This is a genomic window from Brucella sp. RRSP16 (assembly GCF_052246815.1).
GTDB lineage: Bacteria > Pseudomonadota > Alphaproteobacteria > Rhizobiales > Rhizobiaceae > Brucella > Brucella intermedia.
On record NZ_JBQQAM010000010.1, the window covers coordinates 171,300 to 221,275 of the forward strand.

Below are 49,976 nucleotides of genomic sequence, written 5' to 3' on the forward strand. Positions count from 1 at the left end.
TTTATGTGTGAAAGACCATTCTGATCATGTCAATAATTATATTGGATCATTACAATTTTGATCTGTAACGACTTTTATGTGCGGGAGCCTTGTCAGCGGCGCGGGGGCGTGCCAATGAAAACAGAAGTGTTTGCAGATGCTGGATCAAAAGAATGAAAGCCGCCTTGAAGCTCGACGCCGTCGATTTGCGTATTCTCGGAGCCGTTCAGGAGAATGCGAGGATCACCAAGCTTGCTTTGGCGGAGAAGGTCGGGCTTTCGGCGACACCTTGCTGGCTGCGGCTGCGCAAGCTGGAAGAAGCAGGCGTTGTGACCGGCTATCACGCGCACATCGCCTATCGAAAAATAGCCCCGATTGCCCATGTCATAGTCCAGATTACGCTGGGTAATCATCGTCAAAGCGATTTCGACCGGTTCGAGAGAGCCGTCACAGCCGTACCCGAAATCGTGTCGTGCTGGTCGGTTGGCGGTGGGGTGGACTATTTCCTTATGATCGTGGCGCGCGACATTGATGGCTATCAGCGGCTGATTGACCGTCTTCTGGACCAGAATATCGGCATAGAACGCTACTTCACCTATATCGTAACCAAGTTGGTCAAGGACGAGAAGACAAGTGCGCCTTTGTCGCTTTTCAAGGAAGCCGCGGACTAGCCCAAACAGTCTGTTTGGCTCTTAAAGTTAGTCCATTTCGCATGTTCGTGGAGATGAGTTTGGTCTGAATCCAGAGCCATCCTGTGACAGACTTCTTCCTGAATTGGGAGACGAACAATGAATGCCGTTCTGGATCATCCGATACAACATGACGGGCTTGGTGCGCTCCGCGATAAACATCTTTTTCGTGAACTGGGCTATGTCGGCGGGCGCTGGGTCGCAGGAGAGAAGGCTGAAACCTTTTCTGTTATCGATCCTGCATGCGGTCAGCGGCTAGCGCGTGTGGCAAACCTCGGCGAAGCCGAGACTGCACTTGCGATTGATGCCGCTGTAAAGGCCTTTCCGTCCTGGCGGAATAAACTGCCTCAGGAACGATCAGCAGTTTTGCGGCGTTGGTTCGAGTTGATCACGGCACACCGTGAAGACCTCGCATTGCTGATGACGCTGGAGCAGGGCAAGCCACTGGCGGAATCGCGGGGCGAGATCGACTATGGCGCATCGTTCATCGAATGGTTTGCCGAAGAAGCGAAGCGGCTTAATGGTGAAACCATAGCAAGCCATCTCCAGAATGCCGAGATGCTCGTACGCCGCGAAGCGCTTGGGGTCGTCGCGCTTGTTACCCCGTGGAATTTTCCGCATGCCATGATTACCCGTAAGGCTGCTGCAGCGATTGCCGCAGGTTGCCCCGTTGTCGTGCATCCGTCTTCAGAAACACCGCTCTCCGCGCTTGCCTTGGCCGAACTGGCCGAGCGCGCGGGGATGCCAGCAGGCATATTCAATGTGGTAACAGGCAAGGCTGCGCCTATCGTTGATGTTTTGTGCCGCGATGAGCGTGTGCGGGGGCTGAGCTTCACCGGTTCAACCGAAATCGGCAAGTTGATTGCTACCAAGAGCGCGAACACGATGAAGCGGCTCGTCATGGAGCTTGGCGGCCATGCACCCTTGATCATTTTCGATGATGCTGATGCCGAGCGGGCCGTCGATGTGGCGATGGCTGCCAAGTTTGCAACGTCCGGTCAGGATTGCCTTGCTGCAAACCGCATCTTCGTCCAACGCGGTATCCTGAAACCTTTCACCGAAGCGTTTGCTACCCGCATCGCCGCCTTGAAGGTCGGCAACGGGCTTGATCCGGCATCGGATATAGGCCCTCTGATGCATAGTCGCGCGGTCGCCAAGGTCGAAGAGCAAGTGCTCGATGCCAAGCAGCGGGGCGCCAGGATAGTCACCGGGGGCAACCGGCTTGGAGAAGTCGGGCTCTTCTTCGAGCCGACTTTGCTGGTTGATGTGCCGGACGACGCTGCAATCATGCGGGAGGAGACATTCGGGCCGGTCGCCGCCGTCACGGCTTTTGACGACGAGGATGAAGTTGTCGCGCGTGCCAATGCCACGCAATATGGTCTCGTTGCCTATGTCGTGACTGCAAACGGCGCACGACAACTGCGCATGGGCCGTGTCCTCGAATATGGAATGGTGGCCATCAACCGCGCGAAGATCACCGGCGCACCGATCCCATTCGGTGGCTGGAAGCAATCGGGGCTTGGCCGCGAAGGCTCCCACCAAGGCATCGAAGCCTTCACCGAACTCAAATATCTCTGCATCGATACCGCCGCGTGAAAGCGTGGCGACAGGAAAGGAACATACCCATGTTGAACAATAGCAATGAGCTCGCCGCCTGGGACCGGGATCATTTCTTTCACCCCTCCACCCATATGGGCATGCATGCCCGGGGTGAAACACCGACGCGCGTGCTGGAGGGCGGCGAGGGCGTCTATATTGCCGATGTGAGCGGTCGAAAGAGCCTCGACGCTTTCGCGGGTCTTTATTGCGTCAATGTTGGTTATGGCCGCACGGAAATCGCGGATGCGATTGCAGAGCAGGCGCGCAAACTTGCCTATTATCATGCCTATGTCGGTCATGGCACCGAAGTGTCCATCACGCTCGCCAAAATGATCATCGACCGCGCACCCGACCATATGAGCCGTGTTTACTTCGGCCTTTCCGGCTCGGATGCGAATGAAACCAACATCAAGCTCATCTGGTACTACAACAATATTCTCGGGCGCCCGGAGAAGAAAAAGATCATTTCCCGTTGGCGCGGATATCACGGCTCCGGCGTGATGACCGGCAGCATGACCGGACTTGCGACGTTCCATAACGCATTCGATCTGCCGCGCGCGCCTGTCCTGCACACGGAGTCACCCTATTATTTTCGCCGTGCGGATCGCTCTATGAGCGAAGAGCAGTTCTCGCAACATTGCGCCGACAAGCTCGAGGAAATGATCCTTGCAGAAGGCCCGGATACAATCGCAGCCTTCATCGGTGAACCTGTTCTTGGTACCGGCGGCATCGTTCCGCCACCGTCTGGCTATTGGCAGAAGATTCAGGCGGTTCTTGATCGCTATGATATTCTGCTTGTTGCTGATGAAGTGGTCACCGGTTTCGGCCGTTTGGGCAGCATGTTCGGGTCCGAGCACTATGGCATGAAGCCCGACCTGATCACCATCGCCAAGGGACTGACCTCGGCCTATGCACCGCTTTCCGGCTCGATTGTATCGGACCGTATGTGGCAGGTGTTGGTTCAGGGATCGGACAAGATGGGACCGATCGGCCATGGCTGGACCTATTCGGCCCATCCCATCTGTGCAGCGGCAGGCGTGGCCAACCTCAAACTCATCGATGAACTGAATCTGGTTGAAAATGCCGGTTCCACAGGCGCCTATTTCCGCAAGGCATTGGCGGATGCTCTCGGTGAACATCGCCATGTCGGGGAAATTCGCGGCGAGGGCCTCTTGGCGGCGATCGAGTTTGTCGAAGATCGCGACGACCGCAGGTTTTTCGATCCGTCGCTCAAAATCGGTGCACAGGTTTCGACGGCGCTCCTGGCCAACGGTGTTATCGGGCGAGCCATGCCGGAAGGCGATATTCTGGGCTTCGCGCCGCCACTTTGCCTTACGCCTGAGGAAGCGGACAAGATTGTTGCAGCTACGAAAAAAGCTGTCGACACCGTCTTTGCATGAGGGATTGCTCCGAGCTCAATCCTCGGGGCTACGCCCGCCAGACGGGCAAGTGCAGTTCAGCGATCAATCCGCCCGACGGATCGTTTTTCAGGAGAATATCGCCTGCATTGGCGCGCGCCACGTTGCGGGCGATAGTCAAGCCGAGGCCGAAACCGCCAGAGTCCCGATTTCGGGACTTTTCCACACGGTTGAAGGGTTTGAACATTTCCTCGATCTGGTCTGCCGGAATGCCGGGCCCATTGTCCTTCACCCGCAGCACAAGCTCGTTATTTTCCTGGCGCAGCGACAGTTTCGCTTTGCCGCCATAGGCAATGGCATTGTCAATGAGGTTTGTGATGCTGCGCTGGACTGAGACTGGCTGGCAGTAAGCTATGGCGTCCAGCATGTCCGAGTTTCTTTCATCCAGAGTTGCGTCCGGATAATTGTCCGCAATGGAAAGGAGAAGCGACCAGAGATCGACTTTCTCCTTCTCTTCATTCGCTAGTTCTGACGTGGCAAAGTCGATCACGGAACGTGAAATAGCTTCGATATCGCTCAGATCCTTGGCAAGCGACTTTGCGAGGGCTTCATCTTCAACCAGCGCCAGGCGAAGCCGGATACGGGTGAGCGGCGTGCGCAGGTCGTGTGCAAGGGCGGCTGCAAGTTGCTCGCGTTCTGCCACATAATCGAGAAGCTTCGATTGCATCGTATTCACTGCTCGCGCGGCTGCCTTGTATTCCCTGCTGCCGTCTTCGGGCAGCGGTGAGCTTTTCAAGTCGCCTCCGATGCGGTGGACGGCATGTTCCAGCACACGGTAAGGTGCGGTCAGGCGCCGCGTTGCCCATATTGCGACAAGAACCACGCTGAGCGCCACAAGCGCGAAAAGTGGAATCGTTTCGGTCGTGATGATTGGATCAGCCGGGGTGATGCGCGTGGTAAAATTGATCCAGCGCCCATCGCCAAATTGCAGGGATGTCGTCAGGCTGGCGCCCAGATTTGCCGTTGCGGCAAGATCGTTGATCTGCTTTTCGACATCGCCGATGTCTCCGCTGTCAGCGGTCGGTACAACGGTGGCGTGCGGGCCGTGGGCAAGCTTGTCCCGTCGAATGCGGGCATCGATGACACCGTAGCGCGCCAGACGCGCGACAAGGACATCTTCCAGTTCCGCAAGATCTTCTTCACTCGCCAGCACAGTTGGCACATCGGGTTGCGCTGTGATGGTGAGGCCCTGACCTGAGCTTGCCAGGCGAGAAGCAAGGCTGTTCCAGTCGCTGACCGGCGTCGTGTTCAAGAGCTTGACGAGTGATGTCGCCCTTTCGCTGAGACGGAAAAGTTCAAGCGCATAGTTGGCTTCCTTCCGGTCCTGCGAAACGATCCAGAGCGTGGCTATCTGGGTAATCAGAAGGCCGCTGATCAATATCGTGAGAAGCCAGCTCGGTAGAGAACGCGGAAAAGGGAACCTCATTCCACCTCGACCTCATGGCCAAACTGATAGCCGCCACCGCGAATGGTGAGGATCAATTTGGGAGAGCGAGAATCGTCGTTCAGCTTGCGCCTCAGCCGGCTGATCAGGATATCAACGCTGCGGTCATAGCCGTATACCGCCTGATTTCCGGCCATTTCCATCAGTTGGTCACGACTAAGGATGTGCTGCGAACTTTTGACGAAGGCTTCGAGGAGATTGAACTCCGCCGTGGTAAGTTCCACGCGCACGTCGGATGGGGACGTAAGTCTCCTTCGCGCGCAATCGAGGGTCCAGCCAGCAAAGCGGTAGCTATGAGTGACGGGACGGCTGGGAGCCCGGTTGTTTTCCAGGCGCCGGAGTACAGCACGGATACGGGCCAGCAATTCGCGCGGATCGAACGGTTTGGCCAGATAATCGTCGGCGCCGATTTCCAGGCCCAGTATCTTGTCGGCAGCATCGGCAATTGCTGTAAGCATGATGATCGGCACCCGCGAATGACGGCGGATATCCTGGCAGATTTCAATGCCGCTTTTTCCGGGAAGCATGACGTCGAGAATAATCAGGTCGACTGCCGTCCGGCTCATCACATCATGCATTTCTTCGCCGTCATGGGCGATTGAAACGCGCATGCCGCGCCGTTTGAGAAATTCATGCAGAAGGTCACGTATGTCCTTATCGTCATCGACAATCAGAACGTGGGCGTCTTCTTTCAATTTGAAGTATCCGTAATAGCCTAAGGTTACTAGATAGTAGCGCCCGGATTGCGACGATAAAAAGCCTTCGGCAATGGTTTTCAACCGGCAATTGGATAGCGCTACAATCCAGAAACAAATTGCAACAGATGCGAAAAACAAGGGCAAACAAGGCGTGTCATAACGGTTTCGCTGAAGAAACTGAAGTCCAATGAAAGATTGAATTCGTATGTTCAAGTCGGTTTTCATATCGAAAACAGCAACGAAAGCGTTTCTTTCAACACTTTGTCTTGCGGGTCTGCTGTCCTTCCCGCTTCCCAACGGAGCAATGGCAGCGCAACTCGTAACACGTAGCGAACGGTGTGACAGGCTTCAGCATCAACTGCAAACCGCGCTTTCCGGTCGTGCCGAAACCCGGCAGGCCCGTCAGGCAGAGACCTTGCAGAAGCGGGGGATGAAATTCTGCGCAAGCAGAAGAGAGGCTCAAGGCTTGCGAGCCTATGCCGAGGCCCTCAAGCTTCTAGGGATCAAACCTGACATGGCCGATACGGGCGGACAGGAAAGTGCTTTACCTCCGGCGGGGAAGACCCCGAACGGAAAACCCAATTGAGGAACCGGAAAATGAAGAAGTCTCTTATTTCTGCTCTTGGTGTGGCCGCTGTTCTGGGCCTGTCCGCTCCTGTCCTGACGGCAAGCGCTGCTAACGCTGCTCCGGCTGCTGCAACGCACACGACCGTTGCCAAGCATCATGCGAAGAAGGCTAAGGCTCACAAGAAGCATCACACCGCGAAGAAGTCGCACAAGAAGGCCGCTCCGGCCAAGAAGAACTAAGTTTTCCGTTTCGTGCGATAACCGGCGGCTCCCTCGCAGTCGGTTCTTGCCACCAAAGGCCGTTGTCTGTCGGACATGAGATGTCCGATTTGCAGCGGCCTTTTCTTTTGTTCACGCAGGGGTGGACTTGCCGAAACCTCTCCGACGGCCATATTTTCGGTTTTGCAAAGGGGAGCAGTTGCCGTGACGACGATCGACTTGAAGCGCATTTACGATGCTCCTTCACCGGAGGATGGCTACCGTGTTCTCGTGGACCGGGTTTGGCCGCGGGGCATGACGAAGGAAAAGGCAGATATAGATTTGTGGGCCAAGGATATTGCTCCGTCAGCCGAACTTCGCAAATGGTTCTGCCACGATCCGGCAAAATGGAGCGATTTTCAGAAGAAGTATCGCGAAGAGCTTGAACGCAACAAACCCGCGCTGAAAGAGCTAATGGCCAAAGCTGGCGAGAAAGGCGGTCGTCTGACGCTGTTATATGGTGCGAAAGACGAAGAGCATAATCAGGCTGTAGTTCTGCACGCGTTCATGCAGTCTATGTAGTCTGCCTCACCAAATACGTTTCAATCCCGGCCTTCTTCTGGCGCTCCGAGCGGGAACACATGCCGGAATGGTCGCGCTTCGTCCAGAGCGCGGGCATAACTGGGACGTGCAAGCAGACGTTTACGATAGGCCCACACATTGGTGAATTCTTCGGCAATGGCATAAGTCCAATCTGCGTAGAGCAGGGAGGGAGCCGCAGCGCAATCAGCCAGACTGAACTCATCGCCGGAAGCCCACTCGCGCCCAGCCATGTGCCGATCCAAAAACGCATAGGCTGTATCGAGCATCGCTCGCCAGCGGTCGCCGCCATCATCATGTTCGCGGCCAAGCGCAATATAGACAAGACGCTGTTGTGGGTAGTTTACATAGTTATCGAAGAAGCGATCCCACATGCGTACATCAGCGCTTGCAAGTGGTTCCAAGGGGATCAGGCGTCGGGAATGGGGATAGGCAGCTTCGAGATATTCGATTATTCCGGTTGCTTCAAAGACCAGCTTTCCGTTGTCCGTCAGGATTGGAAACTTGCCAAAAGGCCAGAGCGCGGCGAACTCGCTGGCAACCGGTTCGGTGCCGTCGAGCATTCTTGCTTCGAAGGTTATGGCCTTTTCATAGAAAGCTGTTATGGCCTTCTGGCAATAAGACGAGAAGGGATGCAGGTAGAGTTTCAGCGACATCATGGTCCTCCCAATATCGCTACAGATCAACCTCAATCGCCGGTGCTGCGGTAGTCCGCACGATTGATGCCATGGCGCTGCATCTTATCGTAAAAGGTCTTCCTTGGAATACCGAGGGCTTCAATCGTTTCCTGAACATTGCCATTGTGCGCGGCAAGTGTTTCGCGAATTATCGTTTCCTCATAGCGCTCCAGCCGTTTGGGAAGCGGCTCCGGATTGCTGCCCGTGAGCGTTGTCGAATGAACCGTTTTCTCAACCCCAAGCGCCACACGGTCGGCAAAATGGGCGAGTTCGCGGACATTTCCCGGCCAGTCGTGACTCATAAGATAGCGGTGCGTAGAGGCTTCGATTGCGGGCACGTCGCGATTGAAACGCTTTGCAGCACGCGACAGGAAATGCGCGAAAAGCAACGGAATGTCCTCACGCCTTTCTCTCAGTGGTGGAATGGAAAGGGTGACGACGTTCAGCCTGTAATACAGGTCTTCTCGGAAGTCGCCTCTTTGGGCAGGGTCCGCAAGATCGATTTTTGCGGCCGCCACGACGCGAATATCGACCGGGCGCACCTCGTTCGTACCGAGCGGGGTGATTTCCCGCATCTCGAGCACGCGCAGCAGTTTCACCTGTGTCGCAGCCGGCATGCTTTCTATTTCATCCAGAAACAGCGTGCCGCCACTTGCATGTTCAATCCGTCCGAGCCGCTTTTTCTGCGCTCCGGTGAAAGCGCCTGCCTCGTGACCGAATAATTCGCTTTCGATCACCGTTTCGGGCAACGCACCGCAGTTGAGAGCTACGAAATTGCCCTTGCGGCGACGGCTCCAATTGTGCAGCAATTGTGCAACCACTTCCTTGCCGCTGCCGGTTTCGCCAGCTACGAGCACATCCACATCGGTATCGGCTATATCCCGCAAGGTACGACGCAGGTTTTCCATTGCGGGTGTCTGGCCAATCAACGGCAGATCGCCCTCCGCATTCTGCGCGGCTTCGCGTAATGCGCGGTTTTCGAGGACCAGCCGGCGCGTTTCCCAGGCGCGGCGGATGCTGTGCACAAGCCTGTCGGCTGCAAACGGCTTGGCGATGAAATCATAAGCGCCGTCCTGAATGGCCTGCACGGCCATCGGAATATCACCGTGACCGGTGATCAGGATGACGGGCAGTTCGGCGTCAACCGCTTTGATCCGTGCAAACAACTGAAGGCCATCGATTTGCGGCATTCGCACATCCGTGACGACGACGCCGTCATAAGCAGATGTAACACTGTTCAAGGCATCCAGAGCGTTCGGAAAATCTGCAACATCGAAACCGGCAAGCTCAAGCGTCTGCCGGGCGGCGCGTCGCAGCGCCCTGTCATCGTCGACCAGAATAACGGAAGGTGATTTATCCATCATGCTTTTCTCAATTCGATGCGGAAAGACGTGCCGGCGGGGCCGCTTTCGGCAGAAATCGTCCCGCCATAATCGGTGACGATTTCCTTGACGATCACAAGACCAAGGCCGAGTCCCTTTTCCTTCGATGTATTGAAGGGCGAAAACAGATTGTCGCGAATATGCTGCGGCATGCCTGGTCCGTTATCGGAGACGGTGATGATGACCTTGTCATTCTCCACATGGGTTCGGACTTCTATCCGGCCATCATTTTCTTTTGCATCAACTGCTTCCAGTGCATTCTGAAACAGGTTTATGAAAACCTGTTCGAGCCTGATGGAATGCCCGATGACGCGTAGCTCAGGCGGTGGTAACACGACGTCGAGTTGGTCCATCCGTCCGGAAAAACGGCTTCGCAACAATACCAGGGCTCCCGAAATAACCTTGCTTAGCGAGGTTGGCTCGGAAGGAGAACGTCCTTTTCTCGCAAGCGCTTTCAAATCACCTGTAATCGTGCCGATGCGATCTGTCAGCGCCGCGATTTCGTTGAGATTGTCGGTTGCATCCGAAAGTCTCTTGCGTTCAATGAAGGTTCTTGCGTTGTCTGCATAAGCGCGGATGGTTGCAACCGGTTGGTTGATTTCATGCGCCACGCCTGCTGCGACCTGGCCCATGATGGCGAGACGATTGGCATGAACAAGATCCTGCTGCACGCCCTGCAGCATCGTTTCGGTGCGGCGATGATCACTGATCTCCGCTTGCAGCCTGTCCCGCGCCAGGCTGAGGTCGCGGGTGCGTTCTTCCACCCGCTCTTCAAGTTCCATCCGTGTGCGTCGGGCATCGGCAATGCGGGCCGCGAGCTTCTGTTTGCGCCGCAGGAGAAGTCCTGCAAAGCTCGCGATCGCTGTCAGAACGATAAAGGCGAACAGCCGTGCTTCTCGGACGGCAGCAGGAATTTGCGGACGAATTGGTGCGAGACTGTACATTTGCCAGGGAGTGGAGGGCACGGCAGAGCGGATTGCAAGAAAGTCGGTATTGCGGGCGTTGCCCGGGAGCAGGGCGTCGATCAACAAAGAGTCCCCGCTATCAAATGAAGTCACCGAAAGCGGCAAGGGAGCCAACGGTGCGTCTCCAAACTGCAGGCTATCGCGGATTGACTGGATCTGTTCCTGACCGATTGACCCGATAGTCATGAATCGCCACGACGGCAGGCTCGTAATCAGCACTATGTTGCGTTCGTCCGTTACGAAGGTTGGACGGCCGGCACTGTTCCAGTCGCTTTCGAGACGGTCGAATTCGAGTTTCACGACGATCACGCCCAGTGGACCGTTCGGGCCATCAATGCGGCGCGATATGTAGAGGCCAGGACGATTGCTGACATTGCCGAGTGCGAAATATTCGGCATCTCCGTTTCTCAGCGCGTTGTGAAAATAGGGGCGAAATTTGTAATCGTTGCCGACGAAGCTGTCCGGTTCGCGCCAGTTACTTGCAGCAATGGCGACGCCATCCATACCGACAAGATAGATGACCGCTGCCTGCGTGCCGCGCGCGAGCGCCTCCAGTTTTTCGTTCAGGGGAGTAATCGTAGCGGGCGTCTTGTCCTGCAGTGCAGCTTCCAGTGCCCGGTCCTTTGACAGCACCAGAGGCAAAGCGCGCTGCTTGTCGAGAACTGCGCGCAACAATGCCGTATTGAGGTTGGCATCGATCCGGGCCTGCTCGCTCAATGCCAGCATGGCCTTGTCTCGCGCCAGGTCGCCGACGATCCAGAAAGCGAGTACAAAAACCACCGCCCAAAACAACCCAAACAGCGCCCATGGGCGACGGCTAGCGTTTGTGGGCTGGGTTAGGATGTCCATGGTGGAAGGGTGCGGGCTCATCACTTTATTGTGCAATATTTCAGACATGGGAGAAATAGAAATGTGCGGATAATCGCACTTTTTATCGAGGTCCGTCACCGTAAGACATATTAAGATATTTAAAAACAATGACTTAGACCTAGCGTCGCAGACTGGCACGGAGATTGCAGTCAAACAACTCAGCAGCGGTTCTGATCGCTGGAACTTGAGACTGAATGGCTCGGGAGGTTGGAACGAGTTCCAGGCTGGGCCGAACGGAGGACGTCATGATTGCAGTACCGACAGGCGCCGCGGCTTCGCCGCGTGGTCCTATTCCCTTTTACAAGCACCTTTATGTACAGGTGTTGGTGGCTATTGCTGCCGGTATTCTCCTTGGTCATTTTTACCCCGAACTGGGAACGCAGCTGAAGCCGCTTGGCGATGCGTTCATCAAGCTCGTCAAAATGATTATCGCTCCGGTCATCTTTCTGACCGTTGCAACCGGCATCGCCGGTATGACCGACATGAAGAAGGTAGGTCGCGTTGCCGGTAAGGCGATGATCTACTTCCTGACATTCTCGACACTGGCCCTGATCGTCGGGCTTATCGTCGCCAATGTCGTGCAGCCGGGCGCCGGAATGCATATCGACCCGGCTTCACTCGATCCGAAGGCCGTTGCCAATTATGCCGCCAAGGCACACGAGCAGACCATCACGGGTTTCCTGAGCAACATAATTCCAACGACAATTGTCGGCGCATTCGCTGAGGGCGACATCCTGCAGGTGCTGTTCTTCTCCGTCCTGTTTGGTATCGCACTGGCTTTGGTCGGCGATAAAGGCAAGCCTGTTACCGATTTTCTTCATGTCCTGACTGCACCGGTTTTCAAACTGGTTGCAATCCTGATGAAGGCAGCTCCAATCGGCGCATTTGGTGCCATGGCGTTCACCATCGGTAAATATGGTATCGGTTCGATTGCCAATCTCGCACTGTTGATCGGCACGTTCTATCTTACTTCCCTGCTGTTCGTGCTTGTCGTTCTTGGAGCGGTCGCCCGCTACAATGGCTTCTCGATCCTCGCGCTCATCCGCTACATCAAGGAAGAACTGCTTCTGGTTCTGGGTACGTCTTCGTCGGAAGCGGCGCTCCCAGCGCTGATGGACAAGATGGAAAAGGCGGGCTGCAAGCGTTCGGTGGTGGGGCTGGTCATTCCGACCGGCTACTCGTTCAATCTGGATGGCACCAATATCTACATGACGTTGGCCGCGCTCTTCATCGCACAGGCGACGGACATCCCGCTGTCGTTGAGCGATCAGATTCTGCTTTTGCTGGTGGCGATGCTGAGCTCCAAGGGGGCGGCGGGCATTACAGGCGCCGGGTTTATTACACTGGCGGCGACACTGTCTGTCGTTCCGGCCGTTCCGGTTGCGGGCATGGCTCTGATCCTGGGTATCGATCGTTTCATGTCCGAATGCCGTGCACTGACAAATCTCGTCGGCAATGCGGTGGCGACCATTGTGGTGGCGCGTTGGGAAAATGAACTCGACGCGGACAAGCTCGCCGCAGCGATGAACGGTGCTCCTCTCATCACGGATGTTATTCCGCAGCTGGAACCCGCTGAATAATAGTGACGACTTGAAAGGAAACGGCCCGCTTCTGGCGGGCTGTTTCATATTCATCTTTCGACAGATTTGCCTTGGGTGATCAACCGGGCGCTATGCTGGCCCGAAATATAGGTCCACAGCCAGCTCCACGCGACAGCGGCACGGCTTCTTGTTCCAATCAGGAAGAAGATGTGCGCAATACCCCAGAACCACCACGCGATAATGCCTTTCAGCTTGAAGCGCCCCATATCGACCACAGCAGCGCCTCTGCCAATGGTGGCGAGATTGCCCTGATGTTTGTAACGGAACGGCATTGGCGGCGTTTGTCCTTCAATGCGGCTTTTTATGACCGTGGCAACGTAGGCACCTTGCTGTTTGGCGGCAGGCGCTATGCCCGGAACCGGCTTCCCGTCCGGTCCCTCGACCCAGGCCGTATCCCCGATGACGAAGATATCTTCATGCCCGGGAACATTGAGGTTTGAGAGAACCTTGACGCGTCCGGCACGGTCGCTCTCCGCGCCCAGCCACGTGGCGGCAGGGGAAGCCGCAACGCCAGCCGCCCAGATTGCCGTGCGGCACGGAATGAACTCTTCGCCGACTGTAACGCCCTCGGCTGTTATGTCCTTCACCGGAATCCCGAGCCGTACTTCCACGCCAAGTTTTTCCAGTGCTCTGAATGCATAGTCGGACAGATCTTCCGGAAAGGCGGCCAGAATGCGCGGCCCCGCTTCGAGCAGCATTACGCGCGTTTGCCTCGTATCGATATTGCGAAATTCAGGCCATATGGTTTGCTTGGCGAGCTCTGCAATAATGCCTGCGAGCTCCACGCCAGTCGGCCCGCCGCCAACGATGGCAAATGTCAGCAGCGCCTTCCGTTTTGCTTCATCGGTTTCGCGTTCAGCGCGCTCGAAGGCGAGGAGCAGACGGCGGCGAATGGTTGTTGCATCCTCAAGCGCCTTCAGTCCGGGTGCCAGCGCTTCCCACTGATCGTTGCCAAAGTAGGCATGGCGTGCGCCCGTGGCGAGGACGAGCATATCGTATGAAATTTCTGTGCCGTTTTCGAGTTGCACCTGCCGGCGTTCCGTATCCACATCGGTGACTGTACCCAGCAGGGTGGTCACTTCAGTGCGGTCCCGAAACAGGTGGCGGATCGGCCAGGCAATTTCGGATGTGGCGAGGATGGTTGTCGCAACCTGATATAAAAGCGGCTGGAAAAGATGATGGTTACGCTGATCAATCAATGTAATCCGTACATTGACGTTTTTGAGATCGTGGATCAATTGCAATCCGCCAAAACCGGCGCCGACAACGACAAGATGGGGGACACGCTCTTCGCTCATTACTTCCGCCTGCTCGCTGGATCAATCGGCGAGTGACCGGCCCGTTCCCAGCAGTACGCGACCGTTCGACATCAATGTATACCTGTAGATTGCGATTTCCAGACCGCTTGTCTGCGAGGGGTGGTATTTCCGAATGGGGCACCGCAATCACACCGATGACATAATCAGCAGGTTGCGACGAACTTCGTCGCCATTGCCATTTACGAGCTGCTTCTCGATGTCCAGATGGGTGGCCTTCCAGATCGGTACCGCTGCCGCAAGAGTAGCTTTTCCCTCGGGTGTGAGTTGCAATAATCGCTCGCGCCTGTCTTCGGGATTCACGATAATCTCCACCCAGCCTTGCCGCTGCAACGGCTTCAGCGCCGCGGTCAGCGTGGTTTGATCCATGGCCAGAAGCTCCGCGACCGGCTTCATCGGTGGAGGCACCGGGCGATTGAGCGACATCATCAAGGAGAACTGGCCGTTCGTTAGCCCTACCGGACGCAGGGCATCGTCAAAGCGGCGGGCGAGGGCGCGTGCGGCGCGCTGAACATGCAAGCAAAGGCAGGTATCACGCACCAGAAGCGTTGTTTCAAATGGTACATCACGGCTATTTGACATGATTTATTAATATTGATATCAATGTAAATCGTCAAGCAGGAACGTTGATATCTACGGGTGGGAGCAAAAGCCGGAGGAGGGCTTGCACCATGAACGAGGTCGTATCCCGAGAAGTTTGGCTTGAGGCGCGCCGTGCGCTTTTGGCAAGTGAGAAAGAAGCCACCCATCTGCGCGATAAGGTCAATCGTGAACGGCAAGCCCTGCCATGGGTGAGGGTAGACAAGGACTATACGTTCCATACGCCTTCGGGACGGAAAACGCTTTCCGATCTGTTCGACGGGCGCAGCCAGTTGCTGATCTATCATTTCATGTTCGGACCTGACTGGGATCAAGGCTGCACGGGTTGTTCGTTTCTTGCCGACAATTTTGATGGCGCGGTGGCGCATCTCAACAATCATGATGTAACGCTCGTTGCCGTTTCGCGCGGACCGCTGGCAAAGCTTGAAGCCTACAAGAAGCGGATGGGTTGGCATTTCCCATGGGTCTCATCGGAAGGCAGCGATTTCAACTTCGATTATCACGTCTCCTTCACGAAGGAAGAGCTCGAAAACAATCGGGTGTTCTACAATTTCGACAAGCTTGCCGCAGAAGACGCCTTCGATGAACTGCCGGGCATGAGCGCCTTCTACAAGGATGAAAACGGCACGATCTATCACACCTATTCCAGCTATGCCCGCGGCATTGAAGAATGGATAGGCACGTTGATGATCCTTGATCGAGCGCCCAAGGGCCGTAACGAAAGCGGGACGATGCATTTCGTCAAGCGGCACGATGAATACGAAACAAAGGCATCCGGTCATAGCTGTTGTGGCTGATCGTTCGAACAAAAGAGAGAACCAAGGGAGTACGTTCAATGAAACAGGGATCATCTCCGTTCGTCTGGTACGAACTTATGACGACAGACACGGCCAGCGCGCAGGATTTTTATACCAAAGTCGTCGGTTGGGCGGCGAAGGACGCCGGTGTTCCCGGCATGAAATATACGCTGTTCGAAGTGCCCGGATGCATGATCGCAGGCATGATGTCGATGGCGGACATGCCGAAGGAGGATTGCGGCGGCCAGGCGGGTTGGCTTGGTTATGTCGGCGTGGCGAATGCCGACGAATATGCGCGGAAAGTGGAAGCGGAAGGCGGCAAGGTTTTGAGGGTGCCGCAGGATATCCCGAATATCGGACGGTTCGCGATTGTGTCCGACCCGCAAGGCGGCATCTTTGCGCTTTTCGAACCGATGGGGGATATGCCGGCACCGGATGATTTCGGCTCACGCAAACCGGGACATCCGGGCTGGCACGAACTTTATGCGAAGGACTGCGAGACGGTTTTTCCCTTCTACGAGAAAGTGTTTGGCTGGAAACTCTCACGCAATTTCGACATGGGGCCTATGGGCAATTACAAGGTATTCAGCGTCGATGGCGCTGATCATGGAGGCATCATGACCGCGCCTCCCGGCACACCGGTCGGCTGGGGTTTTTACTTCATGGTGGAAGGCGTCAAGGATGCAGCCGACAGGGTCGAGTCTCTTGGCGGAACCGTCCTGCAAGGACCTATGGAGGTACCGAACGGCGAGTGGGTCGTTCAATGCAGGGATCCGCAAGGTGTGAACATCTCGCTTGTAGCGTCGAAACCTTAGGAAAGACTGCGCCCCGCGATTGACTGCCGGTACATTTGCGATGATTGGATGATACATCGAAACGTATCGGCGGAAGATCGACCCATGCACGACAGAAGCACGCGTCAGTCTCAAAGGTCTGGAACTGTTCTCGCGGCAGATGTCGGTGGATCCTTCATTCGGCTCGCGCGCTCGACGCAACCGGGAAATGTCGAGCTTCTCGAAAAGCTCCCCACTCCCGCTGACAGCTGGGAAGAATTTGGGCGCGCGCTGGAAACGGCGCTACGAACTCACGCGTCGAACGAGGAGTGGCCGCTTGCCCTCTCGATCGCCGGATTGGTCGATCCGGATACAACGACTGCTCTGTCGGCAAATATTCCCTGCATTACAGGTCACAAGCTAAGTCACGAACTTGGAGAGCGACTGCAGCGCCGGGTCATCGCGGCCAATGATGCCGATTGTCTGACGCTTGCCGAAGCGATTGAAGGCGCCGGTAAAGGCCACGATATCGTCTTCTGCGCAGTGCTGGGCACAGGCGTCGGTGGTGGGCTTGTTGTCGATGGCCGGCTGGTTCGAGGTAAGGGCGGATTGACTGGCGAATGGGGACATGGCCCGATCCTCAACACATCGGTGGACCTCGATGGACAAACTGTACTGGTCCCGCGCTTCAGTTGCGGTTGCGGGCAAAGCGGTTGTGTCGATACCGTCGGCGGCGCGCGCGGGATTGAGAGGCTGCACCGTTTTCTGAATGCGGCCGATGCAACGAGCCATGAGATTATACAGGATTGGCTCGACGGCTGTCAGATGGCCGGAAGGACGATCTCCGCCTATCTCCAGCTGGTTGCCGATCCGCTGGCTGCCGTCGTCAACGTGACCGGCACATCGATCATTCCCGTGGGTGGCGGGCTTGCCACGGCGTCCGAGCTGATTTCAGCGATTGACGAGGCGGTGAGAGCCCGAATCCTGCGCAAAACGGAGCAGCCTATAGTCGTTCCCGGAATATTCGGCAGCGATGGCGGTTTGGTCGGGGCAGCAATATTGGGGCATCAGGCGTGAGCGTGTTACTCGAGGTCTGTGTGGATAGCGCCGAAGGCCTGTATTCGGCGATCGAAGGTGGCGCGGATCGCATCGAACTCTGTTCCGCCCTTGAACTGGGTGGCTTGACGCCCTCGCAGGCATTGATGGAGCTTGCTTCAGATGCGCCGATCCCGGTCTACGCAATGATCAGACCCCGTGCGGGCAGCTTTTGCTTTTCGGCTGAAGACGGAGCCATCATGGCGGCAGATATTGGCAACGCCAGAAATGCCGGCTTGGCAGGGGTCGTCCTGGGTGCTTCACTCGCCGATGGTTCTCTGGATATTACCTTGCTGGAAAGACTGATTGCAGAAGCAAATGGCCTTGGAACCACACTCCACCGCGCCTTTGATCTTGTGCCTGTCGCGGAGAGCGCGCTGGAGCAGGCAATCGCGCTTGGTTTCGAGCGCATCCTGACGTCCGGCCTCTCCCAGACCGCGGAAGAGGGATTGAACAATCTGCGGCATTTGGCGGGGAAGGCCGGTCAGCGCATCAGCATCATGCCCGGCAGCGGCGTCAGTGCCGGCAATGTAGGTCGGATAATCGAGGCCACCAGCGCGACAGAAGTTCACGCTTCATGTCGCGTCGCAGTCGAAGAAAAAGATTCTCGTGCAATCGCGTTCGGTTTCGCTGGGGAACGATCATTTCGAACATCAGCCCAGCGCGTGAGTGCGCTGAAAGCCGCAATCGGACATATTTAAAGGCCGTTCATTCCAAATTCCGTGTCTGTAGCAGTGCTGATTTCGCGCAGTGGCCAGCCGCTGAAAAGGAAATTTCTCAAACAGTTCGAGGTGGCACTTAAACCCTATTGCCACCCTGAAAGAGTTTGAGTAGAAGTGACATCACATCAAGAGTTGGGGCGACGCCCAACGCCAACCTGCCACTCCGGGCAAGGTGGTACTCTCTGTAAAGGGAGGATGTGGCCCAACCGGCAAATATACGGATAAAGCCACTCGCGTCAGCTCCGACATAAACTAGGGACCGACGCGACATGCCGATTAAAATTCCTGACGATCTGCCAGCAACCAGTGTTCTCCAGGCCGAGGGCGTTATGGTCATGCGCGAAGCAGATGCCATTCGTCAGGATATTCGTCCGCTGAAGATCGGTCTCCTCAATCTAATGCCGAACAAGGTCACGACCGAGACGCAGATTGCGCGTCTTCTCGGCGCAACACCGTTGCAGGTGGAGCTGACGCTCGTTCGGATTACCAACCATGTGGCGCGCCACACGCCGGCCGATCACATGCTGTCCTTCTATCAGCCGTGGGAAGATGTGCGGGATCAACGCTTTGACGGCTTTGTCATTACGGGTGCTCCGGTCGAGCGTCTCGAATTCGAGGAAGTCACCTATTGGGACGAAATGCAGCGTGTTTTCGACTGGACGCAGACCCATGTGCACCGGACGCTGAATATATGCTGGGCAGCGCAGGCTGCCGTCCATCATTTCCATGGCATGGGCAAATATGAACTGCCGGACAAGGCTTCGGGTGTCTATAGCCAGCGCAACCTTGCTCCGTCTTCACCATATCTCCGCGGATTTTCGGATGATTTCAAGATTCCGGTTTCCCGGTGGACCGAAGTGCGCAAGAGCGACATTCCGGCCGATAGCGGGTTGAAGGTGCTGGTCGACAGTCCGGAGACGGGTCTCTGTCTGTTGGACGATCCGCATCACCGCTCGCTGCATATGTTCAATCATGTGGAGTATGACACCACATCGCTTGCGGATGAGTATTTCCGCGACATTCAGGCTCAGCCCGACACGAAGGTTCCGGCCAATTATTTCCCCGGAGACGATGCGACGCGCCAGCCGGAAAATCGCTGGCGCAGCCACGCGCATCTTCTGTTCGGAAACTGGATCAACGAGATGTATCAATCGACGCCATACGACCTGGAAAAGATCGGGAAGCGCTAAGAGCACATAGCAAGGACAGCCCGACCAGAACAGACCCCGTCCAGGGCAGGGCCTGCAATGACATGTATTCTAACGCAATCCCGCCCGTTGCCGTGCCGAGGGCCACGCCCACGTGCATGGCAGACAGGTTGATCCCGACGCCGGCCTCGGCTGTCGCAGGATCGGTTGTCATGAGAAAACTCTGTACGACGGGCGATATCATCCAGCTTAAACAAGCCCAGATCATCAGCACCATACCAAAAACAGTGCCGGAGTTGATCGGAGCCGGTATTGCCATCAACGCCGTTAGATAGAGGAGTGGCGTCAGCACAATGGCTAGTCGCGGCGATAGCTTGTCAGCAAGCAGGCCGCCGAGATACCCGCCCGTCATGCCAGCCAGCCCAAAGGCCAACATCGCCCATATAATTCTCTGCGAAGAGACGTGTACCGCTTCCAGAAGGTAGGGTGTGAGATAGGCGAACAACACGAAATGACCGCCGATCATCATGATGGAAACCAGTTGCGCCGATACCAACCGGAAAGATTTTAGGTGCGGCGTATAAGGCGGCAAGCCGCGCTGGCTGCGCCCCGCGCCGGACAATGCATGCATTGACAGAAGTAGAACCAAAGCTGCGGCTGATGCCAGGCAAAGGAAAACCGCGCGCCAGCCTAGCCACTCATTGACGATCATTCCCGTGGGAACACCGGCGACCATCGAACCACTGATACCCACGAATATGATTCCGATGGCGCGCCCGCGCATCGCCGGGGTGACCAATTCCGTTGCCAGCATCGTGGCGATCAGGCAAACTGCTGCGCTTGCAATCGCCATCCCGATACGCGCGGCAAACAGAACCCCGTAATCGGGGCTCAAGCTCGCGAGGATATTGCTTGCAATGAAAACACCCAACGCAGAGACCAGAATGGCTTTCCGCTCAAACCGTGTGGTGAGGAAGAGCGCCAGCGGAGCGGCAAGCGCAAAGGTAATAGAGAAGATTGAGGTCAACTGACCGGCGGCGCTGACAGAAACATCCAGGCCGCGAGCGATGCCGGGAAGAATGCCTACAATAATATTCTCGGCGGTGCCGGTAACGAATGTTGCCAGCGCCAGCACAAATATCCGGGTATCCATGTTTGCCGTTCCCTTTCATGGTAACACCATGCGGGCGACAAGCGACCCGGCATGGCGATGTTGCATGCCGGGTTTCGAGGCAAAGCTTCGGTTATCCCTGATATGATCTCATATCATTCAAACTGGTCTGTCGCCAGCTTTTGAGGGCAATCAGCTGGCGGCACGCGCCAGCCATCTGTGCCAGTCGTCTTCCGAACCGTGGAACACATTCAGGTCGATCTTGCCATTCACGCCCTGTGACAGGCCCGATCCGGAATACTGCCAGAACGTCCACGGACGACCCGGATAGACCTTGGATGGGTGCTGTGCAACTGCGCGCAGCCAGAATGGATAATTGGTGAAAGCACCTTTCAGATTGTCGTCGTAGAAATCGGGAGCGGTGTAGATGATCGGCCGCTTGCCATAATGCTGCTCCAGCTTGTCCATGAAGACCTGCATTTTTTCCCGCACCTGCGCCGGGGATGGCCGTCTCTTGCAGGACGAATCGCCATTCCATTCCACATCGATGACCGGAGGAAGCGCATCGGCTTCCTTGGGAACATTGCGGATGAACCAATCGGCCTGCTGGCTTGCCACGCGGCACCAATAGAAGAAATGGTAGGCACCGCGTTTGATGCCAGCGGCTTTCGCTTCGCGCCAGTTCTTGCGGAACATTGGGTCGAGGTGGTCACCCCCGTCAGTAGCCTTGATATAAGCGAAATTTGCGCCCTGCGTGCGCAGTTTCACCCAATCGATATCGCCCTGCCAGCGGGACACATCCACGCCATGCACCGCCAGCTTGCGCGGCGATGAACGTCCGAAATTGATTGGCTTCGCATCGCGAAAGCGGTGGCTGTAGACTCCGGATCGTTCCTGCGGTGCAAGGCGCACGGGTGGGTAGGCCGCGACCTCCGGAGCCGGTACCGAAATGCGGGCTTGCGGTCGCTCCTGTGGCTGCGGTCGCGGTGCAACAGGTGCTGGGGGCTCTGCCTTGAATGGACCGGCATCCGGAATTGGGCCTGCCCATGCCAGTACTTCCTCCTGGCTGGCGGCGGGCATCGGTTGGGATGCGCTCGCCATTTCACTCAAAGGAGCGGGCGGAACCGGGCGGACTACCGAACTCGTGGTCTCGGCCGAGGTTTTCGACTGGAGCATGATGCTGTCGACGCCGGAGCTTGACGTACAACCCGTCAAGGCGGCGCAGGCAAGGGCAATGACTGATACAACCGAAGAACGCATGAGCACCCGTGACGCAAAACAAATGGGCTGCAACGCTCCTCCCGAGCTAATTGCTAATCAAAGCTTACCGGGAAAAGCTGAATCCAAAGTTTACGAGATTGCTAATGCAAATTCTTTAATTCGACTGTTTGAGGATTTTTATCAAAGCTGTTGCAGAATTTTCCAGTGCGGTTTCATCAAATCCTGAGAAGCCGAGGATAAGTCCCTGGCGTGGCGTCAGTTTTGTAAAGAGCGTAGATAGCGGATGAACCTCGATATCAGCCTCTGCCAGAACGGATGCGAGATGTGTATCGCTTTGTCCCTCTGGCAAGGCCAACAGTAAGGATAGTCCGGCAGGCGGGGCTTCAATCCGAAACAGGTTCGGTTCTCCGGGTGCAAGCGCAGCTATCAGTTTGCGGCGGCGCGAGGCATGGATGCGGCGCATGCGTCTTATGTGCTGCGCAAAGGCCCCCGTTTCAATGAACGCGGACAGGGCTGGCTGCGCGAGCGGCGAGGGCGCGGGAAACAACGTCTGACGTAGTTCCCGAAATTGCGCCACCCTATGCGACGGCACGATCAGAAAGCCGAGCCGCAAGACGGGAGAGAAGACCTTGGAGAAGCTTCCTATATAAAGAATACGGTCCGGGTCCAGCGACATCAGCGCCGGCAGCGGCTGGCCGATATAACGATGTTCACTGTCGTAATCGTCCTCGATGATTATCGCATCACGTTCTCTTGCCCAGGCAATCAGTTCGAGACGGCGTCCCAAGGTCATGGTTACGCCTGTCGGGTGGTGCCGTGCCGGGGTAACAAAAGCACCGCGCGCATCATCGGCCTTGTTTCGTCCGCTGGAAACGTCGAGCCCTCCGCCATCAACCGGGACAGGAATGATGTCCAGGCCATTGACGCCAAGGATCTTGCGCGCCGGTGGATATCCCGGTTCTTCCATCCACAGCCTGTCGCCGTGGGCGAACAAGGCTTCCCGGATCAGTGAAAGCGCGTCTGCGCTGCCGCCGGTTATTATGATCTGCTCCGGCGACACGACCATCCCGCGCCATTCGTGCAAATGGCGGGCCAACGATGAACGCAGAGGATGAAAGCCGAATACATCGTCACTGTTCAACAGGTCCGGGGAAGGCTTCCGCCAGATGCGGCCCAGTAGCTTTCCCCACTCATCGTGAGGGAAATGATCGTTGTCGAAGACGCCGAGACGAAAGGGCTTTGGATTCTCCCGATGAAAATGCAGCTGGTCTATCACTTGAAGAGGCGGTTGATTTACGGTCAGGCTGCTGTCGGGAAGTTCAGCGGCGACGTGAGTGCCCGAACCCAGCCTTCCCTCCAGATAACCTTCGGCAATCAACTGATCGAATGCCGCAAGGACCGTTGTTCGCGACAAGCCAAGCTCCAAGGACAAGGCGCGGGTGGACGGCAGTCTGGCATTGGGCTTCAGCCGTCCGGCTAAAACGGCTTGCCTGATCTGGTCAACCAACTGGGCGCTAAGCGGAATATCGCTGCCGCGATTGATCCCGAACTCCGGAAGTGTATTGGAAATTGGCATCTTCGTATTCGATCAAAGTGGCTATTTTGTCAAAGCCACTATGCAGGCAGTTTGGCCAGATATAAAGGAGAAATATCGGCCATGACGAAAGCCCCCACCGACCGCAGTCGCGTAAAGCGCCTGCACGAACGCGGCGCCTATGATGCAGCCACGGTTCATGCAATCATTGATGCCCAACCTCTGGCACATGTGGCCTATGTGTTCAACGGAACGCCCTATGTCACGCCGACGCTTGTCTGGCGGGAAGGCAATTTCATCTACTGGCACGGCTCCTCCGCCAGCCGAATGCTGGAAAGCTGCGACCAGGCGGAAGTCTGCGTCAGTTTTACCCTGCTCGACGGGCTGGTTCTCGCACGTTCCGCGTTTCATCATTCCTGCAATTATCGCTCAGTCATGGCTTTTGGGACAGCGCGCAAAGTTTCCGACGTCGCGATGAAGGAGCATCACCTGCGCAGTTTCGTAAACGGCCTTTTCCCCGGTCGCTGGGAAGGATTGCGCCCGATGATGGCAAAGGAACTGAAGGCCACCATGCTTCTCGAACTGGAACTGAACGAGGCTTCGGCAAAAGTCCGTTCCGGCCCGCCGAAGGATGACGATGCCGATTATGCGCTGCCCATCTGGGCCGGTGTCATTCCCATGACTATCCAGATGGGCGCGCCGGTGGATGATGGTCGTATTCTGCCCGGCGTTTCGGCGCCACAAGGCGTTACGCAGTTCGGATACGTGGCGGAAGCCGCCGAATAATCCGTCGGGACTTATGCGGGTCCGAGAAAGATGTGCGTCTCGGACTTCGCGATCCCGTCCATGGCACGAATGCCTGTTACCAGCCGGTGAAATTCATTCATATTGGGGACTTCGATCTCGGCGATCAGGTCCCAGGTGCCGTTTGTCGTGTTCACTGCGGAAAAGCCCGGATTTTTACGCAATGTCGCGATAACGCTTTTGATGTTTCGTCCAGTCAGTTCGATCATCATGATGCCACGGATCATGTCTGTAGACCCATGATCTTTCAGCCGGACCGTAAAGCCAGCAATGACGCCCGATGCGATCAAACGCTCCATCCGGCTCTGGATCGTACCGCGCGCTACCCCAAGGATGCTTGCCAGCGTCGGGATCGATGCGCGTGCATTGATACGCAGTTCCGAGATTAATCGTTGATCCAGATCATCCATCGTCACACCGCCTTTTGACGATTTCGTCAGCTTGATTGCGTTTATCGCAGATTGCTGGACTTTTCTATACAGAATTGGCGTTTTCGTTGATCCTTTGCTCCGTTAGCGTGCTTGAAAACAAACAAGCCGGACAAGCAGCAACGCAACCGGCGGGGGAATTTCGGAGGTGGATCGATGAAACGTTTCGTTTTCCGCTCCTGGATCACCAGGATGCGACGATCTTGCCTGTTCCGAATCTGTTTTCCCGAGCAATTTGCCGCCGCCCTTCAGGCGTCGGTGATCTGGAAAGATGCGTCCAGCCGGGCGCTCGGAACGGGCGTCGCCCGTGATCGCGTCACGATCACTTAGGAGAAAACGAAATGAAAACTCTTCTGTCTTCACTTGTTGCCGCTGGCATCGGTGCACTGATGATGCTCGCACCCGCGCAGGCGAATGACCTTGAAAAGGTCAAGCAGAGCGGTGAATTGCGCATCGGCATGAGCGGCGTTTTCCCGCCATTCAGCTTTGTCGACGGTCAGAACCAGGTTGTTGGCTTCGACGTCGATATCGGCACTGAAATCGCCAAGCGCCTTGGTGTGAAGCCGGTTGTCGTAACCACAGCTTTCGATGGCATCATTGCCGGTCTGCGCGCGGGCAAGTTCGATGTGGTCGTCGGGAGCATGAGCATCACGCCCGAACGTGAAAAGGCCGTCGATTTTGCAGGCCCTTATTATCGTGGTGGCCGTGGCATCTTCGTGACGGAAGCTTCCCCGATCAAGTCCATGGACGAACTGAAGCAGGGCAAGACCATCGCCGTTACGCTTGGTGAAACCAGCGACAAGTGGGCGCGCGAGCAGGGCGGTTGGACGGTTCGCACCTATAAGGGCATTCCGGAATTGCTGCTGGAGCTTCGTTCAGGCCGCGTCGACGCCATTGCTTCGGATGATATTCCGATCCTGATCGCCATCAAGGAAAGCGGCGAGAAGGTTCGCCAGCTCGATACGCCTGAGCTTCAGGGCACCGACAATGTCGGCATCGCCCTGCGCAAGGGTAATCCCGAGCTGAAGGATGCCATCAACAAGGCCCTCGACGACATGAAGGCCGATGGCACCTACGAGAAGATCTCGACCAAATGGATCGGCCGCGACATCCGCTAACTATTTGAAACCCCTTGCCGGGATGGCTGTTCCACAATTGTCCCGGCAACATGTCTTTCCGACTTGGTTCTCCAGACAGGAAAGGGGAGATGATGAATTTCTCTTTGATGGCGGAGGTCTTTCCATATTTTCTGGAAGCCGCCCTGGTTACCGTCGAAATATCGGCGCTGGCCATTCTTATAGGACTGAGCGTCGGCGCGCTTGCCACAGCAGCGAAGCTATCGCGCTTCTGGCCCTTGCGTTTTATCGGAGCCGCTTACGTCAGCGTGTTTCGCGGCACCCCGTGTCTTCTGCAGCTCTTCGTTCTCTATTTCGGCGGGCCGCAGATCGGCATCAATCTTGAGCCGTTCGCAGCCGGTGCCATTGGCCTCGGGCTCAATATCGGCGCCTATTACGCCGAAGCCATGCGAGGCGCCATTCTGACGGTGGATGCCGGCCAGAACGAAGCTGCCCGTTCCATCGGTTTCAGCAGCGGACAGTCGATGCGCTTTGTAGTGCTGCCGCAGGCAGCCCGCCTGATGATCCGCTCGCTCGGCGTCAACACCGTGATGCTCATCAAGGGGTCCGCTCTGGTTTCAGCGATTTCGGTGGTCGAACTGACGTATACGGCCCAGCGCTTCATCGGCTCGACCTACCGGCCCTTTGAAATCTTCGGGATCGCTGCGGCCATCTACATGGTCCTCATCTATATCGTTGCACGCTTCGTCGATTTCCTCGAAGCCCGCTACGCACTCAAATAGGCGGTGACACCATGCAACTCGATTTCTCCATCGTCCCGCCTTATACCGAACTGCTGATGACCGGCGTCTGGTGGACGCTCATCATCGCTGTGTCCTCATCTATCGTCAGCTTCTTCGGCGGCATCGCGTTTGCCTTGCTCGTCCTTTACGGCAACTGGCTGGTACGGTATCCTGTTCGTTTCTTCATCTGGCTGTTCATGGGCACGCCTCTGCTCCTGCAGCTCTTCCTGCTCTACTATGGCCTCTCGCAGATCGGCATCAACATTCCCGCCATGTGGACCGGCGTTATAGGCCTTGGCCTGCATTTCGCGGTTTATAATTCCGATCTTTTCCGCACTGCGATCCTGACCGTCGATCCGGGGCAGAACGAAGGCGCCCGTTCGCTAGGCTTCGGCAGCGGTCAGACCTTGCGCTACATCATCGTACCGCAGGCCGTGCGCAATGCGCTGCCGCAGGTGGGCAACAACCTGATTGCCCTTCTTAAGGACACGGCTCTCGTGTCGGTAATCGGGATCACCGAGCTGGTGCATGCATCGCAGCAGGCGATCAGTGAAACCTACAGTCCATTTGAATTCTACATCACTGCCGCAGTGATCTTCTACGCACTCAATCTCATCCTGGAAGCCGGATTGCACTGGATGGAAAAGAAAGTCGAGGCTTACCGATGAGCAACAGCAAACCCATGGTGGAAGTGCGCGACGTCCACAAGGCTTATGGCGCACTCGAGGTTCTCAAAGGCATCAACCTGTCGGTCGAACGCGGCCAGATCATTGCCATTATCGGTCCTTCCGGTTCCGGTAAAAGCACGTTGCTTCGCTCCATCAACCATCTGGAAACAGTCAATTCGGGCCAGATTCTGCTTGACGGCGTACAGGTGAACCAGTCGTTGAGCGGACGTGCCTTCGAGCGGCATATCAATGCCGTGCGCCAGCAGATGGGCATGGTTTTCCAGCACTTCAATCTGTTCCCGCATCTCAATGTTATGGAAAACATCACACTCGGGCCTATCAAGTTGAAGGGCAAGAGCAAGCAGGAAGCCCAGGAACTGGCCGTTTCCCTTTTGAAGAAAGTCGGTCTCGCCGACAAGGCTTCCATGTATCCGTCGCGTCTGTCGGGCGGCCAGAAGCAGCGTGTGGCAATCGCCCGCGCACTGGCGATGCAGCCGAAAGTCATGCTGTTTGACGAAGCGACATCCGCGCTCGATCCGGAACTGGTCGAGGAGGTCAATCAAGTCATGAAACAGCTCGCGCAGGAGCATATGACCATGCTGATCGTGACCCATGAAATGCGTTTCGCGGCTGAAGTCTCCGACAAGGTGCTGTTCATGGACAAGGGCGTCGTGGTGGAGGAAGGCAAGCCGGATGTGATCTTCACCAATCCGGAAAATGAGAGAACGCGTGCGTTCCTGAAAAAGCATCTCAACCAGTAAGTGACTTTTTAAAACAGATCATGACCCGCCTGTACCTTGCCCAAGGTACGGAGACGGGGAACTATTGAGCGAGGAAAGACCGTGGCAAGCCCAAATGAATGGAACCCGACGGAACGGGTGCGAGAACTCTCCTATCGCATGGTGAAATGGCCAAGTGAGACCGGAACACGTGACGAGGCATCGTTCGGACCCAAGCTTGCCGAACTTTTGCGCGAGATTCCCTACTTCCAGGAAAATCCTGACGACATTGCTGTCATCGACAGCCACGGTTCGCCAATGACCAGGAATGTCGTTGCGGTCGTTCGCGGCACCGGGCGGCGGACTTTGGCGCTGGCCGGCCATTTCGATGTGGTGGAAACCGGCAATTACCGGGATTTGAAACATTTGGCATTCGAACCCGATGCCTTGCTCGAAGCGCTTCTTGCTGACCTTTCGAGCCGTCCACTTGCACCGAACGAGGAAAAGGCTCTCGCCGATTTCAGGAGCGGAAATTACATTCCCGGCCGAGGCATGCTCGACATGAAAAGCGGGGTCGCCGCAGGCATTGCGGTATTGGAACGTTTCTCGCAACAGCCGGACCGGGAAGGCAATTTGATACTGTTCGCTACACCTGATGAAGAACGCGGGTCGCGGGGAATGCGCAGTCTGCGCGACGCCCTGCCGGAACTTGTCGAACGTTGGGGCCTCGATATCGCTGCCGGTATCAATCTGGATGCGACAAGCGATCAGGGCGAGGGTGCGGAAGGCCGCGCCATCTATCGTGGCACCATCGGCAAACAGCTTCCCTTTGCTTTCGTGGTTGGCCAGCCTTCCCATGCGAGCTATCCGTTCGAAGGTGTCAGCGCGCATCTCATCGCGTCCGAAATCATGCGGGCGGTCGAAGCCAATGCGGCTGTTTGCGATACGGGCGACGGTGAGGTCTCGCCTCCGCCTATCTGTCTTGAAGCACGAGATTTCCGGGGCGGTTATGAAGTGACCACGCCGGAACGGACATGGGTTGCGTTCAACTGGCTGACCCATTCTGTCTCGCCAGATGCCCTCTTTCAGCGTTTCAAGTCGATTGTCGGCGAGGCGCTGGATCGCGCAATCACACATTTCAATGTCGAGGCGGACCGGTTTGCAAAGCTGGTCGGCAGCGAGGCCAACGTCAATCACAAGGGCCGAATTCTGACCACAGCCGAGTTGCGCGAGGAGGTTCGGCGCGTTGGCGGCGATGCAGCGCTGGAACGGATTACAGCCTTGGAATCTGAACTTTCAAGCAGCGACAACCCGCTCCTCATTACGCGCGAACTTGTGGACCGAATGGTCGCGGAGGCGCGCGTTACTGGCCCGACGGTCGTTATCGGCTTTGGAAGTCTCGTCTATCCGCATGTTCGCATGGGAGTTGAAACTGTAGAAGAACAGCGTTTTGCAGAAGCTCTGGAAACCGCACGTGTGGATGCGGAGCGCCAGTTCGATACGACTATCCGGTATCGGGAGATATTTGCCGGTATCTCCGATATGAGTTTCTTCGGCCATGTGCCGGATGCGGCGGATAGTGAGGTCATTGCGGCCAACACACCGGCAGCTCAATTCATAGACCGTGCCAATCCGAAGGCGCTTTCATATCCTGTGGTGAATATCGGTCCTTGGGGCCGCGAGTACCATCAGCGGCTGGAACGGGTCTACGCTCCCTATGCCTTTACCGTGCTGCCGCAGTTTCTCTATGACATAGCCGCGCGCTTCCTCAAGCCCTAGCTGTTGCAAATAGCGCGATGTCCTCACTTTGCCTGATTGACGGTTATAGCGATCATGTGGAGGACATCGTCAGCGCTGCAACCGCGGGAAAGGTCGTTGGCCGGTTTGGCCAGACCCTGAAGCACGGGACCGATGGCCTGCGCGCCACCGATGCGTTGGGCAATCTTGTAGCCGATATTGGCGGCCTCGAGATTGGGAAAAACGAACACGTTGGCGTTGCCTTTCAACGGTGAATCCGGCGATTTTGCGTGGCTGATCGCCTCCACAAAAGCCGTGTCGAATTGAAGTTCGCCATCGATGCACAGATCAGGCTTCCGGTCTCTGACCGTCCGCGTCGCCTGCACCACCTTCGACACGCGCTCATGCGCGGCACTGCCGCCGGTGGAGAAGGACAGCATGGCGACGGCTGCGTCTTTTTCGGTAAGCTGGCGGTAAGAGTCTGCCGACTGAATGGCGATATCGGCAAGCTGTACGGCATCCGGTTCCACCACGAGCCCGCAATCGGCAAAGACGAAAGCGCCTTTCTTCTGATGATAGGTCTGACATAAAAGCATCAGGAAAAAGCTTGAAACAAGCGATGCTCCTTCGGCCTTGCCGATGATCTGCAACACGTGGCGAACCACATCAGCTGTCGTCGCAACCGCACCGGCAACCGTTCCATCGGCATCGTCTTCACGCACCATCATGGCAGCAAAGCCGAGCGGCGTCCTCACCATCGCCTCGGCCTGTTCTTCCGTCATGCCCTTGGCCTGGCGCAGCTGGTAGAGTTTGTGCGCATAATCTACACTTCTATCCGATATCTTGGGATCGATAACTGCAATTGATGATCCATTGCCTACAACGTTTTCGGACCCCATAAGCGTGATGCGGGCAATGCCTTCGCGCTCCGCACGCAGCGCCGCGTCGATTATGCGCGGGTCTTCGCCCTCGGCCAGCACGATGTGACGCGGCCTCGAACGCGCTTTTTCAAAAATCTTTTCTAATGGCAGCATGGAAGTGTGTTTCCCCGGAGTGGCCGGGAGGAAAACCTCCCGGCATCATCGTCAAACCGGCATCTGCTGGCGCATGTCGGCCTTGTCGATGCCCGCCACGACAACCGGTTTTTTCATTGCATCGCGGCGGAACGGTTCGCCCAGTTCCTGGTTGAGCACCACTTCGATGAAGGTGGTCACACCCTTTGCCTGTTCGTCGATCGCCGTCTGCAAGGCTTCGGTGAGCGCCTGCTGGCTATCAACGGTCACACCCTTGAGGCCGCAGCCATCAGCCACCTTGGCGTAGCTCAGGTTCGGATTGAGCTCTGTGCCGACAAAGTTATTGTCGTACCAAAGCGTCGTGTTGCGCTTTTCGGCCCCCCATTGATAGTTGCGGAAGATGACCATGGTGATCGCAGGCCAACCCTTGCGGCCGATGGAGGTCATCTCGTTCATGGAGATGCCGAACGCACCGTCGCCTGCAAAACCGACCACCGGCGTGTCGGGCTGGCCGATTTTCGCGCCGACGATGGAAGGAAAGCCATATCCGCAAGGGCCGAACATGCCCGGCGCCAGATATTTGCGGCCTTGCTCGAAGCTTGGATAGGCATTGCCGATGGCGCAATTATTGCCGATGTCGGTCGACATGATGGCGTTTTTCGGCATGCCGGCCTGAATGGCGCGCCATGCCTGTCGCGGCGACATGCGGTCCTTTTCGCGGTCCCTTGCCTCCGCATTCCACTGTGTGCCGGGATCGTCATCCTCATGATCCATTGAGGAAAGCTGCTGCAGCCAGGCGGACTTGCGCTGATGGATGAGTTGCTTACGCTCATCGCGACCTGTGTTGCCCGCATTGGCTCCCAGTTGATCGAGTATCTGCTGTGCAACCTGCCTGGCATCACCGCAAATGCCGACCGAGATTTTCTTGGTGAGCCCGATGCGGTCCGGATTGATGTCAACCTGAATGATCTTTGCATCTTTCGGCCAGTAATCAATGCCATAGCCGGGCAGTGTCGAAAATGGATTGAGGCGGGTGCCGAGGGCCAGAACAACGTCAGCCTTGGCGATCAGTTCCATCGCGGCCTTCGAACCATTATAGCCGAGTGGGCCTACGGACAGCGGATGGGTGCCGGGAAAGGCATCATTGTGCTGATAGCCGCAACAGACCGGCGCATCGAGCCTTTCGGCAAGAGCAATGGATTCCGGGATCGCGCCCCCGATGACGACACCCGCGCCGTTGAGAATAACCGGGAATTTTGCTTCCGTCAGAAGCTTTGCGGCTTCGGCAATCGCCTCGCGACCGCCGCTCGGGCGCTCCAAACGCACGATTTGCGGCAGGTCAACATCGATGACCTGCGTCCAGAAATCGCGCGGAACGTTGATCTGTGCCGGAGCGCAACCGCGCCATGCCTTCTCAATCACCCGGTTCAGCACTTCGGGAATGCGGGTCGCATCGCGCACTTCTTCCTGATAGCAGACCATTTCCTCGAACAGCGCCATCTGGTCCACTTCCTGAAAGCCGCCCTGACCAATGGTCTTGTTGGCAGCCTGCGGCGTGACAAGCAGCATGGGCGTGTGGTTCCAGTAGGCCGTCTTGATGGCGGTCACGAAGCCGGTCACGCCGGGGCCATTCTGGGCAATGGCCATGCCCATCTTACCGGTCACACGCGTATAGCCGTCGCAGATCAGCGCCGCATTCGTCTCATGTGCGCAATCCCAGAAGGTAATGCCTGCCTTTGGAAAAAGATCAGACACCGGCATCATCGCAGAACCGATGATGCCAAATGCATGTTCTATCCCGTGCATCTGTAGAACCTTAACAAATGCCTCTTCCGTCGTCATTTTCATGGCGCGTACCTTTCCTTGGAATTCAGAGAACTTCGTCTTTCAGCGCATACCAGCGATACATTGCGCGCTGGCCTATGCGCCTGAATGGAGTGAGCATGCCGTAGCTCGGCAACTCGGAGGTGAAGATCGGCAGGTCCAGTCCCTGTCCGCCACCTGTCATCAATTGGGCGACGCGGCGTCCGGCCTGCGCCGAATACATCACGCCATTGCCGCCATAACCCATGGCATAATAGATTTCCTGCGCCGGGTCGGGACGGTAGATGCGGGGCATCATGTCATGGCTGACATCGACCCAGCCCCACCAGGAATAGTCGATCTTGACGCCTTTCAGGGCCGGGAATTTTCGGTAAAGGCCAGAAAGCAGAAGATCGTAGTGCTTCGGGTTTGGAGCATCAGCTCCTGTAATGGCGCTGCGGCTGCCGATCTGCATCCGCCCATCCGGCAGAAATCGGTAATAGTGGCGAAGCGTGCGTGTATCGGTCAGCGGGATGCCCGTTTTCGGACCGCATGCCTCGATTTCCTCCGCTGTCAGCGGCCGCGTGACGATGGAATTCGACAGCACCGGCATCAGCCGGTAGCGGGTGAGCGGATGAAGACCGGGGGAGGTATACCCTGCCGTCGCAAAGCACACCTGTCGCGCCTTGACCGTGCCGTTCGGCGTGTTGAGGTGGAAAACACTGCCGCTCTTGCGGCAACTTAGAACGGGGCTTGAAGTGTGTACCTTCGCTCCAAGCTTGCGGGCAAGCCGGAGATAGCCGAAGGCCAACTTTGCGGCGTGAATGCCCATCCCGTCCGGTTCGTACATCGCACCGCGTGCTTCCTGATCGCGGATGAAGTCGCGGTGGATTTCATCGCGGCTGACCATCCGTGTGCGATAGCCGAACACGTCATTCAGCAGGCGGGATTCCTTCTCCAGCGATGGGAGAACCTTCTCACGATGAGCGATGTAGAGATGACCGCCGTCCTGCGGGTCGCAATCGATTTCGGGTTCGGCAATCAGAGACCGGAAGAGATCGAAACCTTCGGCGATTTCCCTGTGCAGCTTGCGGGCAACGTCCACGCCCCAACGCTCGATCCATTGCGATCGCTTGAGCCGTCCGGCGGAAATCTGCGCCTGTCCGCCATTGCGGGTACTGCATCCCCAGGCCACGCCGTTCGCTTCCAGTACCGTAGCCTTGACGCCATGGTCGCGGGCAAGGTGGATCGCTGCCGAAAGACCCGTGTAACCAGAACCGACGATGACGACATCTGCGTCAACGTCGCCCCGAATGGGGCCGTCATCTTCCGGCGCGGAACCGGCGGTTCCGATCCAATAGGTCGGCGCATAGTCACGGCCTTGTCCCGGCGTTTTTGAGACCACCGGATCATAGGCGGGATCGAATGGTTGGGTGGCCGAGAAACTGTTGAGCGTGTGGGTATCCATATGTCGGTCCTCCAATTCACCGACGGACAATGTTGGGGCTTACGCCTTCAGCAAAGGCCGGTTCTTGCGGAATGCCTGCTTGCGGACGATCTTGCCGCCGCGCTGTGTGAAGAGATCGCAGCCTTCGGCCTCGACGCGCGCGCCGCTGGCATCGGTCCCGCGAAAGGTCCATTCGGATACGGCGCGGTCGCCGCTCACGAAATGCCGGTGTCCGTCCCACCTCACGTCGGGCATGGCAGCCCAAACCCCGGAGAAAGCCTTGGCAATGGCGTCCTTGCCTTCGATGCGGGTGCCGTAGACCTCATCGCCGCCGATGGTGAAGAACACGCAATCATCGGCGAAAAAGGCCATGATCGCGTCGATGTCGTGCCGGTTGAAGGCGTCGAAAAGATCGGAAAAATGTTTCTCTGTGAGTTGCCCTGCGGACATTCGGTTGCTCCCTGCCAAGTCTGGTATGCGTCTTGTTTTCGGGCAAAGCCTGCCCGTGGCGCGGCAGCACTGCCGCGCGGTTGATGTTGCGAACTGGATTTCGGGCGGGTTGTTAATGCGGTCGAGGCATCGTCAGATTTTGCCCTTCCACGGAATAAGCACCTTTTCCAGATAGCGGATCAGGAGGTCGAAGGCGAAAGCGAACACGCCTATGACTATGATGCCCATGATGACGGTGTCGCTTGCCAGAAACTGCGCGGCATTGAGCACCATGAAGCCAAGCCCGCGATGTGCTGCCACCATTTCCGCGGCAACCAGCGTCGTCCAGCCCACACCGATGCCGATGCGCATGCCGGTGAAGATTTCCGGCATTGCCGCTTTCATGATGACCTGGGTTATCACCTGGGTCCGGGATGCGCCCATGGCGTAGGCGGCATGGATCTGTTCCGTCGAGACCGAGCGAACACCGGCTCTCGCCGCAATAGCCATCGGCGCGAAGATGGCGAGGAAGATGAGGAACACCTTCGGAAATTCGCCGATGCCGAGCCAGATGATGATCAGGGGCAGATAGGCAAGCGGCGGCAACGGACGGTAGAACTCGATAATCGGGTCCAGCACGCCGCGAACGAAACTGCTCATCCCCATCATGATGCCGATCGGAATTGCCGTGACACAGGCAATCGCGAAAGCGCCCAATACGCGTCCAAGGCTGGCGAGCGTATGTTCGGCCAGAGTGGAGTTTGCCACACCGTCGGTCATCGCCACCATGAACTTGCCATAGACCGCAAAGGGAGAGGGGAGAAACAGCGGCTTGACCCACCCCATTCCAGTTACGAGAAACCAGAGCCCCAGCAAGATCAGTGCGGTCACAAGGCTGATGAAGCCGCTGTTGCCATCGCCGGGGGCGCCATAGATTTTACCGGGTTTGACTGGTCGTGCCCGAGTGACGAACTCAAGCATGGACCAGTTCCGGGTTTCCTGATGCACGTTCATCGCCATAGATAATCCCCAGAATTGTCTCACGCATCTTGATGAAATCGGGACTGGACTTGACGGCGCGCGCGTCACCGCATTCCAGAAAGCGTCGGTTGAAATCCAGATCGTAGGTGTGAGTGATCCGTCCGGGACGCGGCGACATGACGATCAGGCGCGAACCGAGAAACAGGGCTTCTTCGACGCTGTGAGTGATGAAGAAGAACATTTTGTTGGTCACCTGCCAGACCCGCAACAGCAACTCCTGGATCGTCTCGCGGGTGAGTGCATCGAGCGCCGCCATCGGCTCGTCCATGAGCAGCATCGCCGGATCGCAGGTAAGAGCGCGGGCGATGCCCACGCGCTGCTGCATTCCGCCGGAGAGCTGGTAGATCTTGTGATTATGAAAATCCTGCAGGCCTACCAGGGCCAGGTTTCTTGTGGCGCGTGCGCGGCGCTCTGCCTTCGGCACGCCTTGAAGCTTCAGGCCGAACTCGGTGTTGTCGATGACATTGAGCCAGGGAAGAAGTGCGTGTTTCTGGAACACGACACCCCTGTCGGCGCCGGGGCCGCGCACCTGGCGTCCACCCAACGTGATTTCTCCGGATGACGGGATCATGAAACCAGCCATCAGATTGAGAAGCGTGGTCTTGCCGCAGCCGGACGCACCCAGCGCCACCACGAAATCCCCGCTGTCGATCCGCAGATTGACACCCTTCAGTGCAATCACGGCTTCTTCCACATAAAGACCGGGATAGGTCAGACTGACATTCGATACGTTCAAAGTTTCCATAACGTCACCTTTCGGGAACGAGAAAGCGGTTCCAGCATAAACCAAAGGTTGCATCATTGCAGGAACCGTCTCGGTGCAGCGACTGTCCCTCAAAGACATGCGCTGGTGGAGGCGCTTGAATTACTTCACGTAATTACTTTGCGGCTGCTTCGGCAAAACTGCCATTTACGTTGCCGCTATAGTCGTCCAGAGCCTTGTCGAGCTGTTTTTGATCGACGAGGAATTTTGCGCTCTGGGTGACAGATTTGAGCGCGCCGCTGTCCTTGCCACCGCCGAGCCAGCTCGGTGAGGCCTGTTCTTCCACTGTTGGGAAGGACAACAGTGCGAGCGCGCCGGGTATGTCAGCGGCATTGCCGCCGATCAGCTTGACCATACCCTTCACCTGGTCTGAATCTGCCGTCCACTGGCCACCATTGGCCTTGTAGTCGGCATAGGCATCCTTGAGCACGGCGGTGAAGGCGGTCATGAATTTCGGATTCTCGCTGGCGAAACTCTTGTCGACCACGAGCCCGTCGAAAGTCGGAACACTTTTTGCGCCAATTTCTTCCGAATTGGCAATTTCCTTGCCCGACTTGAGAATTTCGGAAAGAGCAGGGGGCCAGACATAGGCCGCATCGATATCGCCTCGCTGCCAAGCGGCAACGATTTGCGGCGGCGTCATGTTGAGGATTTCCGCATCGCGTGGATTGATCTTCCAGATGTCGTCCATGCCGACGAGAAGATGAAAGTGGGAGGTCGAGACGAACGGCACGCCGATCTTCTTGCCCTTGAGATCTTCCGGCTTCTCGATGCCGGAGCCTTCGCGCGCCACCAGTGCTTCCGACTTGCCGATATTATCGAGGATCCAGAAGAGCTGGAGGTCGACCCCGCGTGTGGCAGCTGCCGCGATGCCTGTCGAGCCGATCACGCCTACCGGCACGTTGCCGGACGCAAGGGCTGTGGAAATATCTCCGCCCGATGCGAACTGGCGCCAGTCGATCTTGTATCCGGCCTCCTTGGCGGCCGCATCGAATTTTCCGTTGGCAATCGCAGTCAGAAACGGCCCTACGATCTGCTGATAACCGACCACGACCGTGGTTTCGGCATAGGCCGCAGACGTGGAAAGCGCTGCTGCGGCTGAAAATAACACCACCCGTTTTATGCTGTTGAAATAGTTCATGGAGTTCCCCTTCCATTTAAGAACCATGTCTGACTTGGTCATGACCGTTGGCGTTTTTCGCCAATCTCCAGTTCCGATTACAAACGATAGCCACGTCATCACATTTGCCTTATATCCAGTTGGAATAGTCAATAAGTCCAGTTTGGCGGCGGCGACGGTGCCGCCGGAGATGCGGACATGTACACACTTTCGCCAGGCCCAATTATTCCATGGGGAAAATCAGAAAGAAGAAACGCTATTGCTAAGTGGAGCATGAAGCGGAAAAACTGACGCAAACCGAGGCGCAGTTGCAGATTTACTAATGGAGCAGGGCTTTGGACGCCGTTTCGCCAACGATATTCTTCATAGACGGCAGCCGAAATACCGGATTGCAATCGCAGATCCGTGAAACCACTGTATCGGCCATTCTGTCTGGGGCCGTTCTCCCGGGCGCGCGCATGCCGTCGACGCGAGGGCTGGCTGATTATCTGAAAGTCTCGCGCCTGACGGTAACGCTTGCCTATCAGGAACTTGTTTCCCAAGGCTATCTGGAAGTGCGTTCGCGCAGCGCCTACCATGTGGCCACGACACCGCCCATCAGTCATCCCGACAGGGATTTCTTGCAGACCCCCGACACCGCTGTTGACTGGTCGTCCAAACTGCGTCCCGGCTTCAATATCGCCAAGACCATCCGCAAGCCGCTGGATTGGCGAAAATACCGCTATCCGTTCCTTTATGGCCAGATGGATCAGACCCTGTTCGACCTGGCCGCATGGCGCGATTGCGCCCGGCGTGCGCTTGCTCGGGAAGATTTCATCCTCATGGCAGGTGATTTCGCCGCGGCGGACGATGTTGAACTTGTCAATTACATCCGCTCCCGTACGCTGCCGAGCCGAGGGATACGCGCGGAGCCGGACGAGATATTGGTTACGGTTGGCGCACAGAACGCGCTTTGGATCATCAGCCATCTGCTTTTGACGCGGAGTTCGCATGTCGTATGCGAGAATCCTGGCCATCCGGATATCAGCGCTACGCTCCATCTGACGGGAGCCCGCGTTACGGCACTTGATGTCGATGAAGGCGGCTTGCCGCCCGAACTTCTGCCGGACGGGATTGACGCGGTCTTCGTTACGCCAAGTCATCAATCCCCCACAGCCGCCACCATGCCCCGGGCGCGGCGTATCGCGTTGCTGGAAGCGGCGGCGGAACGAGATTTCGTCATCGTCGAGGACGATTACGAATTCGAGATGAGCTTTCTCCAGCCACCGACCCCGGCGTTGAAATCGCTCGACCAGTATGGTCGCGTTCTCTATGTGGGCAGCTTCTCCAAATCGCTTTTTCCGGGACTTCGGCTCGGTTATCTCGTCGCCCCGGCTCCCGTCATTCGCGAGGCGAGGGCGTTGCGCGCGCTGATGCTGCGTCATCCGCCCGGACATCTGCAACGAACTGCCGCCTATTTTCTGGCGCTTGGCCATTATGATGCAGTCATTCACCGAATGCGGATCGAATATCACAAGCGTCACATAGCCATGATCGAGGCTCTCGATCGGGAAGGTTTGAAAATCGCGGGCAAGTCCGCGTTTGGCGGTACTGCGTTCTGGATCGAGGGACCTGAAGGCATGGATGCCGACAAGCTCGCACGTGATCTGCGAGAGGACGGCGTGCTGATAGAGTCCGGAGCGCCGTTCTTCTGGAGCGACGACCGGCCATGCCGTTATTTTCGCATCGCCTATTCTTCAATTCCACTCAACCGCATCGCGGAAGGTATAGAACTTCTGGCTAAAAGAATGCGAAAAATCTCTCAATTCAGGAACGGTTGAGTTCAGCCTGCGTTCATGTGGATTGCGATAACGGATTTGTGAAGTCGCCGGAATTTGTCCCAATTCAGTGGGTACCGCTGGCGACGTACGGCGTCCTTGCCTGCGAATCCATGGGCAGACGCACACCAATTCTGCCTTCCAGAAGGAGAAGGATATATGTCTATTCGTTCGAAGCTTCTTGCCACGGTTGCGGTGCCGGTTCTGTCGGCCTCCATTCTCGCGCAGCCCGTGCTCGCAGATACGCTGACGGCTCCAATCCTGTTGGCGCAGGAGAATGGGGACCAGCCATCCGACGAGCAATTGCTGCAACAGCGCGAGGCTGAGGAACAGCAAAAGGCGGCAGAGGAAGAAGCGCGCCGGGCTGAGGAGCAACAGCGCGCTGCCGACGAAGAAAACCGTCGTCAGGCGGAAGAACAACAGCAGAAAGCCGCTCAGGAAGAAGCCCAGCGTCAGGCGGAAGAGCAGAAACGAGCTGCGGAAGCGGAGGCGCAGCGCCAGGCCGAAGAGCAGCAGAAGGCTGCCGAACGAGAAGCACAGAAACAAGCCGAGGAACAACAGAAGGCAGCAGAGCGCGAAGCGCAGAAGCAGGCCGAAGAACAGGCCAAGCAGGCGGCCGAGCAGAAAAAAGCCGAGGAGGAGGCGCAGCGCCAGAGCGAACAACAGCAGCAGAAGGCTGCTGAAGAAGAAGCCCAGCGTCGCGCCGAAGAACAGAAGAAGGCAGAGGAAGAGGCTGCTCGCAAGGATGCTGAACAGCAGGAGCAGACAGCGCCCACCGAAAAACCTGTGAAGGAAGCTCCTGCAAGTGAGCCCGAAGCGAAACCCGAGCAACCCGCACCCGAGAAGCCCGGGAAGGAAGCTCCTGCTCCGCAAGCGGAAAAGCCTGCCGAGCAACCGGCAGAAGCATCTCCGGCGACGCCTCAGCAGAAAGAACCTGCAGAAGAGTCCATCGTTGAGCATCCGGAAGAAGTTCCGCCGCAGGAGCCGAAAGCAACAGAAGCTCCACAGAACGAAGCGCAGCCTGCGCAACCGGTGGAACAGCCGCAATCGACCGACGGCCAGCAAAAGCCTGCGCCGGAAATAGTCGATCAGCGCTCGACCGAGGAAAAGCAGGAGATTGCCAAAGATCCCGCGAAGACCGACGACACAGTTGTCTTGCCGGTTGAAAATGGCGCCGCCATTCTCGACAGCGACAAGGATGCCGACAATTCCGGGGGAAGCCAGTCGCGTGAAGATCGCCGCAAGCAGCGCGAGCAGCAGCGCTCAGCCGAGGAAAATGCCCCGCCACCCGCAAATGATGCGGCGGCGCAGGTCGCTATTCCGGAAGAAGTGAAGGCAGCGCTGCCGCAGAAGATCGAGGCCAATCTCAAGGAAGAAGGCACTCGGATCAAGGAAGCGCCTGTCTTTGCCGTGCCGGAAACCACCAATATCGTCAACAACACGGTGGTGAACAACACAGTCATAAACAATACGACGGTTAATAACGTGACGAACAATGTCACGAACGTCAAAGTGATCGAGGAAGTCGACAACCGCGTCATCCTGGATGTCGGCGACCGTATCTTCGTTCGCGGGGATGACCGCCCGAGGCTACGCCGCGATGCCGAGCAGACTTATTATGATGAATTGCCGCGTGGACGTACCCGCGAAACCATCGTTCGCCCCGGCGGGAACCAGATTGTCACGATCTATGATCGTTACGGCGACATTCTTCAGCGTTCCCGTATCGACCGCGACGGCAACGAATATCTGATGATCTATGCGCCCGAATACGATGACAATCCGCGCGCTTCGATTATCGATGTCGGCTATGAACTGCCGCCAATGCGTCTCACCATTCCGGTGAGAGATTATATCATTGACGTTGCCGACGATCCGGATCGCGATTTCTACGATTTCCTCGCCATGCCGCCGGTGGAGCGTGTAGAGCGCGTTTATACAATCGATGAAGTTCGTCACTCTGCCCGTCTGCGTGACAAGGTGCGCCGCATCGATCTGGATACGATCCACTTCGCGACTGGAAGTGCCGAGGTTTCGATGTCGCAAGCCAAGACCTTGCGCAAGGTTGCGACCGCCATGCAGAAGGTGCTGGCGAAGGATCCTGGCGAGACCTTCTTTATCGAAGGTCATACGGATGCCGTAGGGTCGGACCGCTCAAATCTGGTCCTGTCGGACAAACGAGCTGAGTCCGTCGCCAGCCTTTTGACGGAAGTCTATGATATCCCGGCTGAAAATCTCGTGACGCAGGGTTATGGCGAACGCTTCCTCAAAATTCGCACACAGGCAGCGGAGCAGGAGAACCGCCGCGTCACCATCCGTCGCGTGACGCCACTTGTCCGGCCCGTTGCAAAACGCTGAACGAAAAATAACCGGATGCGAGCCTCGCATCCGGTTATCGCATGGAATTGATCTCGATCAGGCGGTCTTGGGTTGGGCCGCACTTATCTGTGCGAGCAACAGTTCGCTCATCGGACGCGGCTTGACCGCCTCGATCTGGACCATAAGTTCCGCGATTTTTTCGGCGTCGCAGACACCGCACTCATAAATCTGAATGATTTCGCGTGCCATTTCGTCCTTATGGGGAGAGGTGATCGGGCAACGCGCCATTGCTTCGCACGACTTCACATAAGCCGCTTGCAGCTCTTTCAACTCGGCGGGTTTGAAGCGCCCGAAATAGTAATCTCTCGAAAATGGCATTCTATGCATTCCGCATATGGCTGGCCGACCGATCGTCCTGTCAGCCCATAAATCCGTGTGATCCACTATACTAAAATATAGCTGATTGCAAAACTTTATATCGAAGAATTGTTTACTTTATGTAAAATACTCTGTGAGGGCAGGGTGCAAAAGAATTACATGGCAGTCCTTAGTTCGAGCGCTTGCACAACGCCGACAGACTAGACTCGCGAGAGTTCGAGCTTGGCCACGATTTCTGCAATCTTGTCCGGGTCATGTGCACCGGATTCATATGTTCGGATGATTGCTCGTGCGAGTATCTCTTTATCTTCGTGTGTTGTCGGGCAGCGATCCAGAACCGCACAGCAACGGTTATAGGCAACCTGAAGCACCCGAAGGTCTTCAGGTGCGTATGTTCCTTGATATTTGTTACCGCGAAATGGCATTGGGGGCCTCCCCTTCGACTGATTGAACGCCTAATTTAAGGGGAATGCAACTGATCGTTTTATGACAGTGACGCAAGCCACGTTGGACAGTGTTTTCGAAAGCCCCGTTTCATGGGATACAAACAGCGATAAAGTCTGTCTTCCACTTCGTTGGCCTCTAAATCCCGCTGCAAGTGTGTTGAAAGCTGGTTGAAAGCTTGCCTGCGATATCCATTCAAGACCGATAGAGGAATCGGCATCAGGAGGGGCTTGGTTTTGCCGGGCCAGCAGGAGCACTCGGAGGAGCATAGATGAAAATCTCTAGAGATTCATATCGCCATCTGTTTGGCGCAGCCATTATTGGCGGCGCGATGGTAATTGGCGCAAACGCGGCCCATGCCGAAAAACTGACGGTAATCGTTGGTGGCATGGAAAAGCAGATTTACCTTCCAGCCGTGCTGACGGAAAAGCTCGGTTACTTCAAGGATGAAGGCCTTGATGTCGAGCTGATCAATAGTCGCGCCGGCGTCGATGCGGAAAACGAGCTTTTGGCTGGTGCAGCCCAGGCCGTGGTCGGCTTTTACGATCACACCATCGATCTGCAATCGAAGGGCAAGTTCATCCAGTCGATCGTACAGTTCAGCCAGGCGCCGGGTGAAGTGGAACTCGTTTCCAGCAAATATGCCGATCAGATCAAGTCGCCCGCCGATTTCAAGGGGCACACGCTCGGTGTCACGGGTCTCGGTTCTTCTACAGACTTCCTGACCCAGTACCTTGCCATGCGCAACGGCTTGAAGCAGGGCGATTATACGTTGTTGCCGGTCGGCGCAGGCAACACTTTCATTGCAGCCTTCAAGCAGGATGCCGTGCAGGCGGGCATGACCACGGAGCCGACTGTCGCCAATATGCTGAAAAGCGGCGATGCGAAGGTGCTGGTCGACATGCGCACGCCAGATAAAACCATCGAAGCCCTTGGCGGACCATATCCGGCTGCTTCGTTCTACGTGCAGAGCGCATGGCTCGAGACACACAAGGAAGATGCGCAGAAACTTGCCAACGCACTGGTCAAAACCATGCGTTATATCGCTTCGCACAGCGCCGAAGAAATCGCAGACCAGATGCCCAAGGATTATTATGTCGGCGACAAGGACCTCTACGTGAAGGGCCTTGCCGAGGGCAAGGCGCAGTACACGCCGGATGGCCGCATGCCGAAAGATGGTCCTGAAACTGTCCTCAAGGTTCTCGCAACCTTCAAGAAGCCGCTTCAGGAAAAACAGGTCGATCTTTCGAAGACGTTCACGACCGAGTTCGTGGACAAGGCTAACGCAGCGCTTGACGCTGCGAAGTGACCAGCCTGCGACTGACGTTCAGGTAGAACGTCAGTCTCACTGTTTCAACATATTCAGCCGCATTGCAGGCACGCGACAGAGCAATTCTCCAAAACGGAAAAACCGTTTTGGTGCGGGATGCTCGATAACGAAACTGTCGCGTGCGAGCGGTGCCGCATACCCGCGAGGAACCCATGCTGATGGAAGCCCCCAGTACCATTGCGCGTGAAACAGATGGCAACAATGTGCCTGCAATCGCGCTCAACAATGTAACCCGCCGTTTCGTCACCCCCGACGGCAAGATGATGACCGCATTGCGCGACTTCACCATGAATGTTGCGCAGGGCGAATTTGCCTGTGTCGTCGGCCCGACCGGCTGCGGCAAGTCGACGACGCTTAATCTCGTGACAGGTCTCGCCAAGCCAAGTGCCGGTGAAGTTCGTCTGATGGGTAAGCCCATCGAAGGTATCAGCCCTGATATCGGCTTTGTGTTTCAGGCGGATGCTCTGTTTCCGTGGCTCAGCGTCATCGACAATGTGAGCGCGGGCCCGCGCTATCGCGGCATGGGCAAGGAAGAAGCCTATGCGAAAGCGCGCAGCTGGATCGCCCGCGTCGGTCTTGCCCGCTTTGAAAACCACTATCCACACCAGCTCTCCGGCGGCATGCGCAAGCGCGTGGCGCTGGCGCAGACATTCATCAACGAACCGAAAATCCTGCTCATGGATGAACCGTTCAGCGCGCTTGACGTGCAGACACGCACCTTGATGCAGGGTGAATTGCTCGATCTCTGGCAACAGTCTGGCGCGTCGGTCATCTTCGTTACGCACGATCTGGAGGAAGCGATTGCTTTGGCCGACAAGGTTTATGTGCTGACCGCCGGTCCGGCTACGGTCAAGAGCGTCTACGACATCGATATTCCACGCCCGCGCGTCATGGAAGACATCCGCTACGACAGCCAGTTTGTCGATATTGCCAAGGTCATCTGGGACGATCTGCGCGAGGAAGTGCAGATCGGTCAGAAGCGCGCGCTGGCAAGCGGCAACTAATCGGAGAAAATGAAATGACAACACAAACCCTCTCCGCGTCAGCAAACTTGCAGTCCAGTGCAAGTACGGACGAACTTGCACGCACCGAAGCGAAATTTCGCGCTGCAATGCGCCGCCGCCGTGCCGTGGTTATCCTTGTGCGCCTCGCCATTCTGGTCGCCGTTCTGGGTGGTTGGGAACTCGGTGCACGGACGGGCCTGATCGATCCATTCTTCTTCGCGAGCCCTTCCGGTATTGCCGACCAGATATGGATATGGATCACGGAAGGCACGTCACAGGGGCCGCTTTCGGAGCAGATCATCGTAACCCTTGAGGAAACAGCGCTTGGCTTCCTGATCGGTGCGGTTGGCGGCGTCATTTGCGGCATCCTGCTGGGCCGCAACAAGTTCCTCGCCGATGTGTTCTCGATCTACATCAAGATCGCCAATTCCATCCCGCGCGTCGTGCTGGGTTCGATCTTCATCATCGCGCTTGGGCTCGGCATGGCGTCCAAGGTGGCGCTGGCCGTCGTCATGGTGTTCTTCGTCGTGTTCGCCAATGCGTTTCAGGGTGTACGCGAAGCTGATCGTGCGCTGATTGCAAATGCACAGATATTGGGTGCTTCCCGTTCGCAGATCACACGTACCGTCATCGTGCCGTCAGCCATGAGCTGGATTCTGGCAAGCCTTCACGTCAGCTTCGGTTTTGCGCTCGTCGGTGCCGTTGTGGGTGAGTTTCTGGGCGCGAAGAAGGGCGTCGGCCTGATGATCTCAACGGCACAGGGCACATTCAATGCCAATGGCGTCTTTGCTGCCATGGTCATTCTGGCGGTGTTGGCGCTCGTCGTGGAATATATTATCACGCTGATCGAAAACCATCTGGTGAAATGGCGTCCACAGGCGCTCTCCGAACAGGGCAGCTGATAGCCAGACATTTGAACAGCTCAGGCGGCGGGCAGGGTGACAGTCACCGTGAGCCCGCCGCCTTTCGTTTCGGAAAGCGACACATCACCGCCTGCGGCATTGGCCACTTCACGCACGATGGCGAGACCGAGCCCGCTTCCATCTGCCAGAGTGCCCGGAACACGATAGAAACGTTCGAAAACGTGTTCATATTCGCTGACCGGAATACCGGGGCCGTTATCCTCGACCCGTAATTTGATTTTGTGTCCATCTTGATCGATCACAAGCGTGACCGTGCCGCCTTCCGGCGTATAGGTGAGGGCATTGTCCACCAGATTGACGATCATCTCGCGCAGCATGGTTCCATCGCCTGAAATGACCGGCTTGGTCGCTTTAAGCTCGAACCCGAGATCGATCTTGCGGTCGAACGCCTTGCCTGCCAGGCTTTCCAGAATTTGTTGTCCCGCCTCCGCCAGATCAACCCGATCAGCGCGTGGACGCCTGCTGCCCGGTTCGGCGCGGGAAAGCGTCAGCAACTGTCCGGCCAGCCGTGACAGCTGCATGGCCGTATTCTTGATGCCAGCCAGGACATCCTTGCGGTCAGTTTCTTCGGTTGCCCGTTCTGCGAAGCTGGCCTGTGTCGAAAGCGTCGCAAGCGGTGTGCGCAACTGATGTGCCGCATTCTGAATGAAACGGTGCTGCGCCGACATCTGCTTGCGTACGCGTTCCATATACTGGTTCAGCGCCGTGACGAGCGGTCGAAGTTCGGTCTGGACGGTCTGTGGATCGAACGGTTCCAGTTTGGATGTGCGATTGCGGACTTCGTTGCGAAGCCGGATCAGCGGGCGCAACACAAAGCGCAAGCCCAATAGCGAGAGAGCACCGGCAACGATGATGAGCAGCGATTGTTCCAGCACCGAGTTCAGCCAGAGTTCCCGTTGCATGGCGGTGTATCCCGCAAGGGTGACGCCCACGACCACATCGACAGCTTGTGGCAGCGTGGAAGGTGCGGCAACAGGATGGCGCAACACAACCAGGCGCAAGGGGCGGTCGCGATAGATGCCTTCATAATGAAGAGGATCGTAATTCGTGATATCGGCCGGCATGGGCAAGTCGGGAAATCCTGCCAGCAGACGTCCATCGGACGTCTCCACACGATAATAGACCCGGTCCCCATATCCCGTTGAAAACATTTCGAGTGCGACCGGCGGAATGACGGCATCGATGGCATTGTGCGACGCGGCAGTCGCTTCGCCGATGGCGCGTGCAGACGCTGTCAGCATTCGGTCTGATACGATCCCGGCCATGTTTTCCGATGCGCGCCATGCTGTCCAGAGATTGATCCCTGCCACGATAATCAGCGGGATTACGATCCACGAAACGAGTTGGGCGCGCAGGCTTTGGGAGAGGCGGGTGAACAGCCGTTTCATCTCAACTCGCTTCGCGCAGCAGATAGCCCAGACCGCGCAAGGTCACGATCTCGGCTCGGCTGCCCTCCAGCTTCTTGCGGAGACGATGAATGTAGATTTCGATGGCGTTTTCGTCAGTTTCGCTGTCGAAATTGTAGATGCCCTGCACAAGCGCCGTCTTGCTGACCGTGGTTCCGATGCGCCGCAACAGCTGTTCCAGAACTGCATGTTCCTTCGGGGCAAGTGAAAGCGGATCGTCTCCAAGCGAGAATAGCCGGGTATTGGTGTCGAAACGTAAAAGCCCGCAGGTCACAACGGGCGCTGTTCGCTGGCTGGCGCGGCGAAGATGCGCGCGGATACGCGCTTCGAGTTCGCTCAGCTCGAAGGGCTTTGCCAGATAGTCGTCGGCACCGGCATCCAATCCACGGATACGCCCGTCAAGACTGGCATTGGCTGTCAGGATGATGACGGGTACTTCATTGCCTTTGCCGCGGACGTGTTCCAGCACATCCAGCCCGGTTTTGTCGGGAAGGCCGAGATCAAGAATCACCAGATCGTACTCTGTGAAGGCGAGCGCCTGTTCTGCATCAGCAGCGTCGTGCACTGTATCGACGCTATAGTTTGACTGTTGCAGGCTTTTTGCCAGCCAGTTTGCGAGGGTGAGATTATCTTCGACGAGCAGGATACGCATGGCTGACGATGATAGCGGTTTCAGTCCCGGGTCAAGAAGCTTGGCTCGTAAATCGATGAATCAGATGAATATCTTCGGGTTCGCGCTCGAAGAGCAGCGGATCCGGCCTGATTGTAACTTTCGCGCCCTGTTTCATATAAAAATCGATTGTTCGCCGCGTGGGGGTCGCTGAAATATAAAAGCCTTCAGATCCGGCTTCCTTAGCAACGGCCATGCTGCGCCGATAGAGTTCGCCTGCAAGGCCCAATCCGCGGACGGCTTTATCGACATGCATGAAACCAAGCTGATGTAGTTCTGGATAGAGGCCGACAGGGCGCACATCCGTAACCGCAACGGCAACCAGTGCACCATCCGCTTCAGCACCGAGAAAAACCCCGCCGTGGTCGTAGCAGTCGAGCAGGATGGGCGTGTAGATTTCCGCTTCGCCTTCCGGCCAGCCGCGCACATCGTAGAACTGCGGTTCCAGCACGAGCTGGTCGTCTTGCAGGCGATACATTTCCTCAATGATTTCGCTGCGGTCGATTTGCCAGATGTCCGTCACTTCGCTTCTTCCGAGCGGACGCATAGCGAAATCTGCGAGCTTCTTTGTCTGTACCATGAACGTTGCCCCGGAAGTTCAGTTCGCGGAACGAACTATCGTTTCATCCATGGATACTCAAGGGCAGATACTCAAAGCAACAGCCCCGTAAAAGCGACGTTTTTCCAATTTGCCACATGAAACGTGCCATATTGCAAAAACCGGCGATAATTTTGACCACTATCGCGGCTACTCCTCGCCATTCGTCTCGGGTACTGCTCAGTACAGGTGCGAGGAATATTGAGGCGTGTGGGAGGCCAGAAGCCAACTTCAATCGGATTGACGGTACCTGAACGGCAAACAGAGGGCTGAAAACCGCCCGAAAATTTGCAATTTTGCGTCAACTCTCCGATCTGCCCTTGCGGGAGCGGGGCCTGAGTTCTATCAGCATCATCAAAAATTACAGCACACGGAAGGATCGGCAATTGCGATGCCGAAACCTCCGGAGGCCCGCCAGTTTCTGACATGGCGGGGAAATGAGCGATGGAGCCAAGTTGAAAAACCATCACGATATCTGGGATATTGTCGACGCCAAGAGTGCCGCATATTTCGAACTGAGCGATACGGTTTGGGATAATCCGGAAACCAACTATGAAGAATACAGATCGAGCGATGCCCACGCGGCGATGCTGGAAGCGGAAGGGTTTCGCGTCGAACGCGGCATTGCTGGATTGCCGACGGCTGTAATGGGCGAAGCTGGCGAGGAAGGGCCGGTCATTGCCATTCTTGGTGAGTTCGATGCCCTGCCGGGTTTGAGCCAGGTATCGGGACTGGCAGAAGAGAAGCCTGTCGAAGCAGGCGGTCACGGACATGGTTGCGGCCACAATCTGCTGGGTGCGGGATCGCTGCTCGCTGCTGCTGCCGTGAAGGATTATCTTGCCGCACAGGGCATCAAGGGACGCGTGCGTTATTATGGTTGCCCGGCGGAAGAGGGCGGTTCGGCAAAGGGCTTCATGGTTCGCGAAGGACTGTTCGACGATGTCGATATCGCCTTCTGCTGGCATCCTGCGCCTTTTGCGGGCGTAAACGATCCAGTCTCGCTCGCCTGCAATGAAATCAATTTTCACTTCAGCGGCCGTGCGGCCCACGCTTCGGCAGCACCGCATCTCGGACGCAGTGCGCTTGATGCGGTCGAACTGATGAATGTCGGCGTGAATTATATGCGCGAGCATATGCCGTCCACGGCGCGCATTCATTACGCTGTAACCGATACAGGCGGCTTTGCGCCGAATGTCGTGCAGGCCAGGGCAACGGTCCGTTATCTCGTTCGCGCCCGCAGCCTGCCGGAAATGCAGACGCTTCTCGAACGCGTCAAGAAAATTGCCGAGGGCGCCGCGCTGATGACCGAAACCACGGTGCGCAGCGAGATCGTTAGCGGCGATGCGGATCTGATCGGGAACACACCGCTAGAACAGCTGATGCAGATGCAGCTTGAGCGTCTCGGACCACCGGACTTTGACGATCAGGACCGCGAAACGGCAAGCCGCTTCCAGAAGACGCTTTCCAGGGAAGATATTTCCGATGCCTTCCGCCGCTTCGGTGTCGAGCCCAAGGACGGCCTTTCGCTTTGCGAAGACATCTATACGCCTTATAAGGGCGACAACACCCTCGTCGGCTCCACCGATGTGGGCAGCGTGAGCTGGGTAGTGCCGACCGTGCAGATGCGCGGTGCGACCTGCGCAATCGGCACGCCGCTTCATTCGTGGCAGATGGTGGCTCAGGGCAAGCTGCCGGCAGCGCACAAGGGCATGGCGCATGCTGCAAAGATCATGGGTAGCACGGCCATCGAACTGTTTCGCGATCCGGCACAGATCGAGAAAGCAAAGCAGGATCACGAGAAACGGCTCGGCGGAACCGTTTTCGTCAATCCGATTCCAGACAGCGTTCAACCCGCTCTGCCCGAAACCGCAAAATGATGCAGCGAGCAGACAGATTCTGAAAATAGAAATGACATTCATTCCCCCAATTCCAACAAGGCCTGACGCATCATGAAGCAGATGGGCTTTCTCGATATTCTGAGTTTCGGTCCTGACGGCTGGGGCTATGTGCTGATGATGGGCGCACTGGTGAGCGTAGCCTTGGCGGTTCTGGGCTTTCTGCTCGGCGCGGCCATCGGGGTGTTCGCTGCCTGGGCGAAGATTTCCGGCGGACGCACGCTGCGCACCGTCGCTGACGGCTACACCACGATCATTCGCGGCATTCCCGATCTTCTCGTCATCTATCTGTTCTATTTCGGCGGCAGCGCCGCCGTTACCGCCATCGGCAAATATTTCGGTGCGGAAGGTTTCGTCG

General features: G+C 56.8%; 48 protein-coding genes and 1 riboswitch. Of the genes, 26 read left to right on the top strand and 22 right to left on the bottom strand.

The genetic code is table 11. The features are described 5' to 3' along the window. The first annotated feature begins 164 nt into the window (after positions 1-164). From ACS5UA_RS16850 to ACS5UA_RS16860, 3 genes are all read left to right on the top strand, one after another. Positions 165-650, top strand: coding sequence for an Lrp/AsnC family transcriptional regulator (locus tag ACS5UA_RS16850; protein ID WP_273771197.1), 486 nt, complete (start codon positions 165-167; stop codon positions 648-650). A 117-nt stretch (positions 651-767) separates the two neighbouring features. Then, positions 768-2,264 (top strand): NAD-dependent succinate-semialdehyde dehydrogenase, encoded by a 1,497-nt coding sequence (locus tag ACS5UA_RS16855; RefSeq protein WP_273770982.1) that lies wholly within the window; start codon positions 768-770, stop codon positions 2,262-2,264. A 29-nt stretch (positions 2,265-2,293) separates the two neighbouring features. Then, positions 2,294-3,667: an aspartate aminotransferase family protein gene (locus tag ACS5UA_RS16860; RefSeq protein WP_273770981.1), complete on the top strand. Its 1,374-nt coding sequence runs from the start codon at positions 2,294-2,296 to the stop codon at positions 3,665-3,667. A 28-nt stretch (positions 3,668-3,695) separates the two neighbouring features. Here the strand turns inward: ACS5UA_RS16860 and ACS5UA_RS16865 are convergent, their stop codons facing one another. Next, positions 3,696-5,111, bottom strand: coding sequence for an ATP-binding protein (locus ACS5UA_RS16865; RefSeq protein WP_273770980.1), 1,416 nt, complete (start codon positions 5,109-5,111; stop codon positions 3,696-3,698). Continuing rightward, the gene (locus ACS5UA_RS16870; RefSeq protein ID WP_021585639.1) at positions 5,108-5,824 is read right to left on the bottom strand and encodes a response regulator; all 717 of its coding nucleotides are present in this window, start codon (positions 5,822-5,824) and stop codon (positions 5,108-5,110) included. Before ACS5UA_RS16870 ends, ACS5UA_RS16865 begins: the two co-directional genes overlap by 4 nt. A 600-nt stretch (positions 5,825-6,424) precedes the next feature. On the opposite strand from ACS5UA_RS16870, the gene ACS5UA_RS16875 reads away from it, so the two are divergent. Next, positions 6,425-6,634, top strand: a complete 210-nt coding sequence (locus ACS5UA_RS16875) for a hypothetical protein (RefSeq protein ID WP_021585637.1) — start codon at positions 6,425-6,427, stop codon at positions 6,632-6,634. 183 nt (positions 6,635-6,817) lie between these two features. Beyond that, positions 6,818-7,174 (top strand): DUF488 domain-containing protein, encoded by a 357-nt coding sequence (locus tag ACS5UA_RS16880; RefSeq protein WP_273770979.1) that lies wholly within the window; start codon positions 6,818-6,820, stop codon positions 7,172-7,174. A 20-nt stretch (positions 7,175-7,194) separates the two neighbouring features. Here ACS5UA_RS16880 and ACS5UA_RS16885 read toward each other — a convergent pair whose 3' ends face one another. Genes ACS5UA_RS16885 through ACS5UA_RS16895 form a run of 3 tightly spaced genes read right to left on the bottom strand, consistent with a single transcriptional unit; the run spans position 7,195 to position 11,065 of the window. After that, positions 7,195-7,848 carry a glutathione S-transferase family protein gene (locus tag ACS5UA_RS16885; protein ID WP_273770978.1) on the bottom strand — a complete coding sequence of 218 codons (654 nt, stop codon included), beginning with the start codon at positions 7,846-7,848 and terminating at the stop codon, positions 7,195-7,197. A 32-nt stretch (positions 7,849-7,880) separates the two neighbouring features. Beyond that, on the bottom strand, positions 7,881-9,230 hold the full coding sequence (locus tag ACS5UA_RS16890) for a sigma-54-dependent transcriptional regulator (RefSeq protein ID WP_273771196.1): 1,350 nt from the start codon (positions 9,228-9,230) through the stop codon (positions 7,881-7,883). Next, positions 9,230-11,065, bottom strand: coding sequence for an ATP-binding protein (locus ACS5UA_RS16895; RefSeq protein ID WP_273771194.1), 1,836 nt, complete (start codon positions 11,063-11,065; stop codon positions 9,230-9,232). Before ACS5UA_RS16895 ends, ACS5UA_RS16890 begins: the two co-directional genes overlap by 1 nt. A gap of 266 nt (positions 11,066-11,331) precedes the next feature. Here ACS5UA_RS16895 and ACS5UA_RS16900 point away from each other — a divergent pair, with 266 nt between their 5' ends. After that, positions 11,332-12,666 (top strand): dicarboxylate/amino acid:cation symporter, encoded by a 1,335-nt coding sequence (locus ACS5UA_RS16900; protein ID WP_273770977.1) that lies wholly within the window; start codon positions 11,332-11,334, stop codon positions 12,664-12,666. A 50-nt stretch (positions 12,667-12,716) separates the two neighbouring features. Here the strand turns inward: ACS5UA_RS16900 and ACS5UA_RS16905 are convergent, their stop codons facing one another. Both ACS5UA_RS16905 and ACS5UA_RS16910 read right to left on the bottom strand, forming a co-directional pair. Further along, on the bottom strand, positions 12,717-13,985 hold the full coding sequence (locus tag ACS5UA_RS16905) for an NAD(P)/FAD-dependent oxidoreductase (RefSeq protein ID WP_273770976.1): 1,269 nt from the start codon (positions 13,983-13,985) through the stop codon (positions 12,717-12,719). 147 nt (positions 13,986-14,132) lie between these two features. Next, a complete protein-coding gene (locus ACS5UA_RS16910) occupies positions 14,133-14,585 on the bottom strand; it encodes a MarR family winged helix-turn-helix transcriptional regulator (RefSeq protein ID WP_273770975.1) in 453 nt (150 codons plus the stop codon). A gap of 89 nt (positions 14,586-14,674) precedes the next feature. Between ACS5UA_RS16910 and ACS5UA_RS16915 the strand changes: the two genes are divergently transcribed. The 5 genes from ACS5UA_RS16915 to metA all read left to right on the top strand — a co-directional run bounded on the left by ACS5UA_RS16915 (position 14,675) and on the right by metA (position 19,180). Continuing rightward, positions 14,675-15,400: a DUF899 domain-containing protein gene (locus ACS5UA_RS16915; RefSeq protein ID WP_273770974.1), complete on the top strand. Its 726-nt coding sequence runs from the start codon at positions 14,675-14,677 to the stop codon at positions 15,398-15,400. 38 nt (positions 15,401-15,438) lie between these two features. Then, positions 15,439-16,215, top strand: a complete 777-nt coding sequence (locus ACS5UA_RS16920; RefSeq protein ID WP_273770973.1) for a VOC family protein — start codon at positions 15,439-15,441, stop codon at positions 16,213-16,215. 84 nt (positions 16,216-16,299) lie between these two features. Further along, on the top strand, positions 16,300-17,250 hold the full coding sequence (locus ACS5UA_RS16925; RefSeq protein ID WP_266033976.1) for an ROK family protein: 951 nt from the start codon (positions 16,300-16,302) through the stop codon (positions 17,248-17,250). Then, entirely contained in the window at positions 17,247-17,969 is a 723-nt protein-coding gene (locus ACS5UA_RS16930; RefSeq protein WP_273770972.1) for a copper homeostasis protein CutC, read from the top strand. Before ACS5UA_RS16925 ends, ACS5UA_RS16930 begins: the two co-directional genes overlap by 4 nt. A 138-nt stretch (positions 17,970-18,107) precedes the next feature. Then, positions 18,108-18,217: riboswitch (SAM-I-IV-variant riboswitch) on the top strand. 42 nt (positions 18,218-18,259) lie between these two features. Further along, positions 18,260-19,180, top strand: a complete 921-nt coding sequence (gene metA, locus ACS5UA_RS16935) for a homoserine O-acetyltransferase MetA (protein ID WP_006468748.1) — start codon at positions 18,260-18,262, stop codon at positions 19,178-19,180. Here metA and ACS5UA_RS16940 read toward each other — a convergent pair. From ACS5UA_RS16940 to pdxR (ACS5UA_RS16950), 3 genes are all read right to left on the bottom strand, one after another. Beyond that, on the bottom strand, positions 19,125-20,291 hold the full coding sequence (locus tag ACS5UA_RS16940; RefSeq protein WP_273770971.1) for an MFS transporter: 1,167 nt from the start codon (positions 20,289-20,291) through the stop codon (positions 19,125-19,127). The genes metA and ACS5UA_RS16940 overlap by 56 nt on opposite strands. Positions 20,292-20,441: 150 nt before the next feature. Then, on the bottom strand, positions 20,442-21,509 hold the full coding sequence (locus ACS5UA_RS16945; protein ID WP_443101528.1) for a GH25 family lysozyme: 1,068 nt from the start codon (positions 21,507-21,509) through the stop codon (positions 20,442-20,444). Positions 21,510-21,624: 115 nt separating this feature from the next. Beyond that, positions 21,625-23,013 carry a MocR-like pyridoxine biosynthesis transcription factor PdxR gene (gene pdxR / locus ACS5UA_RS16950; RefSeq protein WP_443101531.1) on the bottom strand — a complete coding sequence of 463 codons (1,389 nt, stop codon included), beginning with the start codon at positions 23,011-23,013 and terminating at the stop codon, positions 21,625-21,627. On the opposite strand from pdxR (ACS5UA_RS16950), the gene ACS5UA_RS16955 reads away from it, so the two are divergent. Next, positions 22,910-23,131, top strand: a complete 222-nt coding sequence (locus tag ACS5UA_RS16955; RefSeq protein ID WP_443101532.1) for a hypothetical protein — start codon at positions 22,910-22,912, stop codon at positions 23,129-23,131. The two genes, pdxR (ACS5UA_RS16950) and ACS5UA_RS16955, sit on opposite strands and share 104 nt — an antisense overlap. After that, positions 23,128-23,790 (top strand): pyridoxamine 5'-phosphate oxidase family protein, encoded by a 663-nt coding sequence (locus tag ACS5UA_RS16960; protein ID WP_266017723.1) that lies wholly within the window; start codon positions 23,128-23,130, stop codon positions 23,788-23,790. Before ACS5UA_RS16955 ends, ACS5UA_RS16960 begins: the two co-directional genes overlap by 4 nt. An 11-nt stretch (positions 23,791-23,801) precedes the next feature. Here the strand turns inward: ACS5UA_RS16960 and ACS5UA_RS16965 are convergent, their stop codons facing one another. Further along, positions 23,802-24,218, bottom strand: coding sequence for an Lrp/AsnC family transcriptional regulator (locus ACS5UA_RS16965; protein ID WP_006471741.1), 417 nt, complete (start codon positions 24,216-24,218; stop codon positions 23,802-23,804). Positions 24,219-24,392: 174 nt separating this feature from the next. Between ACS5UA_RS16965 and ACS5UA_RS16970 the strand changes: the two genes are divergently transcribed. The 6 genes from ACS5UA_RS16970 (at position 24,393) to ACS5UA_RS16995 (ending at position 29,260) form a co-directional block, all read left to right on the top strand. Continuing rightward, entirely contained in the window at positions 24,393-24,566 is a 174-nt protein-coding gene (locus tag ACS5UA_RS16970; protein WP_162758744.1) for a hypothetical protein, read from the top strand. An 11-nt stretch (positions 24,567-24,577) separates the two neighbouring features. Beyond that, positions 24,578-25,354, top strand: coding sequence for an ABC transporter substrate-binding protein (locus ACS5UA_RS16975; RefSeq protein ID WP_025091980.1), 777 nt, complete (start codon positions 24,578-24,580; stop codon positions 25,352-25,354). A gap of 92 nt (positions 25,355-25,446) precedes the next feature. Continuing rightward, positions 25,447-26,094: an amino acid ABC transporter permease gene (locus tag ACS5UA_RS16980; RefSeq protein WP_006471742.1), complete on the top strand. Its 648-nt coding sequence runs from the start codon at positions 25,447-25,449 to the stop codon at positions 26,092-26,094. 11 nt (positions 26,095-26,105) lie between these two features. Next, on the top strand, positions 26,106-26,762 hold the full coding sequence (locus tag ACS5UA_RS16985) for an amino acid ABC transporter permease (RefSeq protein WP_021585617.1): 657 nt from the start codon (positions 26,106-26,108) through the stop codon (positions 26,760-26,762). After that, positions 26,759-27,523, top strand: a complete 765-nt coding sequence (locus tag ACS5UA_RS16990) for an amino acid ABC transporter ATP-binding protein (protein WP_006468764.1) — start codon at positions 26,759-26,761, stop codon at positions 27,521-27,523. Before ACS5UA_RS16985 ends, ACS5UA_RS16990 begins: the two co-directional genes overlap by 4 nt. Before the next feature lie 138 nt (positions 27,524-27,661). Next, on the top strand, positions 27,662-29,260 hold the full coding sequence (locus ACS5UA_RS16995; protein WP_081252482.1) for a M20/M25/M40 family metallo-hydrolase: 1,599 nt from the start codon (positions 27,662-27,664) through the stop codon (positions 29,258-29,260). A 23-nt stretch (positions 29,261-29,283) separates the two neighbouring features. Here the strand turns inward: ACS5UA_RS16995 and pta are convergent, their stop codons facing one another. From pta to tauA, 7 genes are all read right to left on the bottom strand, one after another. After that, positions 29,284-30,252, bottom strand: coding sequence for a phosphate acetyltransferase (pta, locus tag ACS5UA_RS17000; protein ID WP_241083968.1), 969 nt, complete (start codon positions 30,250-30,252; stop codon positions 29,284-29,286). Between the two features lie 51 nt (positions 30,253-30,303). After that, positions 30,304-32,079 carry a sulfoacetaldehyde acetyltransferase gene (gene xsc, locus ACS5UA_RS17005; RefSeq protein ID WP_021585614.1) on the bottom strand — a complete coding sequence of 592 codons (1,776 nt, stop codon included), beginning with the start codon at positions 32,077-32,079 and terminating at the stop codon, positions 30,304-30,306. Positions 32,080-32,101: 22 nt separating this feature from the next. After that, the gene (locus tag ACS5UA_RS17010) at positions 32,102-33,502 is read right to left on the bottom strand and encodes an NAD(P)/FAD-dependent oxidoreductase (protein WP_021585613.1); all 1,401 of its coding nucleotides are present in this window, start codon (positions 33,500-33,502) and stop codon (positions 32,102-32,104) included. A gap of 39 nt (positions 33,503-33,541) precedes the next feature. Continuing rightward, complete coding sequence (locus ACS5UA_RS17015) at positions 33,542-33,931, bottom strand: nuclear transport factor 2 family protein (RefSeq protein ID WP_063620434.1); 390 nt, start codon at positions 33,929-33,931, stop codon at positions 33,542-33,544. 132 nt (positions 33,932-34,063) lie between these two features. Further along, positions 34,064-34,891: an ABC transporter permease subunit gene (locus tag ACS5UA_RS17020; RefSeq protein ID WP_006471746.1), complete on the bottom strand. Its 828-nt coding sequence runs from the start codon at positions 34,889-34,891 to the stop codon at positions 34,064-34,066. Further along, positions 34,884-35,696: a taurine ABC transporter ATP-binding protein gene (locus ACS5UA_RS17025; RefSeq protein ID WP_006471747.1), complete on the bottom strand. Its 813-nt coding sequence runs from the start codon at positions 35,694-35,696 to the stop codon at positions 34,884-34,886. The genes ACS5UA_RS17020 and ACS5UA_RS17025 overlap by 8 nt, the downstream gene beginning before the upstream one ends. Before the next feature lie 133 nt (positions 35,697-35,829). Beyond that, complete coding sequence (gene tauA, locus ACS5UA_RS17030; protein ID WP_021585610.1) at positions 35,830-36,855, bottom strand: taurine ABC transporter substrate-binding protein; 1,026 nt, start codon at positions 36,853-36,855, stop codon at positions 35,830-35,832. A gap of 314 nt (positions 36,856-37,169) precedes the next feature. Here tauA and pdxR (ACS5UA_RS17035) point away from each other — a divergent pair, with 314 nt between their 5' ends. Next, a complete protein-coding gene (gene pdxR / locus ACS5UA_RS17035; RefSeq protein ID WP_021585608.1) occupies positions 37,170-38,654 on the top strand; it encodes a MocR-like pyridoxine biosynthesis transcription factor PdxR in 1,485 nt (494 codons plus the stop codon). Between the two features lie 156 nt (positions 38,655-38,810). Beyond that, on the top strand, positions 38,811-41,009 hold the full coding sequence (locus tag ACS5UA_RS17040; RefSeq protein WP_063620433.1) for an OmpA family protein: 2,199 nt from the start codon (positions 38,811-38,813) through the stop codon (positions 41,007-41,009). A 57-nt stretch (positions 41,010-41,066) separates the two neighbouring features. On the opposite strand, the gene ACS5UA_RS17045 is transcribed toward ACS5UA_RS17040, so the two are convergent. Next, positions 41,067-41,348, bottom strand: a complete 282-nt coding sequence (locus ACS5UA_RS17045; RefSeq protein WP_021585606.1) for a hypothetical protein — start codon at positions 41,346-41,348, stop codon at positions 41,067-41,069. A gap of 715 nt (positions 41,349-42,063) precedes the next feature. Here ACS5UA_RS17045 and ACS5UA_RS17050 point away from each other — a divergent pair. The 3 genes from ACS5UA_RS17050 to ACS5UA_RS17060 all read left to right on the top strand — a co-directional run bounded on the left by ACS5UA_RS17050 (position 42,064) and on the right by ACS5UA_RS17060 (position 45,028). Continuing rightward, a complete protein-coding gene (locus ACS5UA_RS17050; RefSeq protein ID WP_075041449.1) occupies positions 42,064-43,101 on the top strand; it encodes an ABC transporter substrate-binding protein in 1,038 nt (345 codons plus the stop codon). Between the two features lie 173 nt (positions 43,102-43,274). Then, a complete protein-coding gene (locus ACS5UA_RS17055) occupies positions 43,275-44,126 on the top strand; it encodes an ABC transporter ATP-binding protein (RefSeq protein WP_075041448.1) in 852 nt (283 codons plus the stop codon). A gap of 14 nt (positions 44,127-44,140) precedes the next feature. Continuing rightward, entirely contained in the window at positions 44,141-45,028 is an 888-nt protein-coding gene (locus ACS5UA_RS17060) for an ABC transporter permease (RefSeq protein WP_006468779.1), read from the top strand. Between the two features lie 20 nt (positions 45,029-45,048). Here the strand turns inward: ACS5UA_RS17060 and ACS5UA_RS17065 are convergent, their stop codons facing one another. From ACS5UA_RS17065 to ACS5UA_RS17075, 3 genes are read right to left on the bottom strand one after another with little or no spacing between them, the layout of a single operon-like run. Beyond that, a complete protein-coding gene (locus ACS5UA_RS17065) occupies positions 45,049-46,437 on the bottom strand; it encodes a sensor histidine kinase (protein WP_075041447.1) in 1,389 nt (462 codons plus the stop codon). A gap of 1 nt (position 46,438) precedes the next feature. Then, on the bottom strand, positions 46,439-47,107 hold the full coding sequence (locus tag ACS5UA_RS17070) for a response regulator (protein ID WP_075041446.1): 669 nt from the start codon (positions 47,105-47,107) through the stop codon (positions 46,439-46,441). Between the two features lie 31 nt (positions 47,108-47,138). Then, entirely contained in the window at positions 47,139-47,705 is a 567-nt protein-coding gene (locus ACS5UA_RS17075) for a GNAT family N-acetyltransferase (RefSeq protein WP_075041445.1), read from the bottom strand. Between the two features lie 455 nt (positions 47,706-48,160). On the opposite strand from ACS5UA_RS17075, the gene ACS5UA_RS17080 reads away from it, so the two are divergent. Next, on the top strand, positions 48,161-49,600 hold the full coding sequence (locus tag ACS5UA_RS17080; protein WP_075041444.1) for a M20 family metallopeptidase: 1,440 nt from the start codon (positions 48,161-48,163) through the stop codon (positions 49,598-49,600). A 72-nt stretch (positions 49,601-49,672) separates the two neighbouring features. Further along, positions 49,673-49,976, top strand: a 304-nt coding sequence (locus ACS5UA_RS17085) for an ABC transporter permease subunit (RefSeq protein ID WP_443101529.1), incomplete at its 3' end; no start/stop codon positions are given.

Excerpts from the sequence above, each read along its gene's own strand:
- xsc (WP_021585614.1), bottom strand. The coding sequence starts at position 32,079 with ATGAAAATGACGACGGAAGAGGCATTTGTTAAGGTTCTACAGATGCAC.
- ACS5UA_RS16920 (WP_273770973.1), top strand. The coding sequence starts at position 15,439 with ATGAAACAGGGATCATCTCCGTTCGTCTGGTACGAACTTATGACGACA.
- ACS5UA_RS16890 (WP_273771196.1), bottom strand. The coding sequence starts at position 9,230 with ATGGATAAATCACCTTCCGTTATTCTGGTCGACGATGACAGGGCGCTG.
- ACS5UA_RS17070 (WP_075041446.1), bottom strand. The coding sequence starts at position 47,107 with ATGCGTATCCTGCTCGTCGAAGATAATCTCACCCTCGCAAACTGGCTG.
- ACS5UA_RS17080 (WP_075041444.1), top strand. The coding sequence starts at position 48,161 with ATGAGCGATGGAGCCAAGTTGAAAAACCATCACGATATCTGGGATATT.
- ACS5UA_RS16925 (WP_266033976.1), top strand. The coding sequence starts at position 16,300 with ATGCACGACAGAAGCACGCGTCAGTCTCAAAGGTCTGGAACTGTTCTC.
- ACS5UA_RS17075 (WP_075041445.1), bottom strand. The coding sequence starts at position 47,705 with ATGGTACAGACAAAGAAGCTCGCAGATTTCGCTATGCGTCCGCTCGGA.
- pta (WP_241083968.1), bottom strand. The coding sequence starts at position 30,252 with ATGCTGCCATTAGAAAAGATTTTTGAAAAAGCGCGTTCGAGGCCGCGT.
- metA (WP_006468748.1), top strand. The coding sequence starts at position 18,260 with ATGCCGATTAAAATTCCTGACGATCTGCCAGCAACCAGTGTTCTCCAG.
- tauA (WP_021585610.1), bottom strand. The coding sequence starts at position 36,855 with ATGAACTATTTCAACAGCATAAAACGGGTGGTGTTATTTTCAGCCGCA.
- ACS5UA_RS17055 (WP_075041448.1), top strand. The coding sequence starts at position 43,275 with ATGCTGATGGAAGCCCCCAGTACCATTGCGCGTGAAACAGATGGCAAC.
- ACS5UA_RS17060 (WP_006468779.1), top strand. The coding sequence starts at position 44,141 with ATGACAACACAAACCCTCTCCGCGTCAGCAAACTTGCAGTCCAGTGCA.
- ACS5UA_RS16900 (WP_273770977.1), top strand. The coding sequence starts at position 11,332 with ATGATTGCAGTACCGACAGGCGCCGCGGCTTCGCCGCGTGGTCCTATT.
- ACS5UA_RS16990 (WP_006468764.1), top strand. The coding sequence starts at position 26,759 with ATGAGCAACAGCAAACCCATGGTGGAAGTGCGCGACGTCCACAAGGCT.
- ACS5UA_RS16910 (WP_273770975.1), bottom strand. The coding sequence starts at position 14,585 with ATGTCAAATAGCCGTGATGTACCATTTGAAACAACGCTTCTGGTGCGT.
- ACS5UA_RS16970 (WP_162758744.1), top strand. The coding sequence starts at position 24,393 with ATGAAACGTTTCGTTTTCCGCTCCTGGATCACCAGGATGCGACGATCT.
- ACS5UA_RS16995 (WP_081252482.1), top strand. The coding sequence starts at position 27,662 with ATGGTGAAATGGCCAAGTGAGACCGGAACACGTGACGAGGCATCGTTC.
- ACS5UA_RS16915 (WP_273770974.1), top strand. The coding sequence starts at position 14,675 with ATGAACGAGGTCGTATCCCGAGAAGTTTGGCTTGAGGCGCGCCGTGCG.
- ACS5UA_RS17045 (WP_021585606.1), bottom strand. The coding sequence starts at position 41,348 with ATGCCATTTTCGAGAGATTACTATTTCGGGCGCTTCAAACCCGCCGAG.
- ACS5UA_RS17050 (WP_075041449.1), top strand. The coding sequence starts at position 42,064 with ATGAAAATCTCTAGAGATTCATATCGCCATCTGTTTGGCGCAGCCATT.
- ACS5UA_RS17015 (WP_063620434.1), bottom strand. The coding sequence starts at position 33,931 with ATGTCCGCAGGGCAACTCACAGAGAAACATTTTTCCGATCTTTTCGAC.
- ACS5UA_RS16855 (WP_273770982.1), top strand. The coding sequence starts at position 768 with ATGAATGCCGTTCTGGATCATCCGATACAACATGACGGGCTTGGTGCG.
- ACS5UA_RS16985 (WP_021585617.1), top strand. The coding sequence starts at position 26,106 with ATGCAACTCGATTTCTCCATCGTCCCGCCTTATACCGAACTGCTGATG.
- ACS5UA_RS16945 (WP_443101528.1), bottom strand. The coding sequence starts at position 21,509 with ATGCGTTCTTCGGTTGTATCAGTCATTGCCCTTGCCTGCGCCGCCTTG.
- ACS5UA_RS17040 (WP_063620433.1), top strand. The coding sequence starts at position 38,811 with ATGTCTATTCGTTCGAAGCTTCTTGCCACGGTTGCGGTGCCGGTTCTG.
- ACS5UA_RS16965 (WP_006471741.1), bottom strand. The coding sequence starts at position 24,218 with ATGGATGATCTGGATCAACGATTAATCTCGGAACTGCGTATCAATGCA.
- ACS5UA_RS16960 (WP_266017723.1), top strand. The coding sequence starts at position 23,128 with ATGACGAAAGCCCCCACCGACCGCAGTCGCGTAAAGCGCCTGCACGAA.
- ACS5UA_RS16940 (WP_273770971.1), bottom strand. The coding sequence starts at position 20,291 with ATGGATACCCGGATATTTGTGCTGGCGCTGGCAACATTCGTTACCGGC.
- ACS5UA_RS16905 (WP_273770976.1), bottom strand. The coding sequence starts at position 13,985 with ATGAGCGAAGAGCGTGTCCCCCATCTTGTCGTTGTCGGCGCCGGTTTT.
- ACS5UA_RS16860 (WP_273770981.1), top strand. The coding sequence starts at position 2,294 with ATGTTGAACAATAGCAATGAGCTCGCCGCCTGGGACCGGGATCATTTC.
- ACS5UA_RS16875 (WP_021585637.1), top strand. The coding sequence starts at position 6,425 with ATGAAGAAGTCTCTTATTTCTGCTCTTGGTGTGGCCGCTGTTCTGGGC.
- ACS5UA_RS17010 (WP_021585613.1), bottom strand. The coding sequence starts at position 33,502 with ATGGATACCCACACGCTCAACAGTTTCTCGGCCACCCAACCATTCGAT.
- ACS5UA_RS17065 (WP_075041447.1), bottom strand. The coding sequence starts at position 46,437 with ATGAAACGGCTGTTCACCCGCCTCTCCCAAAGCCTGCGCGCCCAACTC.
- ACS5UA_RS16975 (WP_025091980.1), top strand. The coding sequence starts at position 24,578 with ATGAAAACTCTTCTGTCTTCACTTGTTGCCGCTGGCATCGGTGCACTG.
- ACS5UA_RS17025 (WP_006471747.1), bottom strand. The coding sequence starts at position 35,696 with ATGGAAACTTTGAACGTATCGAATGTCAGTCTGACCTATCCCGGTCTT.
- ACS5UA_RS16980 (WP_006471742.1), top strand. The coding sequence starts at position 25,447 with ATGAATTTCTCTTTGATGGCGGAGGTCTTTCCATATTTTCTGGAAGCC.
- ACS5UA_RS16895 (WP_273771194.1), bottom strand. The coding sequence starts at position 11,065 with ATGGACATCCTAACCCAGCCCACAAACGCTAGCCGTCGCCCATGGGCG.
- ACS5UA_RS17020 (WP_006471746.1), bottom strand. The coding sequence starts at position 34,891 with ATGCTTGAGTTCGTCACTCGGGCACGACCAGTCAAACCCGGTAAAATC.
- ACS5UA_RS16885 (WP_273770978.1), bottom strand. The coding sequence starts at position 7,848 with ATGTCGCTGAAACTCTACCTGCATCCCTTCTCGTCTTATTGCCAGAAG.
- ACS5UA_RS16865 (WP_273770980.1), bottom strand. The coding sequence starts at position 5,111 with ATGAGGTTCCCTTTTCCGCGTTCTCTACCGAGCTGGCTTCTCACGATA.